Raw genomic sequence first — 57,671 nt, 5'->3', positions numbered from 1 at the left:
CTCGACCTCGGTCTTCGCGACGGTCTTCGGGACCGCACTGGCGCTGGCCGTAGCACGCTACCGCTTCCGGCTGGCGGGGTTCTATCGCACGCTGATGATGGTACCGATGATCATGCCCGACATCGTGCTGGGGATCGCGTTGCTGATCTTCTTCATCACCATCGGCATGAACCTGTCGATTCTGACGATCATCATCGGCCAGTCGACCTTCCTGATCTCTTACGTCTTCGTGACCGTTTCGGCCCGGCTGGCGGCCTTCGACACGAGTGTCGAGGAAGCCTCGGCCGATCTGGGGGCCACGCCGATGCAGACCTTCCGCAAGGTGACGCTGCCCGGCATCGCGCCCGGGATCCTGGGGGGCTGGCTTCTGGCCTTCATCATCTCGATGGACGACCTGGTGATTACCTATTTCGTTGCAGGCACCGGCAACACCACCCTGCCCATCCACATCTGGGGAATGCTGCGCCGCGGCATCAAGCCCGAGATCAACGCCATCGCCACGCTGATGCTGCTGTTCACCGTCGTGATCGCGGGCGTGGGACTTTACTTCAGATCGAGACGTACGAAATGACGACCAAACCCCGCGCCCGTGACCTGGATGTGGCCCTGCCGGGCACGCCCGGGCCCCTGAACGCCATCACCGACGTCCCCGGGGTAGAGGTCGGCGCGGTCGAGCTTCTGTCGTCGGCCGATCCTTCGCTGGCGACCCGCGGCATCCAGGTCCAGACCGGGGTGACGGCGATCCTGCCCCGCGGCCGCGATCCGGAGCCGAAACCCGTCTGGGCCGGCCAGTTCAGCCTGAACGGCAACGGAGAGATGACCGGCGCCCACTGGGTCCGCGATGGCGGCTGGCTGGCAGGGCCTATCATGATCTCGAACTCGCACGCCATCGGGCCCTGCCACACGGCGGCGGTGCGCTGGATGATCGAAACCTACGGCGCGGCCTGGGAAGACAACCACCTGTGGGCCATGCCGGTGGTGGCCGAAACCTATGACGGCGTCCTGAACGATATCAACGGGCTCCACGTGACCGAAGCCCATGCCCGCGCGGCCATCGATGCGGCCAAACCGGGCCCCGTGCGCGAGGGCAATTCCGGCGGCGGCGCCGGGATGATCTGCTATGAATTCAAGGGCGGGACCGGCACGGCCTCGCGCCAGCTGGATATCGATGGGCAGACCTTCACCATGGGCGCGCTGGTCCAGGCCAATCACGGGCTGCGGCCCTGGCTGACGGTGACGGGCCATCCGGTGGGCAAGACCATGACCCAGGACCGCATTGCCGACATGGTGACCGAACGCGGGTCCATCATCGTAATCCTGGCCACCGACCTGCCCATGTCGCCCGGCCAGCTGGAACGCCTGGCCCGCCGGGCCTCCATCGGGATCGGCCGGGGCGGCACGCCCGGGGGCAACAATTCCGGCGACATCTTCCTGGCCTTTTCCACCGCAAACGAAATGCCGCTTCCACAGCTATCCGGCCCGTGGCGGCAGATGACGACGCTGAACGACGAAGGGCTGGATCCGGTCTATCTGGCTGCGGTCGAAGCGGTGGAAGAGGCGGTGCTGAACGCCCTTTGCGCAGCCGAGGACGTCCCCCTTGCCCGGCCCGCGAAAGGCATCTGCCGGGCCATCGACACGGACCGGCTGATCGCCTGCCTGCGCGGCTAGGCCCTATTTCCCGTCGGCGTCCTGGACATGGGCGTTCAGCTGTTCGGTCGCGGCCCGAAGCGCGGACCCGACCATTTCCTGCGTCCGCCGGTCGATACCTTCGAAGGCGACGCCCTGGATCATGACCAGCGGGTCCGGCAGGTCGGCCCAAAGCTGCGCCCCTTCTTCCGTCAAGCTCAGAAGCCGCTGGCGGCGATCCTTGATGTCGGGGTCCTGCGACACCAGCCCCTTGCGAACAAGGGTGGCGACCACCTCGCTCAAGGCCGGTTTCTCGATCTGGAGGAGCTTTGGAAAGTCCCGCTGCCGGGTCGGCCCGGACGTGGCCAGATGGTTCAGCACGTGCCATTGCGTGGCACCCAGATCGTAGGGCCGAAGAATGCGTTCCATCATCGCCCGGCTGGCAAGGTGAAAACGTCTGGCCCAGGCGCCGGCAGAGGTGTAGTGGCAATCGGTCATGCGCGCTTTTCTTGCCTTCTAAACGGCAATGATCAATCGGCGCCCGGTCAAATTTTGGTGCAAGTACGCCCCGCCCCCGCAAAGGGGCCCGGATCGGACGAGCCTCATTCAGGTTCTTTTACGCGTTTTCACGTGACCCGTTCAGGGAGACCTGCGGGATCGGCCCCGGGCGCCCGGTGCGGTCAGGCGCTCTGACCGGTGGGGCCGGCGCCCGGGGTCACCCGCCCTACCCCGTCGTTTCGGCCCCCACCGGATTGAACAGGGTGCCGACATTGGTGATCTCCACCTCGACCTCCATGCCGGGTTCCAGGAACAGCTGCGGCTTGCGATACCGGCCGACACCGCCCGGCGTGCCGGTCGCGATGACGTCACCCGGCATCAGCGTCAGCACGGTCGAGGCATAGGCGATCAGGTCCGGGATCGGGATCGCCATGTCGCTGAAGGGCGTGTGCTGTTCGACATTGCCGTTGACGCGGGTCGTCAGCGACTGGGCAGTGATGTCGCCGACCTCGTCCGATGTCGCGATCCAGGGCCCCATGGAACCCGAACGTTCGAAACTCTTGCCCGGCCAGAACTGGGTCGTGTGGTTCTGGTAGTCGCGGACCGACCCTTCGTTGAAACAGGAATAACCTGCGATATGGTCCCAGGCCCTTTCGGCCGGGATGTGCCGGCCTTCCTTGCCGATGACCACGGCCAGTTCGCCCTCGTAATCGAACTCGCGGCTGGCATTCGGGCGTTCGATGGGCACGCCATGGCCCACGACCGACCGCGGGTAGCGGGTGAAGATCGACGGGTATTCCGGATGCGGGCGCCCGGATTCCAGGATATGCGGCAGGTAGTTCAGGCCGATGCACAGGATCTTTTCCGGGTCCGGCACCGGCGGCAGCATGGTGACATCGGCCATGGGCATGGCCGCGCCCACGCCCTCCAGCCGCGCCACCGCACCGGCGGCCAGAACGGCGCGCAGCGTCGGGAATTCGGCGCCCAGCTTGGCCCCCGCATCCAGGACATCCGTGCCGACGGCCGTGCCATAGGTCGCCGTGCCATCGGGTTTCTTGAAGGATACCAGTCGCATCTCGCGCTCCTGTCTTTGTTGGTTCAGCCGTCCAGCGAGGCCAGGAAGCCCGCCAGGTTTTCCTCGGCAAAGGCCAGGACCGCGTCGTTCTCGAAGACACCGTCTGTGACCGATGCATTGGCCATCGGCACGACCACCTCCTTGCAGGGGAAGACCCGGGCCAGCATGCCGTTCAGAACGTATTTCAGATGCGCCTGCGCGCGGACACCCCCCAGCGCCCCGCCCGAGGTCGTGACCACGAAACAGGGCTTGTCCACGAAGACCGAGGCAAAGGCCGGGCGCGAGGCCCAGTCGATGGCGTTCTTCAGGACGCCCGGAACGCTGTAATTGTATTCCGGCGTCACGAAGACCACCCCGTCGGACTGCGCGATGGCACTTATGAAGGCCGCGACGGCGGGATCGTCCTGCACATCGGCATTGTAGTGCGGCAGAAGCCCGATATCGGCGGTGTCGCAATTGGCGCCGCAGCCCAGACGCCCGATCAGCGCGCGGACCACCGCCCGGGACGAGGAGGCGGCCCGCAGGCTGCCAGGGATGAAAAGCAGTCTTGGCATCGGAAAAATCTCCGGGTCAGAGGCGCGCCAGCCAGGTGGCGATGGGCGGGAACAGGGCAAGGATGACCAGGCTTGCCAGCATCGCAAGCACAAAGGGGAAGGCGCCGCGGAAGATGTCGCCGACCTTAAGGTCCGGATCGGTCATCGCCGAACGGATGGTATAGACCGACAGGCCGAAGGGCGGTGTCAGCAGGCCCATTTCCACCGCGACAACGGTCAGGACGCCGAACCAGATCAGGTCGAAGCCCGCGCTTTCCGCCACCGGCAGGGCGATGGGCAACAGGATCAGCATGATCGAGATGGAATCGATCAGGCATCCCAGCAGGATCACAAGCGCCAGGAACAGGATCAGAAAACCTGTGGGGCCCACGGGACCCGACAGGAAGAATTCGGCCAGCGTACGGGGCACGCCCGACAGGGCCAGCATCCGGGAAAAGAAGGTCGCGGCCATGATCAGGAACAGGACCGACACGGTTATCTGCCCCGTCTCGACCATCAGCTTCCACAGCGTCCGGCCGGTCAGCGACTTTCTTAGCAGCGCGATGACCAGCGCGCCGGCGGCACCGGCGGCACCGGCTTCGGTCGGGTTGAAGAAACCGCCGTACAGCCCGCCCAGCACCAGCGCCATCAGCGTCAGGATCGGCACCGCCTTGCGGATCATCTGACCCGTGGTGATGTCGTGGTATTCGGCGGTATCCGCGATCTCGGTGAAAACGAAATCGCGGCGGGTCTTCGCCAGCACGAAGATCGTGATCATGAAGACCACGGACAGCAGGATCCCCGGCCCGATGCCGGCCAGGAACATCCGGCCCACGGATTCCTCGGCCAGGACGGCATAGACGATCATCAGAAGCGACGGCGGGATCATCATCCCCAGCACCGACGACCCGGCCACGACCCCGGTCGCGAACTTGGTCGTGTAGCCATGCCGCGTCATCTCTGGCACCGCGACGCGCGCGAACACGGTGGCCGAGGCGATGGAGATCCCGGTGATCGAGGCAAAGACCGCGTTGGCAAAGACGGTCGCCACGCCCAGTCCCGCGGTCACGCGGCGCAGCAGACGTTCGAAGACCTCGAACGTGTCGCGGCCCACGTTGGACACGGTGACCAGAAGCCCCATCAGCACGAACAGGGGCACGACCGCGAACAGGTATTCCTCCAGCGCGTCGTTGGCCACGGCCGCGATCATGCGGGTGGCGACGGTGTCGCTGCGGATCAGCGCCACGCCCACGAAGGACACGCCCAGCATGGAAATGCCGATGGGCATGCCGATGAAGATCAGGACCAAAAGGCCGCCTACGGCAAGGAAGCCGATTTCCATCGGGCTCATGCGCCTGTCCCCCGGGCGGCAGTGCGGAAGGCGGCGACCGTGCGGAACAGCGATTCCAGCGCGGCCACGCCGACGCCGATCATGATGGCGACACGAAAGGGCCAGGTCGCCAGCGTGGCGATGCCTGGCACGCCGATGAACTCGGCCGATGCATAGTCCTTGGTGACGATCCGCAAGGTCGCCCAGGCGATCAGGCCCAGAAGCAAGGCGGCCACCAGATCGAAAAGGCCGCCCAGCACGGCGCCGGCGCGGGGATGGCGGTCGCAGAAACCGGGATACCAGATTTCCGTCCGGGCCAGCCGGTCGGTGCGGATCGTCGCGGCCAGTTGCAGGTAGACGATCATCACCAGCGTCAGCGCCCCGAGTTCGGACACCAGGGGCAGCGAGGCGCCCATCAGGTTTCGCGCCAGGATATCGGCGCAGATGATCAGCATCAGGACCCCGATCAGCAGCGTGCCAAGGGCGGCCAGCCCTTCGACGATCCAGGACCAGAGCCGCAGGGGCACAGGGCGGGAACGCCCCCCGCCGGGGGCGCCCTGTGTCAGGTCATGTGTCACGGTCACGGGCCCCGGTCAGAGCTCGCTGTCCCAGTCGCGGGCGGGCGTTTCTCCCCGGGCCCGCAGACCCGCCATGTACTGGCTCATGAACTCCTTCGCCGGAATGCCGCGCTCTTCCAGGGATGCGGCCCAGTCGGTGGCCAGCGCCGGCAAGGCGTTCACCCAGGCGGTGCGTTCCTCGGGCGGCATCGGGATGATCTTCACCGGCGTGCTTTGGTCCGCGCCCAGTTCGACCATCTTGTTCAGCGCGAATTCATGCCGTTCGACAAGGTCCTGGCCATGGGCCGTGGTATAGTCCTGCCCGGCCTGGATCATGGCGTTCTGCACCTCTTCCGGCAGGTCGTTCCAGACGTCCCGGTTGATCGCCACAGCGCCCGAGAACGCGGCCCCGGCATCGAAGCGATGGATATACGGGGCCACCTCGTAAAGCTTGATCGGCAGCGCCCCCAGCGCCAGCGTCAGCACCCCGTCGGACACGCCGGTCTGAACGTCGGTGTAGAAGGTCGGAAGTGCGCCGTCGACCGCATTGGCCCCGGTGCCCCGCAGCCAGTTGCCCAGCACGCCCGGCGCCGACAGCTTCAGCCCGTCGATCTCGGCGATGCTTCCGATCTCTTCCTTCAGGTAGATATCGTAAAGATCGGTCGCCGTCAGGCCCAGGACCTTCAGGTTGTGGCTTTCCCACTCCTCCAGGAAGGCCTCGTTCGTTTCGAGCAGTTCCTGCATCGTGTCCAGCAGCGCGGGCGGGTTCGCGGTGGCAAAGGGGGCGTTGGACGATGCCTGGCTCAGCGGCAGCTTCGCCGCCTCCAGGAACGAAAACACCCAGCCCACGTCGGTGATCCCCTCCTCGACCGAGGTCAGCGTGGCATTTGCCTTGTAAAGCTGGCCGCCGAAGGCCTCGTTCCATTCGATCTGGTAGTTTCCGGTCTCGGCCAGGATCTCGTCCGTGCGGGCCATGAAGACCGTCTTGATCATGCCGACCCACGGCACCACCGTCGGATGGCTGGACGCCACCGTCAGCGGGATCACTTCCTGCGCCCAGAGGGCACCCGGCGCCATCAGCGCCGCTGTCGCAAGCGAGGCGAGCAGTTTCTTCATCTTCCGTTCCTCCCTGAACTTGTTTTCTTTAGGCTTGGCTTCTTATGCGATGACCGCGCGTTGGGTCGAAAAGTCGATCCTGACGGTCATCGAACCTTCGTTGATCAGCCACGGACGCACCGTGAACCGGCGCGCACCGGCCCGGTGCATCGGGTCGTTTTCGGCAATGGCCACCGCCTCTTTCCGCGATCCTGCGCGGACGATGACCATCCCCTCTCCTTCCCAGCTTTGTTCGTCGTCTGTCCACATGGGCCCGGCCGCGAACATGATCCCCTGCTGTTCCAACGACACCTGGAATTTCAGGTGTTCCTCCAGATTGGCGAAGACCGGGCCCATGCCGTCCACCGGGGTGGTAAAGATGGCGTAAAGCTGTTTTTGCAGCATGCCCTTGCTGGCCTCCAACACGCCGGCGGCGGGCACCGATTTCGGATTGTCTTCCTCTGCCAAGTCCTTCCTCCCCCTTGGTGGCCGTTTATCCGGCCTTTCTGTCGGTCAATTCCGCCCGGATCGCCGCGCCGTGTTCGTCCAGGTACGGCGGCGGGACCAGATCCAGGTCCGGGACCCCGTCGAATGCGTATGGCGCGCGCACGGTGGTGTAGGTTCCCATTTCGCTGTGTGGCACCGTCACCTTGATCTTCAGGTGCTGCGCCTGCGGGTCCTCCAGCGCCTCGTCCGCATCATAGGCGGGCGAATGCGGCACCTCGTTTTCCAGCAGCAGGGCGCACCATTCGTCCCGGGTCTTCGTCCTGAAGACCGGCGTGAAGATCTCGATCAGGTCGTCCTGATGCCTGATCCGTTCCAGCCGCTCGCCGAAGCGCGGATCGTCGTCCAGCTGCGGCTGGCCCGTGGCGTCCAGAAGCCCGGTCCAGAACTTCCGGGGCGAAGACATGTGGATCGCCACCCATTTCCCGTCGGCACATTCGAAGGTGTAGCTTTGCGACACGACCGGCCGCGACAGCGGCCCCATGATCTCGCCCTCGGAATAGTAGTGGGTAAAGCTGTCGAGGTTGAAATGCGCCATTGCCTCCAGCATCGAGATGTCGATGCGGCGGCCCTTGCCGGTTTCCTTCCGTTCCAGTAGGGCGGCAAGGCAGGCCAGGGCAGCGTACTGGCCGGTCACGGCATCGGCGATGGCGGGACCGATCACCCGGGGGTTCGTCGGCGGGGTCAGCAGCCGCAGGTAACCGCTGGCGGCCTGCGCCACCGTGTCGAAGGCCGGGCGGTCCCGCGACGGGCCTGTCTGGCCAAAGCCGGAAATGGCGCAATAGATCAGGCCGGGGGCGACCTTGCGCAGGTCGCCTTCACCCACGCCCAGCTTTTCGGCAACGCCGGGGCGGAAATTCTGGATGAAGACGTCGGCCCCCGCGATCAGGTCCATGAAGACCGCCAGGTCCCCGGCATCCTTGGTGTCCAGCGCGATGGACCGCTTGTTGCGGTTGTAGGTCTGGAAATGCGGGGAATAGAGCCCGCCCTTGAACGCGCGGAACGGATCGCCGGTTTCGGGGCGTTCCACCTTGATCACGTCGGCGCCCAGGTCCGCCAGATGCATGCCCGCGGCCGGACCGGTGATGTAGGTGCCCAGTTCGACGACGCGGATTCCCTTCAGAAGCTTGACCATCTCGTTTACTCCGCCACCTTGTCGCGACTGGCGGGCATCCTGCCGTCGTACTCGATGGCCAGATCCGCCTTGTGGGACAGGATGAAGCCGATGGACCGCTGTGCTTCCTCGAACAGATGCGCGGACAGTCCCGCCGCGCGGGCGATCAGCGGCACGGCCTTCATCGCATCGACCGGCCAGCCGGCATCCAGGATTGTGGCCGGAATCGCGCCCGACACATTGATCGGCAGCGACCGCCCGACGATCCTGGTCGCGTGCTTGTCCACCAGCCGCAGCGCGCCGACATAAGTACCGGTCACGCCCAGATCGTCGGCGATGGCCAACAGCCTGTTGGCCCGCGGATCGCCGCCGCTGTGCTGGGGATGGCCCATGCCGGCCACTTTCATGCGCCTGTCGCGGTGCTCCTCCAGGCTGGCGACGACGACATCTTCCAGCGAAGCGCCGTCGGCCTCGGCCTTTGCCACCAGGTCGTGAAGATAGCGCCCCGCCGCCTCGGAACTGCCTGCCACCACGCTGCCCATGCCCAGAAGCCCTGCGGCCATCGCGCCCTGCCAGGATTCAGGGCCCGCCGCCAATGTCATGCGCGCGGCTTGCACCGACGGCACCAGCCCGTGTTCGGCAATCGCGACCAGGCAGGCATCCATCATCCGGGCCTGCGCCGCGGTCGGCTTCTCGCCCAGCACCAGAAGCCAGAGGTAGTCGGTAAAGTTGATCTGGCCGATCAGCTCGTCGCACAGGTCATGGCCGCGCACGGTGATCGTGTCCGCGTCCGATGTCGCGATCGCGGTGAATGCCTGGTTCTGCTTGCCGATGCGCATCGTGGTCTCCTGGTGGTCTCTCGTCAGTTTTTCGGTATCCGAAAACTTTTTCTGTTGCCGAAATTATCGGCCGCCTCTAGGCTGAGCGTCAAGAAGAAAAGCCGACCCCAAGGCCCGGCGCAGATCGCAGCGGAGGAGAGAGATGCGCGATATCAACCAGTTCACGGTCACGCAGGCGGTGAAAGATTCCTTCAAGACCGAACCCGGAAGCCGCTTCGAGCAGCTGCTTCAGGGGCTGATCGATCACCTGCACGACTTCACGCGCGAACATAACCTGACGCACGAGGAATGGATGGGAGTGCTGAACTTCCTCTATGATTGCGGTCAGATCTCGACGCCCGAGCGGCACGAATTCATCCTGCTGTCGGACGTGCTGGGCTTTTCCGCGCTGGTCGACATGATCAACACCAAGGGCGGCGCGACCGAGGGGTCGAACCTTGGGCCCTTCTACCTGGACAATGCCCCGCGCAAGGCCCTGGGCTGCAACCTGGCCGACGACCGCGAAGGCGTGACGGTGCTGGTCCACGGCAAGGTCACGGATTCGCTGCACAACCCGCTGCCCGGCGCGATCATCGACACCTGGCAGGCCGACAGCGCCGGCACCTATCCGATCCAGGAACAGGAGCAGGGTCAGGACAAGTACGACCTGCGCGGCATCTTCGAAGCCGACGACCACGGCCGCTACTACTACACCACCGTGCTGCCCAAGCCCTATACGGTTCCCTACGACGGCCCCGTAGGCGACCTGCTGCGCGCCGGCAACCGGCATGCGTGGCGGGCGGCGCATCTGCATTTCATGGTTCGGGCGCCGCGCATGGCATCGATCACGACCGAACTGTTCTTCGAGAACACCGAATACATCGACAACGATGCCGTCTTCGGCGTACGCCGGTCGCTGATCACGAAACTGCAGCCGGCCAAGAACCTGGACGCGCTTGGCTACGCGCTGGAAAAGAAACCCGACGCCGTGTGCGAGTTCAACTTCGTGCTGGCCCCCGAAGGCTGAGACATGACCGGCACCGACAGGCCCCCGGAATTCGTCGAAGGACTGGCAAAGGGTCTGGCGATCCTTGAAGCCTTCGACGCGGATCATTCCGAGATGACCCTGTCGGAACTGGCCCGTCGCGTGGGCCTGTCGCCGGCCGCCGCGCGGCGGTCGCTGATCACCCTGTCGACGCTGGGTTACGTGGGTCAGAAGGACAAGCGGTTCCATCTACGCCCCAAGATCATGACGCTTGGCACGGCGTTCTATTCGTCGGCCCGGATCGACGAGTTGCTGCAGCCCGACCTGCGCCAGCTGGTGGGCCATTTCGGCGATGCTTCCTCGGTCGGCACGCTGGATGGCGGCGACGTGATCTATGTCGCCCACCATTCCGTCCAGCGCGCGCGGCGCGCCACCGCCGTGATCGGCGCGCGCTATCCGGCCTATGCCACGTCGATGGGGCGCGTCCTGCTGGCGGCGATGCCGGACGACAAGCTGGACGCTTATCTGGCCGCTGTGACGATGGAACCCCTGACGTCGCAGACCTGCACCGATCCCTGCCGCCTGCGCGAAGACCTGATCCGCGTCCGCAAGGACGGCTATGCCACCACGGTCGATCAACTGGATTACGGCATCACCGCGCTGGCCGTTCCGGTGCGTGATCCTTCGGGGACGACGATCGCGGCCGTCAACACCTCTGGCTACACGGGCATGGTGACGGTGCAGCAACTGGTGTCCGAACGCCTGCCCACCTTGCGGGAAACCGCCTCGCATATCGCGCACCAGATCGCGCGCTATCCCGTCCTGCAAACCGTACTGGGCGACTGACGACTGCAAGAAGAACGTTAGTAAATCTCTGGGAGGAGATCACGATGTGTCATCTTTGTGGACCGGCGATGCCGGCTGCCTTGTGCCGTGCGCCGAAAACCGTCCTGCGCAGCCCCGCCGATACACCGTCGGGCCGACCCGCCACCAGCCCCGAAACCTTGCCGCTGTCGGCCGGCCAGCCGGGGCGGCGCGTGCTGATCAAGGGCGGAATGGTCCTGTCGATGGACGACGCCGTGGGCAACTTCGCCAGGGGCGACGTGCTGGTCGAAGGCCCCAAGATCGTCCAGATCGCGGCCCAGATCGATCCGGGTGACGCCGCGGTGATCGATGCGGCGGGCAAGATCGTGATGCCGGGCTTCGTCGACACCCACCACCACCAGTTCGAAACCGGCCTGCGGTCCAGCCTGCCCGACGCCATCCTTGTCCCCGACGGCCAGCCCGAGAACACGATCAACTATTACGAGACGATGCTGCAGAACTATTCGCAGCATTACCGGCCCGAAGACGTCTATATCAACGAACTTTACGGCGGACTGGCGCAGCTGGATGCCGGGGTGACGACGGTGATGGATGTCAGCCAGATCCACCATTCGCCCGAACATTCCGACGCGGTGGTAAAGGGCCTGCAGGACGCCGGCCGCCGCGCGGTCTTCGGCTATTTCGAAGGCTGGTGGGAAGGCAACCAGTATCCGGGCGACGCCGTGCGCCTGCGCTCGGACCACTTCTCGTCCGACGACCAGCTGCTGACCATGGTCATGGGGGGCGAGATCTACATTCCCGGCTATGAAAACGCCTGGAAGGTGGGACGCGAACTGGACCTGCAGATCGCGCTGCATGTCGTGGGCACCTTCGGCATGGCGCCCACCTTCGACGAGCTGGCGAAATCCGGCGCTTTCGGGCCGGACAACATCTTCATCCACATGACGGGCATATCGGATTTCGCATGGAAAACGGCGGCCGATGCAGGATCGCATGTGTCGCTGTCAGTTCCGATCGAGATGCACATGCGCCACGGCCAGCCGCCGATCCAGCGGGCGCTGGATCTGGGGATGGGCCTGTCGCTGTCGTCGGATGTGGAATGCACCATGTCCGCGGATTTCTTCACCCAGATGCGCGGGCTGATCACGTTGCAGCGGATGAACGTGAATGACGCAGCCCTTGGCGGTGCGGCCGAGTACCCGAAGCTGATGCGCTGCATGGACGCGATCCGCCATGCCACCATTGAGGGCGCAAAGGGTCTGCGGCTGGACCACAAGACAGGCTCGCTCACGCCGGGGAAAGAGGCGGACATCATCCTTCTGGATGCCGAGGCAATCAACGTGGCACCGGTCAACAACGTCCCCGGTGCGGTGGTCACCCTGATGGACCGCTCGAACGTCGATACCGTCATGGTCGCGGGCCAGATCCGCAAGTGGCAGGGCAAGCTTCTGGGTCACGACATGGCCAAGCTGGGCACGGAACTGGCCGCCAGCCGCGACTACATCTTCGAAAAGGCGGGGATCGAACAGGATCTCTTTGCCTGAACGTCCGGCGGGTCCCCTTGCGGACCTGCCTCCTGCCCCAGACAGAAAGGTTTCACCCATGCTGTTTCCCACCTCTCTTGTCGGCAGTTACTGCCAGCCCGACTGGCTGATCGACCGCGAGAAGCTGAAAGGCCAGTTCCCGCCCCGCACCCGCGCGAAGGAGCTGTGGCGCATTCCAGAACCCCTGCTGAAGGAGGCGCAGGACGACGCCACCATCGTGGCCATCCGCGACCAGGAACTGGCGGGGCTCGATATCATCACGGACGGGGAAATCCGGCGTGAAAGCTACTCCAACCGGCTGGCCACCGCGCTTGGCGGGCTGGACTTGGACAATTACGGCACCGTCATCACCCGGTCCGGCCAGCCGGTGCCGGTGCCGCGGATCGTGGGGCCGATCACAAGGGAACGGCCGGTGGAGGTGGAGGACCTGAAGTTCCTGCGCGCCCTTACCGACCGGCAGATCAAGATCACGCTTCCCGGACCTTTCACCATGAGCCAACAGGCCGTCGACGAATATTACGGCGACCCCGCGATGGCCGCGATGGCCTATGCCGAGGCTGTGCGGGAAGAAATCGCCGATCTCTTCGCTGCCGGTGCCGACGTGGTGCAGCTGGACGAACCCTGGATGCAGGCCCGCCCCGAACCGGCAGAGGACTACGGGCTGGCCGCCCTGAACGCAGCCCTCGAAGGGGCTGCCGGAACGACGGCCGTCCATATCTGCTTTGGCTATGCGGCGATGACCAAGACCCGGCCCGACGGCTATTCCTTCCTGCCGCAGATGAAGGATTGCCTCTGCGACCAGATCTCAATCGAGACGGCGCAGGCCAACCTGGATACCTCGGTCCTGGAGGAGGTGCGGGGCAAGACGATCATCCTGGGCGTTCTGGACCTGTCGGACCAGACGGCGGAAACGCCGGAGGTGGTGGCGGCCCGGATCCGGCGGGCCCTGCCGCATGTGAATGCCGACAAGGTGGTCGTGGCGCCGGATTGCGGGTTGAAATACCTGCCCCGCGACGTGGCCTTCGGCAAGATGCAGTCGATGGCGCGAGGAGCCGCGATCGTGCGGGCAGAGGTGTCGTAGGACGCGTTGCGGTGCGTGGGGACCACGCACCCTACGGCAAGACCCTTTCGGAGCGCTACGCGCTCCGGTTCGCGCCCGACCCGCCCCCCAAGGCGGGCGCGAATGGCCCGGACGTTGGACGGATCTTCAAGGTTGATCGCCTACCGAACGGCGGTCCCGACGTTTCTGCGCCCACCCTCGGGTCGGGCGCGAACCTGTCGGTGCTCCATGTGGCAAGGGCAGAAGACTAGCCCCCGATCCCCTGTTCCGCGACCTCGAAGAACGCCGTAACCAGCTTGGCATTCGACCGTTCCCGCAGGCAGACCAGCGCTTCCTCCATCAGCATCGGCGGCGTGTCGATCTCGATGGGTACGAACCGCGGATCCGCCCCGAATTCCGCGCTGGAGACGAACCCCACGCCGGCGCCCGATCCCACGATCTCGCGCACCGCCTCGCGGCCCTCGGCCTCGATGGCGGGGACCAGGGTCACGCCCTCCTCGGCCGCGCGCTCCTCCAGCCGCTGGCGCGTCTTCGACCCCTGTTCGCGCAGGACCAGCGGGTAACGGGCAAATTCGGCCAGCGTCATCTTCCCCCGCGCGGCGGTCGGATGGCCGGCCCGTGCGAATCCGATGATCGGCGTGGCGTTCAGCGTCAGCGTCACGAAATCCCGCCCGCCGGGAATTTCCCCCAGCACACCCAGATCCGCGTCATAGGCGTGCAGGCTGTTCAGCACGCTTTGCGAATTGCCCGCCCGCAGGACGATCTGCACACCGGGATAACGCGCCTTGAACCTCTCCAGCGCCGGGATCACGTGGTGCGCCGCATCCGCCACGATCCTGAGCTGCCCCGACCGCAGCGCCCGGGACTCCGTCAGCAGCTCCAGCGCCTGGCTTTCCACGTCGAACAGGCGGTGGGTGATCTTCAAGAGCTCCTCGCCCTGTTGTGTCAGCGTCACCTGCTTGTTGCGGCGATTGAAGAGGAGGATGTCGTATTCCTCCTCCAGCTTCCGCACCTGGTCGGAAATCGCGGGCTGGGTCAGGAACAGCGCCTCGGCCGCCCGGGAAAACCCGCCGCTGATGGCGACGTAGTGAAAGGCGCGCAGCTGCACGTAACGCATCGGTCTGGCCCCCGGCCATGGCTGTGACCCGTGAAAATCCGCCCGGATCCCCGCCCCGAAACACCAGTGTCACGTCACTGACGCAGAACGGGGCAAGAGGCGCGGCGCATGCATAAGCAAAACCTTTCATTAGATTGTTTTTATAGATTTTACAGATGGGTTTTCCCATGCGCAATGTGCCGCCAGACCCGAACATCCGTTCTCGCACCCGAAGGAGAGAGAGATGGCAGCACCCGGCGCGTTCCCGCCCCCGAAACTTGGCGAGCCCTACCTGCTGACGCCCGGGCCGCTGACGACCGACTACGGGGTGAAACAGGCGATGCTGCGCGACTGGGGCAGCTGGGACGGCGACTTCCGCGCCATGACGGCCGAACTGCGACAGCGGCTGGTGGCCATGCTGGGCGCCGGCGGCGAGGATTATACCTGCGTGCCGATGCAGGGGTCGGGGTCCTATCTGGTCGAGGCGATGCTGGGCAGTTTCGTGCCCCGCAACGGCAAGGTGCTGGTGCTGGCCAACGGCGCCTATGGCCTGCGTGCGGCCAAGACCTGCCAAACCATCGGGCGGGCCCATGTCCTGCTGGACAAGGGCGATTACATGCCGCCCCGCGGGGACGAAGTCGCCCGCATCCTGGCGGATGATCCCGCGATCACCCATGTGCTGGCGATCCATTGCGAAACCAGTTCGGGCATCCTGAACCCGGTGGCGGAAATCGCGGCGGCGGTGCAGGCGGCCGGTCGCAAGTTGCTGATCGACAGCATGTCGGCCTTTGGCGCCGTGCCGCTGGAACCGGGCGTGATACCCTATGACGCGATGGTGTCGTCGTCGAACAAATGCATCGAAGGCGTGCCCGGCTTCGGCTTCGTCATGGCGCGCAAGGCCGAGGTCATCGCTTCTGCCGGTCAGTCCCATTCGCTGGCCTTGGATGTTCATGCCCAGTGGGACTACATGGAAAAGACCGGGCAGTGGCGTTTCACGCCGCCCACCCATGTCGTCGCGGCCTTCATCGAGGCGCTGAAGATGCACGAGGCCGAAGGCGGGGTCGCCGCCCGCGGCGCGCGCTATGCCGCTAACCGGGATGCCGTCGTGGCGGGCATGCGCAGACTGGGGTTCGAAACGCTGCTGGACGACAGCTGGCTGTCGCCGATCATCGTGACTTTCTTCAGCCCGGCCGACCCGGCCTTCGATTTCGGACGGTTCTATGACGGGATGAAGGCCCGGGGCTTCATCATCTATCCGGGCAAGCTGACCGTCGCAGAAAGCTTTCGCCTGGGCTGCATCGGGCGCATGGACACAGGCGTCATGGATCGCGTCGTGGCGGCTGTCGGCGAAGCCCTGACGGAACTGGGCGTCGCCTCTGCCGCGCCGCCCGCATCCGCGTTGCAGGAACGCGCCAAGCTTCAATCCGCAGGTCAGGAGGAAATCGCATGACCCGTTTCAAGGCCGCCGTGTTCGACTGGGCCGGAACCATCGTCGATTTCGGGTCCTTTGCGCCGATGGGCGTCTTCGTGAAGGCCTTTGCCCAGTTCGGGGTCGAGGCGACCATCGAACAGGCCCGCGGGCCCATGGGATCGGCCAAATGGGACCACATCCGCGCGATGATGGACATGCCGGAAATTGCCGCCCTATGGGAAGCGAAACATGGCCGCGCCCCCACGGACGAAGATGTCGACACGGTCTACAAGGTCTTCGTGCCGATGAACGAGAAGGTCGCGGCCGATTACGCCGACCTTGTTCCGGGCGCCAAGGAAGCCGTCGACGAACTGCGCGCCATGGGGCTGAAGATCGGGTCGACCACGGGCTATACCCGGTCGATCATGGAAAACGTGCTGCCGGTGGCGGCGGCCAACGGCTATTCCCCGGACAACCTCGTCTGCTCTGACGATCTGGCCGAAGGCCGGCCCGGGCCCCTGGGCATGTACAAGTGCATGATCGACCTGGTGGTCTATCCTCCCTCTGCCGTGATCAAGGTCGACGATACCGCTCCGGGGATCGGCGAAGGGGTGGCCGCGGGCTGCCTGACCGTGGGCGTCGCCATGTCCGGCAATGCCGTGGGCAAGACGCCGCAGGAACTGGCCGCCCTGCCCGCGGACGAGGTACAGCGCCTGCGCGATCATGCCACCGCGATCCTGAAGGCCGCCGGAGCCGATTACGTGATCGACACCGTGGCCGACCTGCCGGCGCTGCTGCGGTCGCTGGAGGCCTGACCCTGTTGCGGCTGCGTCACGGCGGCCGTTTTCAGCGATTGAACGCCGGAAGACCTGGCGTTGCGTGACGAGTTCTGGCCCCGGACCGCGGCCGAACTGGCCACTGCGATTGCCGTGGGCGACCTTTCCGGCGTCGACCCAACCGAAGCCGCGATCGCGCGCATGAAAGCCGTGAAACTGAAGCTGGGTGCCATGGTCGACGCACTGCCCGAGGAAGCCCTTGAAGGCGCCCGCGCCGACGACACGGACGGCGCGCGGCGCGAGGAATTGGGCATCCTGCATGGCGTGCCGGTCACGACCAGGATGAACGCCGACATGAAGGCCCGCGCCACGGCCAACGGCGGCCCGCCTTCAAGGACCTGATCGCGCCCGAGGACGGTTCGGTCCTGCGGGCATCGGGGGCGGTGCTCATCGGGCTGACCAAGACCTCGGCCTTGTCGATGGGCGTCGTCAAACGAAGGCCGGCGCTTCATGACGCCGGCCTTCACCTTGTCCCAGACGATTCTGGGGGCACGGGGCTGGCCCGGGCCCGGGTCAGGTCACTTGACCTCGATCTCGGGCACGTCCTGGATGGTGACGGCAGCCAACTCGTCCTCGGACCAGGTCGTCCACCAGTCGAAGGCATAGTCGCTTTCGACGCGGATGCGTTCCAAATTGGCTTGGATCTCGGCCGCGGCCTCCTCGGCCGTCATCTGGTCGAACATGACCGCAGGAATGGCCTGCGCGATCACGTCGTTCAGTTCGGTGGGCCAGATCCAGTCCAGATAGCTGATGGTGTGGGGTGCGAAATCCTCGATCAGCTGCGGGGCCAACGGTTCGTCGCCCGGCGCCACGCCCACGACCGACGGGATCAGCGGGTTCAGCGGTGCCAGCAGCAGTTCGGCCTGGTCGGGACGGCTGATGAATTCCAAGAACTGGGCGGCCACGGGGATCATGTCCGGCGCAATGAAGGACGGAATCGACCAGGCCACGTCCGCGCCGCCCCCATGCTGCGACACGACGCCTGCCGCATCGGTCACCAGCGGGAATTCGAAGACGCCGATCTCGAAATCCGGATCCGCGCGGCGCACGGCGCCCAGTTCCCACGTGCCGCCGTACAGCATCGCCGCCCGGCCCTGAAGGAAGGTCGCCCGCATCGCGTCGCGGCCAACGTTGAGCGTAGAGATGTTCAGAAGCCCGCCATCGACGAAGCCCTTCAGCGCCTCCAGCGCCTGGGCCACTTCGGGCGTGTCAAAACTGCCGTCACCGCTCAGCGCGGCCGACACCGCCTCGATCGATTTGTTGCCGGTGGTCTGGGCAAAGGTCTCCATGAACCACATCGGCCAGTAGCCCACGTCCTGTCCGCGCTGGACCATGGGCTGCACGCCAGGCTTGCCATCGGCCACGGCCTGGCCCACTGCCACCAGTTCGTCGAACGTCTCGGGCGGTGTCAGGCCCAGTTCGTCGAACATGGTCTTGTTATAGACGAAGGCCGCGGTCGAACTGTCGCTGACCGGCACCGCCCAGACCCGGTCGCCCAAGGTGTACTGGCCCAGCGAGCCGCCGGCGAAGCGGGCGGCAAAGGGTTCGACCACGGGCGTGATGTCCATCAGGATGCCCGAGGCCGCCAGCGACGCATTGATCGTGCCGGTGTTGTAGACGACGTCCACCGCCTCGCCCGCCAGCCGCGCGGCGGCCAGGTTCTGCGGCATCTCGTTCCACTGGCCGGTCCAGCGCATTTCCACGTCGCAGCCATAGGCCTTCGCGAAGTTGGCCGCGACCTTGTCCCAACCGGCCTCTTCCTCGGGCGAGTTCTTGGCCGTGCCCAGCACGTGCAGCACGCAGTCGTCGCCGAACTGGGCCAAAGCCGGGACCGGCAGCGTCACGCTGGCGGACAAAAGCGCCAGGCCAACTGCCGCGGGAAACATTCTGGTGTCGGTCAAGGGAACCTCCTGTGCAGGGCGCCCGGTCCACGGAACGCTGGGGGCAAGTTTCACCGCCGGACGCTTGGGTCAAAAAATCATCATGTCAACAGAGCCGTCCAGATTTCCGGACTCGATTTCCATTTTCCAACCTTGTGCCAATTTTTGTAACCATGCTAGCCCTTCCCGCACGCGGATCTCCCGGCGGGGTCTGCCATGTCCTGCACTATGAATGGGGGCTGACCGGCCTTGGCCACACTCGCGCTCAGCAATCTTACCAAGGCCTGGTCCGGCAAGACCACCGTCCACGGCATCGATCTGGAAATCCCCGACGGCGCTTTCGTGGCCCTTGTGGGCCCATCGGGCTGCGGCAAGTCGACGACGCTGCGGATGATCGCGGGACTGGAGGAGGTCACCGCAGGCGAGATCCGGATCGGCGACCGGGTGGTGACCCATGACGAACCGCGGGATCGCGGCGTGTCGATGGTGTTCCAGAACTATGCCCTGTTCCCCCACATGACCGTGCGCGACAATATCGGCTTTGGCCTGAAGATGCGGGGCGTGGCAAAGGACGAGATCCGCCGCAAAGTCGAAGCCGCCGCCGAAACGCTGGAACTGACGGCCCTGCTGGACCGCCGGCCCAATGCCCTGTCGGGCGGACAGCGCCAGCGGGTCGCCATGGGCCGCGCCATCGTGCGGGAACCGAAGGCCTTTCTGTTCGACGAACCGCTGTCGAACCTGGATGCCCAGCTGCGGGGCCAGATGCGGGCGGAGCTGAAGAAGCTGCACCAATCCATCGGCACAACGACGCTTTACGTGACCCATGACCAGGTCGAGGCGATGACCCTGGCCGATACCGTGGTCGTCATGCGCGACGGCAGGATCGAACAGGCCGCCCCCCCGGCCGAGATCTATCGCAACCCGGCCACGAAGTTCGTGGCGGGCTTCGTCGGCACCCCGCGGATGAACTTCAGCGAGGCCGAAATCGTCGACGGCCCGGCCCTGCGGCTGGATCGCGGTCCGGTCCTGCCCCTGCCCCCCGCGCTGGCCGCACGGCCCGGCATGACCCCCGGCCGCCGGGTGACCATGGGCCTGCGGCCCGAACATGTGGGCGCCGCCGTCCCCGGCACGCCCGACGGGCCCGGCATCGTCGAGGCGCGGGTCGAACTGGTCGAAACGCTGGGTGCGGAAACGCTGGTCCATGTACGGCTGGGCACCGCGCCGATCTGCGCCAAACTGGGCCCCTTTGCCGCGGCAAAGGAGGGCGAGACGGTCCGCCTTGAACTGGAAACGAGCGAGATCCGCCTGTTCGACACAGAAACGGAGCGCGCGTTGTGACCGGTGCACCCGCCCTTTCTCGCGCAGCGCGCGCGCGGCGGTTGCGCACCGACCTGACCGGCTGGGCCTTCGTGGCGCCGGCGCTTCTGCTGTTCCTGCTGTTCGTCATCTGGCCGATGGGACATGCCGTCTGGATCAGCCTGCACCGCTGGGACGGGTTGGGCCAGATGGCCTGGCTGGGCCTCGACAACTATCGCTTCGTCTTCGGTGACAAGGTGTTCTGGAAGGCGATGCACAACACCTTCATCTATGCCTTCGGCGTGACCGTCGCAAAGAACCTGCTGGCCCTTGGCCTGGCGCTGCTGCTGAACCGGCCGCTGCGTGGGCGGGGGTTCTTCCGCACGGCGTCCTTCACGCCTGTCGTCCTGTCCTTCGTCGTCGTGGGCGTCTTGTGGAGCTGGATCTTCGACCCGACCTTCGGCCTGCTGAACGCGGTGCTGTGGGCCCTGGGCCTGCAGGGCCTGATCCAGGGCTGGCTGAGCGACCCGGACATCGCGCTTTATTCCATCATGTTCGTCGATGTCTGGAAATGGACCGGCTATCACACCGTGCTGTTCCTGGCGGGTCTTCAGACCATCCCGTCGGAACTGATCGAGGCCGGCCGGCTGGAAGGCAAACCACGTCAGGTCTTTCGCCACGTGACGCTGCCCCTGCTGATGCCGGTGGTGGCCTTCAGCGTGCTTCTGTCCATCGTCGGCGCCTTCGTGTCGAACTATGACCTGGTCCGCGTGATGACTCAGGGCGGCCCCTTCCATTCGACCGAGGTTGCCCTGACCTGGATCACCACCACCGCCTTCCGCTTCAACAATTTCGGCAAGGCCGACGCGATGAGCGTAATTCTGTTCCTGATCGTGGCCGTGCTGGGCGCGGTCCAGTTCCTGCTGATGCGGCAGAGGGGCCGGGGATGAGCACCATGGTCACCGAAGGCCGACGCTCCTCGATCGCGCCACGGGTCGCCAGCTATCTGCTGATGGCGATCATGGCGGTGCTGGCGCTATATCCGCTGGTTTGGATGGCCCTGGGATCGCTGAAATCCGGCGGCGAGTTCTATACCAACATCTGGGGCCTGCCCGCCGATCCGCAGTGGCGGAACTTTCCCGACGCCTGGGTGCGGGGCGGGTTAGGGATCAAGTTCCTGAACTCTGCGATCGTCACCTTCGGCACACTGGCGATCACCCTCCCGGTGACGTCGATCGCGGCTTATGCGATCACGTCGATGGACTTCCGCGGCCGGTCGCTGGCCTATGGCGCCCTGCTGCTGGGGATCATGATCCCCTTCGGCGTGACCGCGATCCCGGTCTTTTCGGTCATCGCACAGCTGGGCCTTCTGAACACGCGGCTGGCGCTGGTGCTGGTCTATTCCGCGCAGGCCGTGGCCTTTTCCACATTCCTCATGTGCGCTTTCTTCCAGTCCCTTCCGGCCGAGATCGAGGAGGCCGCGCGGCTGGAAGGCTGCACCCGTTTCAGCGCCTTCTGGCGGGTGATGCTGCCGCTGGCCCGTCCCGGGCTGGCCGCGCAGGCGGTCTTTGTCGGGACCACCGCCTGGAACGAATATTTCCTGGCCAGCCTGATCATCCGCGACCCCGCGCGCGAGACGATCCCCGTGGGTCTTGTCAGCTTCACTGGCCGCTATGCCACCGACTACCCGGCGCTCTTCGCCGCGCTGACCATGGCGACGCTGCCGCTGCTGGCGCTGTACCTGCTGGCACAGAAGCAGTTCGTGGCCGGCCTGACCGGCGGCGCCGTGAAGGGCTGAACCCCGCCGAAAGGATTTCGAACATGCCCCAGACCGCACCGGAGTGGTTCACCACACCCGCCACGCCGTTCCGCCCCGCCACCTACTGGTTCTGGCACCACCTGCCGGGAAGGGCAGAGATCGAGGCCGGCCTGGCATCCATCCGCGACGCGGGCTTCGGCACCGTGCTGGTCCAGGCGCGCATGGCCTATCCGCAGGCGGACTACCTGAACGCCGACTGGTGCACCGCCTGGGCACATGCTGCGCGGACGGCAAAGGCGATGGGCCTGACGGTCGGCATCTACGACGAATACAACTGGATGAGCGGCATGGCCGCGGGCCGCACCGTCGAAGGTCGCGACGACCTGCGCGAACGGCACCTCTTCTGGGTCACCGTCCCCGCCGGTGCAGGCACCGCCCGGCTTGGGGACATCCGCAGCGACTTCATCGGCGGCCTGGGCGAGGCCGGCATGAAATGGGTCTATGACGGCGGCCGTCCGGAATGGGGCGACTGGCAGATCGCGGCAGCCGTGACCGACGCGGGCCGGGACCTGACCGACCGGGCGACGCTGGCGGGCACGTCCGCCACCCACGCAAAGGTCGCGGTGCAGGCCGACGCACCGGTCCATGTCTTCGTGGCGGCCCGGTCCAGCACCTCGCGCATGATCAACTACCTTCTGCCCGAAGCGGCGGACCGGTTCACGCAGGTCGCCTATGCCCCCCACCGCGACGCGCTGGGGGCGGAAGAATTCGCCGAAACCGTCGCCTACATGTTCTTCGACCATCCCTATAACGGGTTCTACGTCTGGGACGGACTGACCGGTCCCGTCGGCGCCAGCCTGCTGTGGGATGAATCCTTCGGCGCGGCTCTGGCGGAGGCCGCGGGTTTGTCTCTGGCGCAGGCGCTGCTGCCGCTGGTGCAGGATGCGCCCGGCATGGACGTGCAACGCGGCGCGCTGTTCCGGCTGTACCAGGACCGGGCGAACGACGTCTTCTTCGGCACGCTTCGCCGCTGGTGCGATGCGGCCGGCGTCGGGCTGGCGGGCCACGAACTGCTGGCCCATGTCGGCGGATGGGGCCTGCATGACGGGTTCGGCCGGGTGGAAACGCGGGTCGCGCCGGGGATGGATTATTTCGCCGTCGACAAGTTCCGCACCGACACGACCGTCGACGCCTCGAACTTCGAACCGCAGCTGACGGCGCGGATGGGCGACAGCGTGGCCCGCGCCGCGGGGCGGTCGCGCTGCATCGTCGAACAATATGCCACCGGCCGCGGCCGCGGCGCGTCGAGCGCCGCCGGCCAATGGGGCCTGACGCTGGAAACGCTGCGCGCGCAGGCGCTGCGCCATACCCTGGCGGGCGCGCGGCAATTCCTGATGCACGCGGTCTGGCAGACCGATGGCTGGGACAACGATCCATCGGCCTTTTCCAACCCGCGCTTCGATTTCGCGCCTGGCATCAATTTCGAACCCTGGTATCCGCTCCACGCAGGTTTCGCCGCTGAACTGTCCCGCGTGTCGGCCTTCCTGGAAGGCGAGCCGCAGCACGCCGTGGCGCTGGTCTACCCCTTGGAGCATCTGCGCCGTCACGGCGGGGCCGGCGCGGCCAGTACGCTCTTCGGCGAACGGGCAAGGACCCTGACCGAGGCCGGGATCGGTTTCGACATTGTCGATGCCGCGCGCCTGGCGCAGGGCCGGGTCATGGACGGCGCGGTCGACATCGGCATCGACCGCTACAGCCGTCTTCTGACCGCCACCGACGACGCCCTACCGCACGGCCTTCCCACCGGCACCGTCGTCGGGCCGTCGGACGATCCCGATCTGCAGGCCCTGCGCGAGTTGTACCCGGGACCCACGGTCGTGGCCGTCGATGGCCTTCCCCTGTGGCAGAGGGCCGTGAAGGTCGGCGCTGACTGGCACCTTGCCGTCTTCAACGACGCGCTTGACCCGCGCACCGCGTCACTGACGCCCCCGAAGGGCGCCGGCGTCTGGTCGCTAACCCGTTTCGACGCCCGGGATGCGACCCTGGAACCGGCAGATGCCGGGCCGGGGGAAACGGCTCTGACTCTCGCTGCGAACCAGATCCTGTGCCTGCGCCTGTCGCCCGATGGCATGGCAGCGGGCACACTGAGGCTGGATGCCCCTATGCCGCAGATCGACCCCGGCCGGGCCATCGTGCTGCAGGATGGCTGGACGCTGGAGCTGGACGGCGGCGCCCCCGCGCCCATCGCCGTGGACCGCGGGTGGGAGCGGCAGGGTCGTCCCGTCGAACCCGGCACCGGGATCTATCGCCTGATCCTGATGCTGGACGATGCCCCGGCCGGACCGTGGCAGCTGGCGCTGCCCGGGGTCGCCACGACCTCGGCCCCGACCGTCAACGGGCAAGCCCTGGGCGAACGCGGCTGGTCGCCCCATATCCACGACATCCCCGAAGGCGTGCTGAACGCAGGCCCGAACCTGATCGAGATCACGGTCCGCGCCACCGCTGCCAATCGCTATTATGCCGGCACGCCTTTCCAGGACGCGCCAGAGCCCTGCGGCCTGACACAACCGCCGCGGATCGGGCCGGTGCAGGGCACGCGGTAAGGCGGACAATCCGGCCAGTTTCACGGGACGGCGCGCAGGCGCTCTGGACGCACGGGTGGTTCCCGCCCGTGCGATGCCAAAGCGCCACGCCTGACCGGAAAACCGTAGCAGATGGCCAAATTCCCGTAAAAGGCGAACATGCACAGTATATATGCATAGTACCAAGTGGTGCTAGTATCGTAGCCGGGCCATGCCCGGCGTCGTCATCCTGTTCCGAGCAAGCCAGAGCCTTGTGTGAAAACCCGTAAGGCACAGGCCCGTCCGGACCCGGCGGCGGCCTCACTAAAGAACTGTGACTGGTTTGTTAAGCTTTGCCTGTTTTCGTCTGTTTCCAGGACTTCATTTTCGTCTGTTTCCAGGACTTCATTCACGACCAAAGATCGGACTACCCGTGCCCAAGGATCTCACTCTCGCCCATGCCGGGCACGTCTCTCTCGTGGCAGTTCTGCTATCGACCACTGCGATCGCGCCGGCCTATGCCGGCTGCAGCTCGGACGGGAACGACCCGCAGTCGATCACCTGTACCGGCGACGTGGGGCCGGCCATATACAACAATTTCGACCCCGATGTCGTCTCGATCACCATCGAGTCGCTGACCGACGGGATGGTCGATGCCGAAGGGCACGATGCCTTTATCGAGCTGGGCCAGTCGGGCATTACCGCGGACCGGACGATTTCCGTCGACCTGGACAACGGCCACAGCCTGGACAGCAATTCCGGGGGGATCCTGTCGACGGTGTCGGGACCGGACGGAACCGACTACACCGGGTCCGAGAACGAACACTATGGCACTGCCAACGGCAAGGATGGCGGTGACGGCGGCAGCGGCGGATCGCTGACCGTCACCTTTTCGGGCGAGGAAGTCGACGGCAAGGGCGGGCTGATCCAGGCCGAGCAATATCCCCTGCTGGACCTGAACTATACCGGCGGTGCGGGCGGCGCGGGGCAGGAAGGACACTCCACCTCGGGCATCCACCAGGGCCATGGCGGCGACGGCGGCACAGGCGGCAAGGGCGGCGACATCACCGTCACGCTGAGCGAGGACGCCTATTTCGACGGGGTCATCACCCCGCTTCAGGACCATGCCGCGATCTCGATCCTGTCCACCGCCGGCGATGGCGGCGACGGCGGCGAAGGCCGGTCGAACGGGGCGCCTCCGGCCTATGGTGGCACCGGCGGGAACGGCGGCGATGGCGGCGACGTGAAGATGACCGCAGTGACCAGCCGCAACGACGTCACGACGAATGCCGGTCCCGGCATCCTGATGGCATCGCAGGGCGGCAATGCCGGCAACGGCGGCAAGGCCGAAACCTCGGGCGGGTCGCATCCGGGCGGCGGCGGCAGCGGCGGCAATGGCGGCGACGTGACCCTGGACTGGGGCGGGTCGATCACGACGACCGGCGACGACAATGCCGCCATTTTCGCCCAGACCTCGGGCGGGACGGAAGGGTCTCAGGGGGATTCCTCCGGCGTCTTCCACCATACCGACCCGGCCAAGTCCGGCGATCCGGGCGAGGCCGGCACGATCGACATCACCCTGCAGGGCGGCACCCTGTCGACGAGCGGCAATTCCGCCTTCGGCATCATGGCGCACAGCGTCGGCGGCAAGGGCAGTGACGGCACGAATGCCAGCGGCATCGTCTCTTACGGGTCCAGCGGCGGGTCGGGCGGCGCCGGCAACACGGTGACCGTCGGCCTGTCCGGCAGCACGGTCACCACGACCGGCCAGTCCGCCATCGGCGTGATCGCGTTGTCGGCCGGCGGCGGTGGCGGCACCGGCGGGTCGGCCAGCGGCATCGACGCCATCGGCGGCTATGGCGGCGGCGGCGGCAATGGTGGCGACGCCTCGCTAGCGCTGAGCCAGACGACCGTCACCACCGGCGGCATGTACGGCGACGGTGTCACCGTCCTCAGCGTCGGCGGCGGCGGCGGCAACTCGGGCGGAGCGACCGGCATCGTCAGTTCCGGCAGCAGCGCCGGCCCGGGCGGCGATGGCGCCACGGCGACCATGACCTCCAGCGGGTCCACCGTGAAAACCACCGGCGATGAAGCGGCAGCAATCGTCGTGGCCTCGGTCGGGGGGGGCGGTGGCAACTCGCACTCCACCCACGGGCTGGAGACATTCGGCGCCTCCGGCGGCGATGGCGGCAGCGGCGGCACGGCCAGCTATACCTCGAAGGCGCTGACCGACACGTCGACCAACACCACGACCGGCACGACCGTCAGCACCGCGGGGACCATGTCGGAAGGCGTCGTCGTCCTGTCCGCTGGCCGTGGCGGCGGCAAGGCCAGCTCGACCTTCTCGCTCAGCCTGTTCGGTGGCTGGCAGACCGGGGCGCAGGGCGCGTCCGGCGGCGATGGCGGCGACGTGTCGTTTACCATGGCGGACGAAGATTCGATCCAGACCCAGGGCATCCTTTCGGAAGGCTTTGCGGCCGTCTCCGTGGGCGGCAGCGGCGGCAAGAGCGGGTCGGTCGTGCAGATCGACGCCGTCAACGTCGACCCGGACCAGAAGATCCAAGTGACCAACGGCAGCACCGGTGGCGATGCCGGCAATGGAGGCGACATCACCGACAGCACGCTGGCCGGGACCATCGGCACCCAGGGCGACATGTCGGCCGGGGCGCTGGTCCTGTCGGTCGGCGGCGGCGGCGGTGCCGCCGGCAGCCAGACCACCGTCACGGTCGGCGTGAACCTGACCAACAGCACCGGCGCCGATGGCGGCACGGGCGGTGACGGCGGCACGGTCGATTTCGACAGCTCGGCCGCGATCACCACCCAGGGCCACCTGTCCGGCGGCATCATCGCGGCATCGGTCGGCGGCAGTGGTGGTCATTCCAGCAACGTCTTCAACGGCACGATCGGGTCGAACCTGTCCCTGCTGTCGGTGGGCGTGGCCCAGGGTGCGTCGGGCGGCGACGGCGGCAATGGCGGCGATGTCACTGTCGACAGCACCGGCAAGATCCAGACCGCCGGCAGCGGATCCGGCGGCATCACAGCCCTGTCCGTCGGCGGCGGCGGCGGCACCTCGGGCACCGTCGTGTCCAGCTCGCTGTCGCTGGGCAGCCTGGACATGAGCACCGGCGCAAGCGGCGGTGACGGCGGCACGGGCGGGAACGTGTCCCTGACCAACAGCGGCGACATAGATACCACGGGCCAGATCAGCGCCGGCCTTCTGGCGGTGTCGGTCGGTGGCGGCGGCGGCGTCGCGACGACCGCGGTGGACGGCTCGCTCTCGGCCTTCGACATCTCGGTGAACACCGGCGGCGGCGGCGGCGATGGCGGCAATTCCGGCACCGTGACCGTCGACAACTCGGGCGTCATCAGTACCTCGGGCAACCTGGGCATCGGCATCGCGGCGGTGTCGGTCGGCGGCGGCGGAGGCCATGGCGGCCTTTCGGGAGACTTTTCCGGCGGGGTCGTGTCGACGCAGATGGCGATGGGCGGCGGCGGAGGCGATGGCGGCACCGCCGAAGAGGTCAGCGTCACCAGCTCCAACAACATCACCACCACCGGCGACCTGGCGGCCGGCATCGCGGCAGTGTCGGTCGGCGGCAATGGCGGCACCGGCGGCCTGGCCGGCACGGGTTCAGCCGATGCGGGGCCGATTTCGGGCGGCATCGACATGTCGGTCGGCGGTGGCGGCGGCGCGGGCGGCACCAGCGGCGACGTGGTCGTCCACACCGACAGCGGCATCATCAACACCTCGGGTTACAAGTCCTTCGGCATCATCGCCGCCTCTGTCGGCGGTCACGGCGGGTCCGGCGGCATGACCTTCGCGGCCGCAGCCAACTTCTCGCAGGAAGGCTCCGGCAATTTCGAACTCTCCATCGGCGGGTCCGGCGGTGACGGCGGGCAAAGCGGCACGGTCGACGTGGAGAACCACGCCACGATCACCACCTCGGGCCACTATGCCAACGGCATCCAGACCCACACCGTGGGCGGCAACGGCGGCGACGGCGGGTCCAGCTTTTCCGGGTCCTTCACCGTGTCCACCGGCACCGATGTCAGCGCCCAGATCAATGTCGGCGGCGACGGCGCCACCGGCGGCACGGCCGATGACATCACGGTCAACAACTGGGGCAACATCACCACCACCGGCGGCAACGCCCACGCGATCTACATGAGCTCGGTCGGCGGCAGCGGCGGGTCCGGCGGGTCCGGCGTGTCCTACCTGGCCGATTTCGGCTCGACCAAGAACAGCAAGGCCTCGTTCTCGGCCGGGGTCCATGTCGGCGGGTCGGGCGGGTCCGGCAATACCGGCGGCGACGTGACGGGGACGAACTATGGCGCGCTCAGCACCGCGCAGGACACGTCCTATGGCATCTATGCCTATTCCATCGGTGGCAATGGCGGCGACGGTGGCAATGCCGGTGCCTTCACCATCGGCTACAAGTCGGAATCCGAGGGTTCCGAACCGATGGAATTCAACTACAGCTTCACCATCGGCGGCAGCGGCGGCGGCAGCGGCACGGGCGGCAAGGTGTCCGTGACGAACGAATCCGGCGGCAGCATCACGACCCAGGGCGTCGCGTCCTATGGCATGTTCGGCCAGTCCATCGGCGGCGATGGCGGCAATGGCGGCAACGGGGAACCGGATGCCGAAGGCTGGGTCGCCGACATCTACGACGCCTACGAGGACGTCAATTCGATCAAGGAACAGTACGAGCAGATCAAGAAGGCCAAGGAAGACATCAAGAGCCTGCTGACCAGCTTCTCGGTCGACATCGGCGGGACTGCGGGCGATGCCAGCCCCGGCGGCGACGTGACCATGGTCAATGACGGGTCGATCAGCACCTCGGGTGCCAGCGGCACCGGCATCTTCGCCCAGTCGACGGGCGGCGGCGGCGGCACCGGCGGCGACGGCTCGCAGGGGCTTCTGACCTCGGTCTCGGTCGCCGGGTCGGCCAAGGGCGGCGGCGACAGCGGCAATATCTCGATTACCAACAACGGCTCGATCTCGACCTCCGGCGACGGTGGCCTGGGGATCTATGCACAGGCGCTGGGTGGCGGCGGCGGCACCGCCGGCGACATCGAGGGCAGCATCGTCCACGAAATCACCGACCTGATCCAGACCGTCGGATCGCAGGCCTTCGACGACGACGATGGCGGCGACGGCGGCAATGGCGGGACCATCACGCTCAGCATGGGGTCTGGGTCGTCCATCACCACCACGGGCGAAAACGCACACGGCATCTGGGTCCAGTCCGCCGGCGGCGGCGGCGGTGCCGCGGGCAACCTGTCGAACGACAATGCCAGCGACGTCATCGGCAGCAACGGCAACCAGGGCGACAGCGGTTTCATCGACCTCGACATCGACGGCGACATCACCGTGTCGGGCACCGGGGCGCACGGCATCTTCGCGCAAAGTGCCTCGGGCGGGTTCGCGTCCAGCAGCTCTGGCGGGGTGCGCGTGACGGTATCCGGCAACGTCATCGCCAACGGCGACCAGGCCCGGGCCATCATGGTCCAGGCGGACGGCCAGAACTTCGACATCGGCAATTCCGGCACCTGTGCCCAGGACAGCGCCATGTGCGCCGGCACCTCGCATGTCTTCATCGACTCCGGCGCCACCGTCCGGAGCAGCAGCCAGAACGCCTATGCGACGGTATCCTTCCTGAGCGGGAGCCAGAAATTCAACAGCGACGGGTCGATCTATGCGTCGAACCTGCTGCAGAACGCCGGCTATCTCAATGCCCACTGGGGCAGCCGCCCGGCCATCGAAACCGACGGCACCGCATCGCTGCGGGTCCACAACATTTCCGGCGGAACGATCTATGGCTCGGTCGTTCTGACCGGCGGATACCAGACCTATACATCGTCGGTCCGGCACGAGTTCCATAACTATTCCGGCGCCACGTTCGATGCCGGCAACACGGTCAACCTGGGCAGCCAAGGCTACTATACCGGTGACGCGGGCGGCGTCATCTCGCCCATCGGGGACAAGAACATCGGGGTCGCGACCTTCTACCTGGGCGGCGGTTACTCCGAAGCCGGGACCTACAACTTCGACCTGACGCAAAACGCGGCCTCGGGCAGCACCCCGGCCGAGATCGTGCACGACATGATCAAGATCGAAGCCACGGAAGGCACCACGCCGACGGTCACGGTGTCGCCGGTCATCAACCCGATCTGGGAAACCGCACCGACGGAATCGTCGCTGATGTCGGGCACGGTGACCCTGGTCGAAAGCACGACGGCCCAGAACTTCGACGCCACCGGCGCCAAGGTCGCCAGCTCGCCGGCCGCCAGCTACACGGTCGCGGCCGACAACGCCAACGGCAAGCTCTCGCTCAGCTACTCGATCGACTATTCGGGGGCGTCCACGGGGGCCACGCTGAACGACAATGCGCAGGACTATGGCGCATATTTCTCGACGGCGCTTCTGGCCAGCGGTACCAGCGCCACGGCCGATCCATCCACGTCGGGGCGCCTGCAGGAACTGGGCGGCGACTACCTGAACGTGGGCTCGGCCGCCGAACTGGAACGCCGCTATCTGGAACATGTGCCAGAGGAAAGCCTGATCGGCACCTCGACCGCGGTCCGGTCGGCACTGCGGTTGCACGGCAACCTGAACAGCTGCCCGCGGCTGGACCCGGAATCGGGCGTCGACTTCCTGCACCAGCGCGACTGCGCCTGGTTCGAGGCGATCGGCAGCGACCTGACCCAGGATCAGACCGACGGCACGCCGTCCTATGACGAGAACGCCCGCGGCTTTGCCGGCGCGGTCCAGCGCGAAATCGGCGGCGACCTGTTCCTGGAACTGGGTGGCACCTATGAAACCGTGACCGTGAACGGCGACAACTTCACCCAGGACGGCAACCGTTATGCGCTGGGGGCCGCCCTGAAGAAGGAAATCGGCCGCTATACCCTGTCGACGGCGATTGCCGGCGGCGCCTACGGTTTCGACTACAACCGCGGTTATACCGTGACGGGCACGCCCTACAACGCGGCCTCGAACATCGACGGTCAGTTCCTGTCCTGGGAACTGCGCGCCACGGGCGTGTACCAGCAGGGCGGCGGCTTCTACCTGAAGCCCGCTGCCGCACTGACCGTGACCCGGGTCTGGCAGGACAGTTTCACCGAATCCGGGCCGGGATCGCTGAACTGGAAGGTCGACGGCGTGTCGCAGACCGCAGTTACCTTCACGCCTGCGGTCGAATTCGGGCGGGCCACTAGGATCAACGGCAAGGCGGCGCTTGGCTATCTGCAGGCCGGCGTGGCGATGTCGCTGACGGATCCCGACTTCTCGATGACCTCGACGCTGGTCGGCGCCGATACCGGGCTTGAACCCCTGCGCTCCAGCCTGGCGGGCGAACGCTATAACGGGAACCTTGCCGCGGGTTTCGACATCGACATGACCGACCGGCTGTCGCTGTCGATCAAGGCCGAGGCCGGCCTGACCAAAAGCAGCCACCTTGTCGGCGGCTCGCTGCGGCTGGAGTACCGGTTCTGACCGGGACCTGACCGCGAAATGGAAAGGGCGATCCGCGCAAACGGGTCGCCCTTTTCAATTGGGGCACACGCTTCCACCGGGTGCGGACCGGCCCGTCCGTCCCGTGCGGTCCCGGCAGCTTCGGCCTGTCGCCCACGACCGCGTCATGTCCGCCGCATTCGATGCGGTCGCCATCCCCGACCCCGCGGAAGCACACCGGGACCACCGACCAGATCGGCGCGAACCCACCCGCCGGGACAGCCGCCCTTTCGACAAGACGCGATCCCGTCCGACGCGCTATATGTCGCCACAGCCGGCCCCGCCCGCACGGGGGGCGACGTTCCACGAACCCGCGAAGGACATGCCGATGAGCACCAAGCTTACCCCCTTTCACCTGGCCTTTCCGGTCGACGACCTGGACGATGCGCGCCGCTTCTACGGCGAATTCCTTGGCTGTGCCGAGGGGCGCAGCTCGGACCAGTGGATCGACTTCGACTTCTTCGGCCACCAGATCGTCGCGCACCTGGCCCCCGGTCAGGCCGGCGACAGGGCCAATACCAAGGTCGACGGCCACGGTGTGCCGGTCCCCCATTTCGGCCTGGTGATGGAGATGGAGACCTGGAAGACCCTGGCCGAGCGCCTGACCGCTGCCGGGGTCGAATTCCAGATCCCGCCCGGCATCCGCTTTGCCGGTCAGCCGGGCGAGCAGGCGACGATGTTCTTCCGCGATCCGTCCGGCAACGCGCTGGAGATCAAGGCCTTCGCGGACATGTCGAGCCTCTTTGCCACCTGACCGAGGGCCTGCTTCCGTCCCTGCCCGCGGCCACAGGCAGGGTCGCGGGCCGACTACCCGTCCGAACATCCTGGCGGGTCACGCCCCGCGCAGATCGTCCAGATAGATCCGCACCGCATCCTGCACGTGGCGGAACCGGTCCCCACCCAGATGCTTGCCGCCGTACCAGCGGGTCACCACGATCAGGTGGTCCCGCAGGCCTTCGCGTTCCAGCATCCGCAGGATGACCATGCCGGCGCCGGATTCGCCGTCGTCGTTCTTCAGCGGCGCGTCGCGGCCCAGAAGCGCCCAGCTGTTGTGGGTCGCCTTGGCGAATTTCTTCCGGCGGCACAGTTCCTTGACGAAGGCCTTGGCCTCCTCCTCGGTTTTACAGGGCCCGCCCGAAACCGCATAGCGCGACCCCCGGTCCTTGATGACGCTTTCCAGCACTCGCATGGTGCTGCCTTAATCCATTTCGCCCGGGGACGCATCCGTCGTCGCACAAGCGCGGTGATCCGGTTTCGAGCCAGCGCGCCCCCCTCGTCCAGTGCCGAGACGCAGGTTTGATTCGCCGCAATCGGCTATATGGGGCAATTCCTTTGATTTACCCAATGCTGCATCGCAACGCAGAATTTCGGCAAAAAACAGAATTCTTTCAACCTTCCCCACACGCCGCATTGCGGCATAATTCAATTTTTAAGTCTTTGACCACAAAAGTTGACTCACAGTTTTCGCTATGCGACAGAATCGTTCCATAAGGCAGGAATAAACTGCTGCACAAATTAATTACCGCGTTCGCAAAGAACGCGTCTCCGTGACGCTTGGGAGGGCATTGCGGAGGTTCGTCCAGAACCACCCGGCGGGACCAACATCGCCGGACAAAAAAGATTGGGCCGCAAAACGGCCCGCAGGGAGGAAATGATGGAAGCCAGCCGGGAGCCGCCATTTTTGGCGTGTGATTTCAAGGCGTTCGAGCCCTGTCTGGCGACAGGGCCGTCAGAGGGATGCTGATCACTGACGGTCCCACTCCGGTCATTTCGATACAGGACATCACTGTCCAGTTCGGCGGCATCGTCGCCCTGGACGCAGTCGAATTCGACATCCGCGAAGGCGAGATCCTGGGTCTGATCGGCCCGAACGGCGCGGGAAAGACCACGCTGTTCAATTGCCTCAGCCGGCTTTACACCCCGACCGACGGCGATATCGCCTTTTTGGGGAATTCCATCCTGGGCCTTCCCGCAAACAAGATCGCGGGCCTTGGAATTGGGCGAACCTTCCAGAATGTCGCCTGTTTTGCCAATCTTTCGGTGCGGGACAATGTCCGGATCGGCGCGCATTCCGACAGCCGGTCCGACCCCTTGTCGGATGCGCTGCGCCTGCCCTGGGTCCGGCGCGAGGAACAGAAGATCGACGCGGTGACGGCCGACCTTCTGGGTTGGCTGGACCTGGGCGACGTGGCCGAGCTGCCGGTGGGCGGCCTGCCCTTCGGGACCCAGAAACGCGTCGAACTGGCCCGCGCCCTGGCCAGCGATCCCAAGCTTCTGTTGCTGGACGAGCCCGCCTGCGGCCTGAACCACGACGAGGTGCAGGAACTGGAGACGATCATCCGCCGCATCCGCGACGAACGCGGCGTGACGGTCCTTCTGGTCGAACATCACATGTCGCTGGTGATGTCCGTGTCGGACCGGGTCGTCGTCCTGAACTTCGGCAGGAAGATCGCCGAGGGCACGCCGGAGGAGGTTCAGAAGAACCCCGACGTCGTCGCGGCCTATCTGGGGGACGGACATTGAGCGCGCTTCTGAAGGTCGAGAACCTGACAGCCTCGTACGGCGAGCTTCAGGTGCTGCGGGACATGAGTTTCGAGGTCGAACAGGGCGGCGTCACCACCCTGCTCGGGGCCAACGGCGCGGGCAAGACCACCACGCTGCGGGCGATCTGCGGCATGGTCCGCCGGTCGGGCAGGATCGTGCTGGACGGTCAGGACATCTCGCGCAGGGCGACCGAGGACATCGTGCGGCTGGGCGTGGCTCATGTCCCTGACGGGCGCGGCACATTCACCACGCTGACCACCGAGGAGAACCTGCACCTGGGTGCGATGGCCCGGCCGAACAACAAGGCCGAGATCGAGGCCGACATCCAGAAGTGTTTTGAGTTCTTCCCGCGCCTGAAGGAACGCCGGAACCAGCAGGCTGGCACGCTGTCGGGCGGGGAACAGCAGATGCTGGCCATCGCCCGCGCCCTGATGCTGCGGCCCAAGCTGATGCTGCTGGACGAACCGTCCTTCGGCCTGGCGCCCCTGATCACGCGGCAGATCTTCGATATCCTGGCCGACCTCACCAAGGAGACGGGGACGTCGATGCTGGTGGTGGAACAGAACGCCTCGCTGGCCTTGGAACTGGCCGACCACGCCTACCTGATCGAAACCGGCAGCATCGTGATGTCGGGATCGTCCGCCGCCGTGCGCGAAGACGAAAGCGTCCGCGCTTCGTACCTTGGATACTGAGAGGGACCATGGAACTGTTTCTTCAACAGGTCGTCTCGGGGATTTCCACCGGTGCGATCTATGCCTGCATGGCGCTGGCGGTGGTGATGATCTACCAGGCGATCCACCACCTGAATTTCGCCCAGGGCGAGATGGCGATGTTTTCGACCTACATCGCCTGGCAACTGATGGCCTGGGGCCTGCCCTGGGGGCTGGCGCTGCCGCTGGCGGTGATCCTGTCGTTCTTCGGCGGCTTCGCGATCGAACGGATCGTCTTCAAGCCGATCCAGAACGCGCCGGTCCTGTCCCATATCGTGATCTTCATTGCGCTGTTTTCGATCTTCAATTCGCTGGCAGGATTCATCTGGGACTTCACCATCAAGTCGGTGGCCAGCCCCTTCGGCGAAGGTCCCTTCATGGGGTCGACCCTTCTGGGCAAGCACCAGGCCGGCATGATCGCGGTCACGCTGGTGATGCTGGCCATGCTCTGGGCCTTCTTCCAGTTCACCCGCGTGGGCCTGGCCATGCGTGCGGCGGCAGCCAATCCCGAAAGTGCGCGGCTGGTGGGCATCCGGGTCGAAACGATGACCGCGCTTGGCTGGGGCATGGCGTCGGCCATCGGCGCGGTGGCGGGCATCCTGATCGCTCCGGTCGTGTTCCTGGAACCCAACATGATGCTGTCGATCCTGCTTTACGGATTTGCCGGCGCCGTCCTGGGCGGGCTGACCAACCCCCTGGGTGCTGTTGTCGGCGGCTTTCTGGTCGGCATCATCGAGAACCTGGCCGGAACCTATCTGGGCGATGTCGGGGCCGAACTGAAGCTGTCGATCGCCCTGGCGCTGATCATCGTCGTGCTGGTGATGAAACCCGAAGGGCTCTTTGGCCGCAAAATCGTGCAGAGGGTCTGACATGACGGATATCGCGCATACCGATCACCGGAATCCCGGTCTGACCGCCCCGGCCTACCGCCCGGCCGATGCGCCGCGACGAAGGCTGTTGTCGGGGGGCAATATCGTCACCCTTCTGGTGCTGGCGCTGCTGATCTCGATCCCGATCTATTCCAAGGGGTTCTTCGTCTTCCAGATGACGCAGATGCTGGTCTATGCAATCGCGGTTCTGGGGCTGAACCTTCTAACCGGCATCAACGGCCAGTTTTCCCTTGGACATTCCGCCTTCTATGCCATCGGCGCCTATACCTGCGCAATCCTGGTGGAACTGGGCGGCGTGAACTACATGCTGACGATCCCGATTGCGGGCATCGTGGCCTTCGGCTTCGGCTTCCTCTTCGCTTTCCCGGCGCTGCGGCTTGAAGGGCTTTACCTGGCGCTGGCCACTTTCGCGCTGGCGGTGGCCACGCCGCAGCTTTTGAAGCTGCATGCGATCGAACAGTGGACCGGCGGCGTGCAGGGCATCGTGATGTTCCAGGACACCTTCGACGTGCCCGTACCCTTCGGGCTGGACATGGATCCCGGTGTCTGGACCTTCTACCTCACGCTGTTCGTCTTCGCGGTGGTCTACGTACTGGCGATGGCGCTGGTCAAAAGCCGCACCGGCCGGGCGATGATGGCGATCCGCGACAACCCGATTGCGGCGCGGTCGATGGGGATCAGCCTGCCCTACTACAAGGCCACGGCCTTCGGCGTCAGCGCGCTGGTGACGGGGATCGCGGGCGCACTGAATGCCATCGTCATCAAGTTCGTGGCGCCCGACAGCTTCACCTTCTTCTTCGCCATCCTGATCCTGGTCGGCATGGTGATCGGCGGGGTGGGCTGGCTGCAGGGCTGCCTGATCGGCGGGCTGGCGATGTTGTACCTGCCTAATATCGCCGAGATCTTCGACAACGTCGTCCTGTGGTTTGCGGGTCTCTTCGGCTTCGCCGACCTCCTGCCGTCCGGCAATGCGTTGCAACAGCAGTTCATACGCCTGTCCGGGGTCATTTACGGCGTGATCCTCGTGCTTTTCATCTACGTGGCCCCTTCGGGTGCGGGCGGTTTGATCCGCGCCATCGTCAGCCGGGTGAAGCGGCTGACATCCTGAACAATAAGAACCAAAGGGAGGAAACTATGGAACTGATGCGTACCAAGCTGATGGCAGCCTGTGCGGTTCTCGCCATCTCGACCACGGCCGCGGCCGCCGGGACCACGGTCAAGATCGGCAGCACCAACGCCTATTCCGGCCCCGCCTCGGCCTATGGGCAGATCGGGCAGACCAGCGCGGCCTGTTTCAACTGGGCCAACGACAACAAGATCCTGGGCGAGGACACGATCGAGTTCATTCCGCTGGATGACGGTTACTCGCCGCCCAAGACGGTGGAACAGACCCGCAAGCTGGTGGAACGCGACGAGGTCGTGCTGACCTTCCAGCAACTGGGCACGCCGACCAATTCGGCGATCCACAAGTACATGAACGCCAAGAAGGTGCCGCACCTGTTCCTTGCAACCGGCGCGTCGAAATGGGGCGATCCCGAAAACTTCCCCTGGACCATGGGCTGGCAGCCCCCCTATCCGACCGAGGGCGAGATCTATGGCAAGTACCTGATCGCCAACAAGCCGGACGCCAAGGTCGCGATCCTTTACCAGAACGACGACTACGGCAAGGACTACCTGAACGGGTTCAAGAAGGGCCTGGGCGACAAGGCGGACGAGATGATCGTGGCCGAAACGCCCTATGAAGTGGCCGACCCGACTGTCGACAGCGCCATCATCTCGTTCAAGTCCTCGGGCGCCGACACGTTCTTCAACATTGCCACGCCAAAATTCGCCGCCCAGGCGATCCGCAAAGCGGACGAGATCGGCTGGAAGCCGCTGCACTTCCTGAACTCGGTCTCGAACTCCGTCGGCGCGGTCCTGAAGCCGGCCGGGCTGGAGGCCAGCCAGGACATCATCTCGTCCGGCTACCTGATGGACCCGACCGATCCGGAATGGCAGGACCATCCGGAGTTCAAGGACTGGCTTGCCTTCATGGACAAGTACTATCCCGATGGCGACAAGACCTCGAGCTTCACCGTGCTGGGATGGGCGTCGTGCCAGACGATGCTGGACGTGCTGAAGCGCGCCGAGGGCGATTACAGCCGCGACAACATCATGGAAAAGGCAGCGTCGATCCACGAACTGCGGGTGCCGCTGCTGCTGCCGGGCATCCTGATCGACACGTCGCCGACCGACTACTACCCGATCGAGGCCGAGCAGCTGATGCGCTTCACCGGCGAAGGCTGGGAACGCTTCGGCGACATCATCTCGGCCGAAAGCGAATAAGCCGGCATTGAGCCCGGCATGCGGCCGCCCCTGCCGGGCGGCCGTTTTGCGTTCCCCGCCGCCCTTTCAGCCCCGGACCTCTGCAATGTCCCTGGCTATCCGATGGCCTTGCAAGGCACGCCATTGCCCACAATAGTGCGGGCTCAAAGGACATTCCGGTCCTTCCTCAGACCAAGGACGCCGCCGTGCCCCAGCTTTTTCCGACCGCTTCCCTTTCGGCCATGATTCTGGCAACCGCGCTGGCCCTGCCCGGCCGCGCCCAGGCGCAGGAGCCGGACTCCCGCTCGGAGACCTATGGCCAGTGGACGGTGCAATGCGAAACGACCGAAACGGCCCAGCAATGCTGGATGGCCCAGCAGGTTCGCGACGACAACGGCAACCGGCTGGTGCAGCTTGAGGTGGGTATCCTCGGCGACCAGCCTCGGATGGTCCTGATCGCACCCTTCGGTCTGCTTCTCGCCGAAGGCGCGGGCCTTGTCATCGACGGTACACCACTGCAGACACTGTCCGTCCGGACCTGCCTGCCGGCCGGATGCCTGTTCAATGCCGAACCTGACGCGGCCTTCCTTGGTGCCTTCCGCGAGGGCGAGACGCTGACGATCCGCCTGGTCGCCGTCGAAGGCAGCACGCCCTTCAATGTCGAGCTTGGCCTGGCCGGCTTCGCCGGGGCCTATGACCGTCTGAGTGCCCTTGTCGCCGACTGATCGCGGCTGACTGTCCGGACGGCGCGCAACGTCATCTGCCCCGCCGGACAGGCGGGCGGCACGCCTTTTTGCATGACGGGACGAACCCTGCTCCACCCGCCGGTTCTCCCCCTTCCCACCACGGTGGAAAGGCGCGGCCGGTCAGACCTTGGGCGCCTTGATCCGCAGGAAGTAAATGAACAGCGCCGTCATCAGATAGAGCCCGATGCTGATCGGGTTGGTCACGAAGGCCAGCACATCGCCGTTCGAGGTGATCAGCGTCCGGCGCATGTAAAGTTCAAGATAGGGCCCCAGGATGATCCCCATCAGCATGGGCACCAGCGGATAGGCCATCAGCCGCAAGAGCCAGGCGAAGACGCCGATGGCCAGCGCCATCCACATCTGGAACACCGAATAGGTCGAGGCATAGGTGCCCACCATCGCGATCATGCCGATGAAGGCGTAAAGCACGCCCCGGTTCATCCGCGCCAGCCAGATGTAGTAGGGCCCGAAGACCAGCACCGACAGGAAGACGAAGACGGCGGCGACCATCAGGGCCGCGAACATGGGCGCGATCGTCGCCATTTCATTCGTCAGCAGGCCCGGACCGGGGACCAGCCCGTGGATCAGCAGCACGCCGAAGATGATAGCGGTGACGGAATCGCCCGGGATGCCCAATGTCAGCAGCGGCACCACCGCGCCCCCGCACATGGCGTTGTTGGCGGTTTCCGCCGCGGCCAGCCCTTCGTGGGATCCGTTGCCGTATTCCTCGGGCTTCTTCGAGACACGCTTGGCTTCCGCATAGGCCACGAAGGACGCCATCGAGGCGCCGCCGCCCGGCAGCATCCCGATCAGCACCCCGATGACCGAACTTTTGACATAGGTCCAGAAACCGATGTCCCGCACGTCCTTCCAGTCGGGCCAGAAATCGCGATGCCGCACGTTGAAGGCGGGCATGTCGGCGATGGGACGGGCCTTGGCCCCGCCCTGCAGGAACAGTTCGCAGATCGCGAAAAGCCCGATGACGGCAGGCAGAAGCTGCACGCCTTCGATCAGGTTGGCGCTGCCGAAATCGAACCGGCCCTGCGCGACCATGTTGTCGAAGCCCACGGTCGAGATCATCAGGCCCATAGACACGGTGACCAGGCTTTTCCAGATCGATCCCTTGGCCACGATGACCACCGTGACGACCGCCATGAAGACCAGCGCGAACTTGTCGGGCGTACGGAACATCAGGGCGAATTCGCTCATGGGGGCGGCCACGAACATCAGGACCGCGGCCCCCAGCACCCCCCCGATGGAGGAAGCCAGCGCATCGAGGCTGAGCGCCTTGGCCCCGTGCCCGCGCTTCATCAGCGCGTAGCCTTCCATCGTCGTGATCGCACCGGATGCCGCGCCGGGAATGTTCACCGTGATGCCGGTGACGGATCCGGCATAGATGCCCGACATGAAGATCGCCATGACCATGACCAGCGCGTTGGTCAGTTCCATCGCAAAGGTGAAGGGCAGAAGCAGCGCGATGGCCAGCGTCGCGGTCAGGCCCGGGATGGCGCCGAAGACCAGCCCCATCAGGAAGCCGCCGACGAGGTAGAGAAAGGTTTCCGGGTTGGCGAGAGCCGCGAACCCGCCCATCAGGTCGGCAAACATCAGTAATACCCCGACGGCAGGAACAGATCGAAGAGCGTGACGAAGAACAGCCAGCCGGTCCCGGTGATCCCGGCCGAGATCACGGCAGAGGTCAGGATCGCCTTCAGGGGGCCCAGCCGCTCCTGCTCGAACAGCCAGGCCACGCCGAAGGCATAGCCCAGCGTGGCATAGAGATAGCCCAGCGGCTCGAACGCCCAGGCGAAGCCGCCGGTCAGCACGATCAGCGCGATGGTGCGCAGGCCAAAATTGGCGTCCTCGTCCTCTTCATGATGGGCGGTCCCGCGCAGTTCCTGCACCAGTACGCCCAGGGCGCCGATGCCAAGGGTGGCGACCAGGACCAGGGGCATCAGCGACGGACCCGGTTCGCCCCTGGCGAAGGGCAGCGGCAGCAGCAGGGCCTGCTGAAGATAGGCCATGTCCAGCGCAAGGATCAGAAGCGCAAACAGCGCCTGGCGAGTCATCGACAATGGAAGCGCCTCTTGTCCGTCGTTCGTTCAATGGTGAACCCGGCCGTCGGGCACGGCCGGGTTGCAGGGTCCAAGCTTATCCGACAGGCCGGATTATTCCAGCACGCCTTCCGCCTTCAGACGGTCCAGAAGCGCCAGGGCGCGGGTCTGGGTGCGTGCGACATAGGCTTCGGTTTCCTCGCCATCCATCCAGTAGGCGTTCATGCCTGTTGCGGCGGCTTTTTCCTGGAACTCGGGGTTGTCGAAGGCGGCCTTCAGGCCGGCGACCAGAGTAGCCTTGACGTCGTCCGGTGTATCGGCCGGCACGGCCAGGACGCGCATGCCGCCCCAGATCACATCATAGCCCAGTTCGGTGAAGGTCGGCACGTCCGGCAGGCTGGGATCGCGTTCCGACCCCATCACGGCCAGGACCTTGACCTGCCCTGCTTCGGCAGCGGATGCGACGGTCGCGTAGCTCAGGCTGGCGGCGTCGTTCTCGCCCGAGATCAGCGCCTCGCGCTGTTCCGCCGACCCGTTCGGGAAAGGCACGTGGTTCAGCGTCACGCCCAGCTGGTCGGCCATGTCCAGCGCGTGCAGGTGCCAGATGCCGCCGATGCCGGAATCCGACACCGTGACCTCGCCCGGGTTTTCTTTTGCGGCCGCGATGAAGTCGTCCAGCGTTTCCCAGCCGGTGTCGGCATTCACCGCCAGCACGGTCGGGTACAGCGTCACGTTGGCGAGGTAGCTGAGCGAGTCGGTGTCGTAGCCCGGCACCAGGTTCTTGTAGGGAACCGTGATCATGCTGTCCCAGGTCAGCGAACCGATGGTGTAGCCATCGGGGCGCGACTTCATCAGGCGCAGCGTGCCCACGCCCGACTGTGCGCCGGTCACGTTCTGGGTACGGATGCCAACGCCCAGCGGTTCCTCGGCATATTGCAGGAAGGTCCGCATCACTGTGTCGGTGCCGCCGCCCGCGCTCCACGGCATGATGTGGGTAATGTCCTTGGTCGGGAAATCCTGGGCATTGGCGGCAATCGTGCCGGCGACAAGAACCGCGACACCAGTCAAGGCGGTGCGAAGACCCTTAGCGAAAGTCATGTCTAGACCTCTCTGTTGCGTGTTGCGGCGCCCGAAACCTGCGGGTCCGCCATGTCGTGACCTGCCTGCCGCGGCAGGATTCATCTTGTATACATAACAATATACAGGTGAGAGTGCATTGCAACGGTTTTTGCCGCAGCGCAATATGGCCGCCATTCGACGACCGGAGATCCCGATGAACCGACCCAACCAGCCCGGCCCGAACCAGGTCGTCCTGGACCATTCCGGACATTTCGTGGCCGACGCCGACGCCGCGCGCGCGGCGCTGGACCGGCTGGGGTTCACCGTAACGCCGCTGTCGGCACAGGTGCAGCCGGATACGGATACGGGCGAGATGAAGCTGACCGGCACCGGCAATATTTGCGTCATGCTGCCCGCCGGCTATCTGGAAGTGCTGGTTCACACTGCCGATACCCCGATCGGGCGCGAATTCAAGGCCGCCCTCGACCGGCGCGCGGGCCTGCACCTTGCGGCCTTCGGCCTGCACGATACCGCGGCGCGTCATGCCCAACTGGTGACGGCGGGCCTAGACATGCGCCCGCTGGTCCATTTCTCGCGCGATGTGGAAACCGACAGCGGGGTCGAGACGGCAGCCTTCACCGTCGCCCGACTGGCCGCCGGCATCATGCCCGAAGGCAGGGTGCAAAGCCTGACCCACCACAACGTGCCCGCCCTGTGGCAGCCGCGCTGGACCACGCATGCCAACGGGGCGCAGTCGCTGAACGCCATTGTGCTGTCCGCGCCCGATCCGGCGGAAAGTGCGGCGCGGTTTTCCCGATTCCTGGGCCGCCCTGTGCAGGACCATGGCCCGGGCCTGCACATCGTACTGGACCGCGGCACGCTGGAGTTCCTGCCGGAAGGCGTCGCGACCGACCTCGTGGGCCATGCCGTCGACCCCGGCCGGCCCTGCTTCGTGGGCCTGCGGATCGGGATTGCGGATCTTGCTGCCCTGCCCGCCGATCCTGCCGCGCGATGGGTGGAGGGGTCGCTGGTCCTGCCCTTCGATCCGGCGCTGGGATCCGGTGTCTGGCTGTTCCATGCGGCCTGAGCCGCTCACGCAGGCGCGAAGCGCCGGGGCCGCAGCCCCGCATGAAACCAGGTGACCATGGAATAGATGTCGTAGACCGGCAGCCCCGTCGCCGCCTGCACCGCAGCGCTGTAGGGCGACATGTTCGTGCATTCCAGCACGATGGCACCCACGTCGGGGTGCGCGGCCACCAGCGCCCTTGCCGCGGCGACAACGTCGGCGCAGGCCAGCGCCAGGTCCAGATCGTCCTTTTCCGCCTTGATGATGGTGCGGAAGAACTCCGTCCCGCCCTCGGTCCCGGTGACGGGCGTGTCCAGCGGCACGCCAATCCCGTCCAGATGCGCGGGCGTCAGCCCGGCGGCATTGATCGTCACGATCCCGGGCCGCTTGCCCGGCGGCAGCGTCGCCTGCACCCAGGGCACCTGCATCATCGACGACGTGGCCACCGGTACGCCCACCGCCGCCGCCAGTTCCCGCTGGTAGATCGACAGGAAGCCGCAATTGGTGGTGATCGCCTCGGCTCCCAGGTCGACCAGGTCGCGGGCCGCATCGATGAAATCGCCCAAGAGTCCCCGCGCGCCGTCGCAGACGACACGGTCCGGGCTGGCGCCGCGGACGATGCGGTAGATCACCGGAAAGGGCCATGTCCCTGCATGACCCATCTCGCCATGGATCCGGGCAAAACGCGCCTCCAGCATCAGGATCCCCAGCGGCGCGCCGTAAAGCGCCTTGCCACCGCGGGCGACGTTTTCGCCCGGGGCGCCAAAGGGGCGGACGGGATCGGTCATGTCAGAACCGTGTCGCGGCAAAGGGGGTCAGGTCGATCTCCGGCGCCTCGCCCGTGACCAGTTGCGCCACCAGCCGCCCGCTGCGGGCGGACCCGACAAGGCCCACGTGGCCATGGCCGAAGCAATGGACAACACCCTTGACGCCGCGGGCCTTGGCGATCACCGGCTTGCCATCGGGCGTACTGGGCCGGTGGCCCATCCAGACCTGTGCGTCGGTGACGTCCAGCCCGGGGAAGGCCCCGGCCAGATGGGTGCGCATGATCTCGGCCCGGCGCCAGTCGGGTTCGGCATCGACGCCCGCGATTTCAACCTGGCCCGCGCAGCGCACACCCGTGGCCAGCCGCGTGATCACCACCTTGCGATCGGCGATCATCACCGACGTCGTGGGCCCCGGCAGGTTCGACCCGCCCTCGACCGTCACGTGATAGCCGCGTTCGCTTTCCAGCGGCACCTTGTCGCCCGCAAGCCTGGCCAGATCCGCCGACCGCGCACCGCTGGCGATGACCGCGGCGGTGCATTCGATTTCGCCTTGGGTGGTCACGACGGCCGCCAGCTTGCCGCCTTCCGCCCGGAACCCGGTCGCGCGCGCCGCGATGTGGCGCGCGCCCAGCGTCACCGCATAGTCCAGCAGCGCCGCACAATAGGCACCGGGATCGCGGCACTGGCCAGCTTCCGGGGTGAAGACCGCGAAACCGTAATCCCGCGACAGGTCCGGCTGACGCCGGGCCAGCTCCTCCGCCTCGATCTCCTGGCACTCGATCCCAAGGTCGCGGCGGATCCGCCAGCCCATCGCGTCGGCCTCATAGGCGGCGCGGGTGCGATAGGCCTGCATCAGCCCGCTGTTCGCATCGATCAGGTCGGGCACACCGGCCCGCGCGGCCACGTCCGCGTGCAGGCGCGGAGCGTCGATCAGAAGGGTACGCAGCTCGGCCGCGGTCCGGCGCAGCTTCGCCTCGGTCGACCCGGCGGCAAGGTAACGCAGCAACCAGGGCAGGACCTTCGGCAGATAGGCCGGACGGACGGCCAGCGGGCCCAGCGGGTCGCGCAGCCATTTCGGCACCTGCTTCCAGACCCCGGGCGTCGCCGGCGGCGTCACCGAATGCGACGACAGCCACGCGGCATTGCCAAAGCTTGCGGCCTGCTGACCGCCGGCCGGACCGGGATCGACCACCACCACTTTCAGCCCGCGTTCGGCCAGTTGCACCGCCGATTGCACACCGATGATCCCCGCCCCGATGACGGTGACGTCTGCCTTCATTGGGCCTCTCCTGCCGTTACGTTCAGCACCGGGCGATGCATCCACTGTCCCCGTTCACCTGCACCATGTCGCCGTCCCTCAGATCGGTCCAGAACGCTGCTTCGGGGTCGACCACAATGGGCACCTCCGCCAGGATCGCGCCCTGGGTGACAGACGGGTCGGGCAGGTCCCGCAGGATCAGCGCGGCGGGATGGGTGCCATGGACCTTCAACTGATACAGGAACCGCCACGCGCCTGCCGATCCCCGGCTGGCGGGCAGCACCAGCACCCGGCCGGCGACGCAGGTGCCCAGCAGGTCGCTGGACCGGCCCACCACCTTGCCCGACCGGATGTCCAGATCGCCCAGGAAGGACAACGCCGTCTGCGAAACCAGCGCCTTCCCCTGTGCCCGCCCCTTCACCACGCCACGCGCCTGCCAGATGCCGTCAGCCATTGCGCCGCGCCCGCGGATGGAACCGGCCCGACACGGCGGTTTCCACCGCCAGTTCGCTGGTGGTGAACAGCGTCGGGCACTGGATCATGTCGCGCACGTAATGGGCCTGCTTGGCACTGTCGACGACAATAGTCCGCAGCTTGGGTGGCTGGACCCCCAGCGCAGGATCGGGCGAGCAACTGCACGCGAAATGACACGAGATCGGGCAGGTATCCGACACCACCTTGGCCCCCGCCTTCAGCATCGGCGCCAGCAGCCCCGCGTCCTGCGCCAACTGCTTTACCGCGCGGCTGGTGGTCACCCAAAGCTCCACCCCCGGCGCGACCTGACGGCCGTCCAAAAGCGCGGCGTAATGCTTCATCTCCTCGAAGGACGCATGGGGGCAGCCAAGGTGGACCAGATCGAACCCCGTCTCGACCCCGGTGCAGAAGGCATCGAAGACGCCCGCGATATCGGCCTCGGACACCTGGGCCCCGTCCAGACCCGGGACATCGAAGTCCTCTGCATATGGCGGCGTGACACCCGGCAAGATGAACATCGCCACCCCGCCCGAGGTCGCCATGCCCACGCCCATCGCGTCGAGCTCATCCAGCGAAGGCCGGGTGCGCAGCCCGCGGATCAGGGGAATACCGCTGCCGACGGCCGTCCCGATGACATAGCCCAGAGCGGTGAAGTCGGCCGTGCCAAGCGGGTCGGCCGTGACCGTCACCCGATGCGTGGGCTGGCGGTTGCGATCCAGATGCAGGCCGAAGCGCGGATAGCGGCCGGTCATCCCGGCATAGACGGCAAAGAACCCGTCCCGGTTCGACTTCGCGCCCAGGACGGAATTGGCGAACACCGTCACCCCGCTTTCGATCGAGGCGATGTGCATGTTCCAGGTCGGCCAGTGCCCCGCCCAATAGGGCGTGCAGGTGAAGGACGTGGCACTGCCCATCAGACGATGCGCGACCTCGGCCCGTTTCTGAAGCTGCCCCAGCGCATCCGGCGCGCCGGTCGACTGCCAGTTGCCCATGTCGGCATTGGCGATATTGGTCGACACCGGCACGGCCATCTTCGCCCCCTGCCCCGCCACAGCCTCGATCAGTTCGACGTCGCCCTTGTAAAGCGCCATGCCCGCATGGACATGGGCATAGCCGATATCGACCATGTCCGGGGCGTCATAGGCCTCGCCCAACTGCACCAGCGCGGCCATCGCGGCCCGCGCGGCGGCGCCTTCGGCACCGTCCAGCAGGGCAAGATCGCGGTCCGACAGGTGCATGGATCAGCTGCCGATCTTCAGTGTCGCCGTCTCGCGCCTGAGCGCCGCCAGGATCGACAGGGCCACCACCATGCTGGTGCGGTTGTTCTGGGGCGAGGGGTAGTTCTGCGAGGTCATTTCCAGCGACACGGAGCTGGCCTCGACCCGGATCGTGTGGCGCGCGCCCGGCAGGGTCCCGTCGGCCATGATCCGGACCTGCGTCCGGTCCAGCCCGATCCCCACCAGCCCCAGCGTCACGGCAACGTTGAAATGGCGAGGGAAATGGCCTGCCGCCTCGCGTGCCGACCCTTCGAAGACCGGCACGGGGCCTTTGGCGGCCGGGGCAAGATCGATCCCGTTGTCGTGGATATAGCTTTCGTGCGCGAAGGACGCCGGGTTGATATGCGAGGTCAGCGTGACCGACGCTATCTCGTCCTCGGCCGCGGCCCGGATGATATCCAGTCCCGGGAGCGTGCCGCCCGCGATCTGCAACGTCGCGCCAGTTTCCGCGGCGATGTCGATCAGGTCCAGGTTCACCGCCAGCGCGCCTACGCTGACCGCGAGGACATGGCCGCCGGCGCGCAAGGTGGGTTCGACCACGTCGCGAAATCCGTCATAGGTCGCGCATTCGACAAGGATGGCATCGTATAGCGGCGCATCGACCGCCGAAATGATCGGCACGTCCAGCCCGAATTTCGCGGCGTTCTGGGCCGCGCGCGCGGTGTCGCGGGCGGCGATGGCGACAATCTGCAACGTGTCCGCCTGACCCGAGGCCACCCGGGCCGCGATCTGCTGCCCCACGTTGCCGAAGCCGCCCAGTACGATCCGCGTCACGCCCGCCATACCCTGACCATCCCCATCATTGTCTTGACTACATAGTGTACTCTGCCATGTATACATAGAAAAATGCAAACAAGAAGCCCCGCGCTTCCTGAGGGACCTGCCATGAACGATCGCGCGCCCGTCACCCGCCGCCTTGCCGCCTTCATCGCGGGCTTCAAGCCGGCCACCCTGCCGGAACCGGTGATGGCCTATACCCGGTTGCTGGCAAAGGACGGCATCGGCGTCCTGTGCGCGGCGACGCATGGAAGCGTGACAGCCGCGCAGGGCATCGGCGATTTCGCGGAAGAGATCGCGGGCACAGGCCCCTGCACTTTGATCGGGCGGGGCCGCAAAGTCGACCCGGTCAGCGCCGCGCTGGCCAATGGCACGCTGGGCTATGCCGCCGATTTCGAACCGCACCACCCCGAGGCGATCCTGCACCCGATCGCGGTGATGATCCCCACCGCGCTGGCCCTGTCCGAGGCCCATAACCGCACCGGGGCCGAGGCCTTGGCCGCCGTGGCCCTGGGGTGCGAGATCACCTATCGCGTGTCGATGGCGATGAACCCCCGCGCGCTCTATGACCGCGGCTTTCATCCGTCCGCCATCGCCGGAAGTTTCGGCGCCGCCGCTGCCGCGTCCTTCCTGCTGGGCCTGGACGAGGAACAGACGGTGCGCGCGCTGGGGCTGGCGGGCTTGCAGACCTCGGGCCTTCTGGCCTGGCAGGACGACCCCAAGGAAGATGCGCGCCCCTTCCAGATGGGCCTGGCCGCACGCAATGGGGTGATGTCGGCAATGCTGGCGAAACGCGGCTTCGGCGCGCCCGACCGGATCTTCGACGGCGGCCACGTGGTGCTGGATGCCTATACCGGCGTCGCCAGCGCCACGCCGCTGACCGATGACCTGGGCCTTGCCTGGGACGGAGTTATGGAACTGGCGATCAAGCCCTATGCCTCCGTGTCCTTTCTTCACCCCGCGCTGGACGCGCTGGTGCGGCTGCTGGACGGCCATGCCCTGGCGCCGGACCAGATCGAAAAGATCGCCCTGCGTTTCGCCGATGCCGGCGCCCATTGCGTCGACGACAACCCGCTGAAGGGCCATTCGGCGCAGTACATCCTTCCCGTCCGGGCGGCGATGGGGAGGCTGTCGTTCCTCGACCTCTTCATCGACCGGCGCGAGACCGAGCCGGAGGTCGCCCGACTGGCCGCGTCGGCCGAGGTGATCCGCGACACGGGCGATTTCAACGATGCCTTCCCGGATTTCTACATGGGAGAGATCATCCTGACCCTGACCGATGGCCGGACCCTTTCGGCGACGTCGAAGGTGGCGCGGGGCTATCCGGAACAGCCCCTGTCCAAAGCCGAGCTGGCGCAGAAATTCGAGGAGGTGACAGCAACGGTCTGTTCGCCTGCACGCCGCGCCGCCCTGGCCCACGCCGCCGAAAGCCTGATCGACGCCCCCGATGTCCGCACGCTGACCGGATTGCTGGCCCAGGCCCCCGATGCCTGACGCCTGACCCGCCAGGAGCGTTGACGCTGAAGGGCCGCAATGAATACACTTTGGAATACATACAGAAAGCCCGAGGCTTAGGTTCATGAGCAAAGACAAGAAGCCCGCAGCAGCCGTCCCGCATGTATCCTCGTCCCACCGGGCCCATGCACAGCTGCGCGAACAGCTTCTGCGGTCCAAGTTCTTGCCCGGGCAGAAGATCAACGAGGTCGCGCTGGCCAGCGAGCTGGAGATCAGCCGCACCCCCCTGCGCGAGGCGCTGAACCGGCTGGTGGCCGAAGGCCTGCTGGTCGACCGGGGTCGCGGCTTTTCGGTGCCCGGACTGGAACCCGACCTGGTCTTCGACCTGTTCCAGGCCCGGGTGGAAATCGAATGCGCGACGGTCCGGCTGGCCTGCGAACGGGCCGAACCGGCGGAGCTGGAAGCGCTGTCGGCCTTCCTTGACGAAAGCATGGCGGAAAGCCCCGATGCCTCGGTCGACCGGCTGATCGAACTGGACATCCGCTTTCACGACACCATCGCGGAACTGTCGGGCAACAAGGTGCTGCGCCAGTTGCTGTCCAACCTGAACGACCGGATCCACCTGATCCGCTGGATCGCGATGGAAGGGCGGCGCAACGATACCCAAGGCCAGCACCGCGAGATCCTGGACCACATCCGGGCCGGCGATACCGCTGCTGCCACCGCCGTGATGCGCGAACACATCCTGCACCGCAAGGAAGACATACTGGCCGCGATCAAGGCCGCCTATGGGCATGTCTACACCCTCTCATCGGCCTAGGACCCGACGGTCCGGCGGTCGTATCACGGCAACCCTGAAGGATGTGATCTCATGACCCGGTACATCGTCATCGGCGCAGGCTCTGGCATAGGCGCGGCCCTGGCCCGCAAGCTGGCCGCGCCCGGCACCGACCTTCTGCTGCACACCGGCTCCAACGCCGACCGGCTGGCCCGCGTGGGCGCGGATTGCGAAGCTTCGGGCGCGACCGTCGCAACCTGCCTGGGCCTGACCGAGGACGCAGGCCTGGTCGAAAAGGTGGCGGCCTGGCTGGAAACGGTGCCGGACGGCGGCCTGACCGGCCTGGCCTTCGCGGCGGGCTATGCCAAACTCGGCACAGTCGAAAGCGTCGATCCCGAGGACCTCCGCACGGCACTGGATGCGATGCCGGTGGCGTTCCAGCGCCTGTGCACCGCCGTCGTGCCGAAACTGGCCGATGACCGCGGCCGGATCCTGTGCGTCAGCGCCTTCGGCGCACATCGGGCCAAGACCCATTCCTACGCCCCCACCGCCCCCGCGAAGGCCGCACTGGAAGCACAGGTCCGCGTCTTCGCCGCCAACCTTGCGCCGCGCGGCATCACCGTGAACGCCGTCATCCCCGGCTTCATCGCGAAAGAGGCCGGCACGCCGTCGTCCCTGACGGCAGACCAATGGGCCCAGGTTACCGCGACCATTCCCATGGCACGTCTTGGCCAGGCGGAAGAGGTCGCCGCCACCGCCGCCTTCCTGCTGTCGGACGCCGCCGGATATGTCACCGGGCAAAGCCTGCATGTGAATGGCGGCCTGACGCTCTGATCCGCGGCGGCACCGGGACAACCCCGCCGGGCCGGGCCGTCGTTCATTTCAAGCATTGCGGAATGTCGACCAATCTGTATACAAACTGAAATACAAATATGCCCGCTCGGGAATCCGAACAGTCGGACAAGGAGAAGCCCTCATGGAAAACACGCTCAACGGCGCCGAAGCCATGGTGCGGATGCTGGAGGCACAGGGTGTCGATCACATCTTCGGCCTGTGCGGTGACACGACCCTGCCGTTCTATGACGCGATGCACCTGCTGGATCACAAGATCAATCACGTGCTGACCCGGGACGAACGCAGCGCCGCCTACATGGCCGACGGCTATTCCCGCGTGACCGGCAGGCCCGGCGTCTGCGAAGGCCCGTCGGGTGGCGGAGCGACCTATATCCTGCCGGGGCTGATCGAGGCCTCCGAAAGCTCCTATGCGATCCTGGCGATCACCACCGACATCTCGGTTTCCACCTACGGCAAGTACCCTCTGACCGAGGTCGACCAGGAGGCGCTGATGCGTCCCCTGACCAAGTGGAACACGGTGATCAAGCAATCCGCCCATATCCCGCGCATGGTCCGCGCGGCCTTCCGCGCCATGACGACTGGGCGGTCGGGGTCAGCCCATCTGGGCCTGCCCTATGACATTCAGTACGACAGCGTCGATCCGTCCGACATCTGGGCGGATCCGAAGACTACCAGCTACCCGGCCTATGCGACCGGCCCCGACGCCGCGTCGGTCGAGACGGCAGTCGACGCGATCCTGTCGGCGAAGAATCCGCTGATCGTCTGCGGCGGCGGCATCGTCGTGTCGGGCGCCATGGCGGAATTGGACCGGATCGCTACCCGCCTCGATATCGCGGTCGCCACCTCGATTTCCGGACAGGGCTCGCTGGCCGATACCCACCCGAACGCGCTTGGCGTCGTGGGATCGAACGGCGGCACCGACCAGACCTGGGAAATGATGCAGGCCGCCGACTTGGTGGTCTTCATGGGCTGCCGTGCCGGGTCGACCACCACGGCGCGCTGGGAAGCGCCCAGCGTCGGTACCCGGATCGTCCATTTCGACGTCGACCCGATGGTGATCGGCGCGAACCTTCCGACCGAGGTCGGCGTCGTGGGCGACCTGCGCATGTCGCTGCAGATGGTCAACGCGGAACTCGACCGCCGCGAACAGGGCCTGTCGACCTTCGGCGGTGCCGCCGCCGTGGCCGACATCAAGCGCCGCAAGTTCGAGATCTTCGACCGCATCGCCGCCGAAGGGAATGTCCCGATCCGGCCCGAACGCGTGATTTCCGACCTGATGAAGGTGCTGCCGCCCGATGCGACCGTCGTATCGGACCCAGGCACCTCGTGCCCCTACTACTCGGCCTACTACCAGCAGAAGCTGGCCGGGCGGTACTTCATCACCAACCGGGCACACGGCGCGCTTGGATATTCGCTGGCGGCCTCGCTGGGAGCATGGCACGGCCGGCCCAGCAGCAAGACGGTGGCCCTGATGGGCGACGGATCCTTTGGCTTTACGGTGGGCGAACTGGAAACCGTCTGCCGTGCAAGGGCGCCGATCACCTTCATCGTGTTCTCGAATTCGAACTTCGGCTGGATCAAGGCCAGCCAGATGGCCGACAAGGGCTCGCGCTATTACAACGTCGATTTCAGCCGCGTGGACCAGGCCGCCGTCGCCGCAGCCTATGGCGTGAAATCCTGGCGGGTCGAGGATCCGGCCGACCTGGAACGCGTCCTGCGCGAGGCGGTGAACCATGACGGTCCGACCCTGGTCGACGTGATCACCCAGCCCCTGGAAGAGGCCAACGCCCCCGTCCGCCGCTGGATGGGCTGAGACCCCCGCCCAGAACTCCGGTCGGAGCCGTGGGGCCCCCCGCGATTGCCGTTCGCGCCGGCATTCTCCCCAATCGCGACGCGAGTGTGGTGTGTGGTCCCCACGCACCACACCTGCTCGCACTGGCCACGCCCCGCGCCAAACGCCCGCAGGGTGCGCGCTCTGTACCCGCCACCCGCCGCTTACACCGGCATCGACGTCAGGCACCGCACCAGTTCCAGCGAATTCCGCACCCCGAACCGCGCCATCAGCCGGTTCTTGTGGACATGGACGGTACGCGGAGAGATCTCCAGCCGCTGCGCGATCTCTTTCGCGGTCAGACCCTCGACCAGCAGCATGCCCACCTGACGCTCCCGCCGGGTCAACGCGGCCAGGGGGCGTTCGGCGGACAGGTCGGTGAACGTCCAGACCGCCCGCGCCAGCGGCCGCGCGGGATCCAGCGACTGACCGCGCACCCGGCACCAGAACAGTTCGTCCCCCTTGCGGCGCATGATCCGTTCGTCGGCATAAACCCCGTGCGCCCCCAGCTCCTTCGACCAATGCGCGCCGGTGTGGTCGTATTCGTCCGGCGATGGATAAAGCGTCCGCATCGACTGCCCTTCCAGCTCTGCCACAACGTACCGGAAGATCGTCGCGAAGCGCGCGTTGCACCGCAGGATCCTGCGGTCCTCGGTGTACAAAAGCCCCACCGGCGCATGGTCGAAAATGGCGCGATCGATATCGGTCCGGGTCATGCTGCGCCCATTTTCGGTTGAACCAGGCATTAGGTAACTTTGCGGACTACGACGCCCGCCCCGGCCCGCCTATGCTCTGGCGGAAAATAGGAGGACTTCATGGAACCATGTATCACCGGCTGGGGCCATACCAAATTCGGTGCCCTGAAGGACCAGGGCCTGGAAGATCTGATCATCGCCGCCGCGCGCGAGGCGCTGGACCACGCGGGCGTCGCAGCGAGGGATGTCGACGGCATCTGGCTTGGCCATTTCAACTCGGGCATGGTGCCCGACGGCTTTGCCTCCTCGCTGGTGCTGGGGCTGGACGACGACCTGCGCTTCACCCCTGCCACCCGATGCGAGAACGCCTGCGCCTCCGGCTCTGCCGCGATCTATTCCGCGCTGGAGGCGGTGCGCTCCGGCTCGGCGAAGATCGCCCTGGTGGTCGGCGTCGAGAAGATGACCGACCTCGACACCGCGGGCGTCACCAAGGCCCTGTCGGGCGCCTCCTACCAGAGAGAGGAATCCGGCGTCTCCTTCCCGCAGATCTTTGCGCGGATCGCCGGCCAGTACTTCCAGCGCTTCGGCGACCAGTCGGAAACGCTGGCCCGGATTGCGGTGAAGAACCACGGCAACGCGCTGTCGAACCCGCTGGCCCACATGCAGAAGGCCGTGACCTTCGACTTCTGCAATGCGGTGTCGGACAGGAACCCGATGATCGCGGCCCCCCTGCGAATGACCGACTGTTCGCTGATCACCGACGGGGCCGCGGCGCTGGTGATCGTGGCGCCGGAACTGGCGCAGGACTTCCCCCAGGCCGTGACCTTCCGGTCGGCAGTACAGGTGAACGACTTCCTGCCGATGTCGCGGCGCGACATGACCGAACTGACCGGCCCCAGGGTTGCCTTCGAACGCGCTTACGAGGCTGCGGGCGTGACCGTCGCCGATATCGGCTTTGCCGAGGTCCACGACTGTTTCACCATTGCCGAGTTGATGATCTACGAGGCCATGGGCCTGAAGCCCAAGGGCAAGGGCGCCGAGGCGGTGGCCGAGGGCACGGTGATGAAGGGCGGCGCACTGCCGGTCAACCTATCGGGCGGGCTGAAGGCCAAGGGACACCCCGTGGGCGCCACGGGCGTGTCGATGCATGTCATGGCGGCACGGCAGCTGACCGGCACCGCCGGAGACATGCAGGCCGACCGGACCGACCTGGGCCTTGTCTTCAACATGGGGGGATCCGGCGTGGCCAATTATTGTTCGATCCTCGAAACCGTCGGGACGTGACCCTGCGGAACGGCTGGCGCAGACGGCACGGGCACGGCCCGTGGCGTCCGTGCCGCATCCCCGCACGCAGGTCGTGACTCGGGACGGCGCGGCGGTCGGGACCCGCGCCCTGGAAGAAACCCGCACCGCCCCCATCCCCTGCTTCAGGACACCGGAGAGCCAAATCTTCGCAACGGGGCTGCCGAAGGACGATTGCGGCAAGGCTCTGAAACGGGCGCTTCGGGAAAGCTGTAGCGCCTTGAGCATGGGATGACCGGGTGCGGTGCGTGGCGACCACGCACCCTGCGGCAGCCTGGCCCGCGCGCCCCGCGTTCGCCGGTCCGTGCGTGTTCCGGCCAGCCCAGCCTCCGGCGGGAGTATTTGTGAAGAGAAGAAGCGGGGGACGCACGGCCCGGTTCGGTCCGCGTCGTCCCGTGTTTTCGGGGGAGCGACAAAGGCCATGGCCGTCTGTCGCCGCGCCGCCTCCGGGGTGCCCGCGTCCGGAAATCCGGCGCGACGGCGCGTCCCTGGAAAGGGCGTTTCCTGACCTGCATCCGTCCCGACCGCCCCCGGACATCGGGCATCGGCGCCAAGGGCCGCGGACCCCGGATCCGAGGTTGCACATAGGCCCCAAGTCTGGTCGTGATGCGCGAAAGGTTAGGAGGAGGAAGACCACCACATGACCGGAAAGATCGATCCGAACTGGATCCAGGGCGTGGGCGGGTCCACGCGATGGGAAACCCATTACGACGGCCGCACGATGCTGTGCTATACAGAGCGCCCGGCCTCGTTGACGGAAATGCTGGCCGACTGCGTCCGCCGCTTCCCCGACCGCCCCGCCATCGTCGAGGACGGCACGCTGACCTATCGCGACCTGGACCGCATCGTGACCGGGCTGGCCACTGGCCTTTCGCGGCTGGGCGTCGGCAAGGGATCGGCTGTCGCCGTTCTGATGACCAACCGGTGGCAGGTGCTGGCCACAGTCTTCGCCTGTGCCCGCCTTGGCGCCGTATCGCTGCCGCTGAGCGCGCGGCTGGCGCAGACGGAGGTGGAGTTCATGCTGTCCGACAGCGCCACCAGCGTGATCCTGTTCGAATCCCGTCTGGCTAACATCCTGCCGGACTGGGGCGCGGTCCCGTCCTTGAAGCACCGCGTTTGCGTCGACGGCACGCCGGACGGTGCCCTGCCCTTCGACGACATCGTCGTCGAAGGCGATCCGGTCCCATCGGTGCAGGTCGAGGAGGAGGACACCACCATCCTCCTTTACACCTCCGGCACCACCGGCAAGCCCAAGGGTGCCACGCTGACCCATCTGGGCATCGTGCATTCCGCCCTGACCTTCCCGCGCTGTTTCGGGCTGGACGAAAACGACCGCGCGATGGTTGCCGTGCCCCTGTCCCATGTGACCGGTCTGGTGGGCGTGGCCCTGTCGATCCTGGCGGTGGGCGGCTGCGCCGTGCTGATGCGGGAATCCTTCCAGCGCCATGCGTTCCTGGAACTGGCCAGCCGGGAACGGATCACCTTCTCGATCCTCGTCCCCACGATCTACAGCCTGATCGCGATGATGCCCGAACTGGACGACTGCGACCTGTCCAGCTGGCGGATCGGCGGTTTCGGCGGCGCACCGATGCCCGTGGCGACCATCGAACGGATCGCCGAGAAGCTGCCGAACCTCCTCCTGCTCAACGCCTATGGAGCGACCGAAACGACCTCGCCGACCACAGCGATGCCGCTGTCGGAATGGCGGGGCCACATGGACAGCGTCGGCAAGGTCGTGCCCTGCGGCCATGTCCGGGTGGTGGACGAGGACGGGCAAGAGGTTCCCCCGGGCGAGCCGGGAGAGCTGATGATCTCCGGTCCGATGGTGGTTCCGGGCTACCTGAACCGCCCCGACGCCAACGCGGCGGAATTCGTCGACGGCTACTGGCGGTCCGGCGATATCGGATCGATGAACGCCGACGGCTTCGTCCGCGTCTTCGACCGCCGGAAGGAGATGATCAACCGGGGCGGCTTCAAGGTCTTCAGCGCCGAGGTGGAAAACAAACTGAACCTGCACGACAGCGTGCTGGAATGCGCCGTGGTGGGTGTGCCCGACCCGGTCCTGGGTGAACGGGTCCACGCCTATGTCGTCGCCCGCGACGGCTATGCCATCGACGAGGAGGTGCTGCGCGCCTACTGCACGGCGCAGATGTCCGACTACAAGCGGCCCGAAACCTACACGATCATGGCTGACCCCCTGCCCCGCAACAACAACGGCAAGGTGCAGAAGCGCCAGCTGCGCGAAGCGCTGGTGAACTGACCACCCGCTCCGGGACGGGCAGCCCAAGCCCCCCGTCCCGGGTCCCCCACAACAGCCCCCTTCTACATCGCAGTTCCAGAAGGCAAGGAGGACACTCCCTCTTTAATGAATGGCGCTTGGATATCTAAACGGAACTGAATTTTAACTTTTGTTCCGTTACATGATGCCCTGATCATTATGCTGTCCCAATTGCCGACCAGACCGCCGGACAGGTCCCGGAAAGGCCCGGGGAATGCGCGGCCGGACACCGTTTCGGACCAACCGCACCGCAAGCCGGTACGGCGCCCACCTCTCCGGACAAGCCAGCCTCGGCGCGGCATGAACCTGCCCCTCACCGCATCCTTAGGGTGTTACTTCGCACGCACCGCTCACCCTCCTCCGACCCCGAGCACGCTCTCTGCACCGCCCCTGCCCCGGTGCGCCGGACGTAAAAAAGGGTCGTCCCCGCGGGGACGACCCTTCCTGTTCAAGCCCGACGGCCTTTCGGAGCCCGGCGTCACCAGACCCGGGGGTCAGGTATAGGCATCGGTCTCTTCGATCTTGATCTCGCGCAGCGAGGCCTCCCAGGCCATGTCGTACCAGCGCGGCGGCGTCGGTGCGGCCATGTCGAAGATGCCAGCGGTATAGGTGCAGACCTCTTCCGGCGGCAGGAC

General features: G+C 66.1%; 50 protein-coding genes (2 of these 50 cut by a window edge). 28 read left to right on the top strand and 22 right to left on the bottom strand.

Going from position 1 to position 57,671, the window contains the following annotated elements; genetic code table 11:
* Positions 1–571 carry the 3' portion of an ABC transporter permease gene (locus FQK05_RS20870; RefSeq protein WP_158970534.1) on the top strand. Its footprint begins 245 nt before the window's first position, so 571 of the gene's 816 nt are visible here — the last part of the coding sequence; its start codon lies beyond the left edge, outside the window; its stop codon occupies positions 569–571.
* Positions 568–1,668, top strand: a complete 1,101-nt coding sequence (locus FQK05_RS20865) for a P1 family peptidase (RefSeq protein ID WP_158970532.1) — start codon at positions 568–570, stop codon at positions 1,666–1,668. The genes FQK05_RS20870 and FQK05_RS20865 overlap by 4 nt, the downstream gene beginning before the upstream one ends.
* Positions 1,669–1,671: 3 nt before the next feature.
* Here FQK05_RS20865 and FQK05_RS20860 read toward each other — a convergent pair whose 3' ends face one another.
* The 9 genes from FQK05_RS20860 to FQK05_RS20820 all read right to left on the bottom strand — a co-directional run bounded on the left by FQK05_RS20860 (position 1,672) and on the right by FQK05_RS20820 (position 9,171).
* Entirely contained in the window at positions 1,672–2,124 is a 453-nt protein-coding gene (locus tag FQK05_RS20860) for a MarR family winged helix-turn-helix transcriptional regulator (protein ID WP_158970530.1), read from the bottom strand.
* Between the two features lie 226 nt (positions 2,125–2,350).
* Entirely contained in the window at positions 2,351–3,199 is an 849-nt protein-coding gene (locus FQK05_RS20855) for a fumarylacetoacetate hydrolase family protein (protein ID WP_158970528.1), read from the bottom strand.
* Between the two features lie 23 nt (positions 3,200–3,222).
* Entirely contained in the window at positions 3,223–3,753 is a 531-nt protein-coding gene (locus tag FQK05_RS20850; RefSeq protein ID WP_158970526.1) for an NADPH-dependent FMN reductase, read from the bottom strand.
* A 16-nt stretch (positions 3,754–3,769) separates the two neighbouring features.
* Positions 3,770–5,083 (bottom strand): TRAP transporter large permease, encoded by a 1,314-nt coding sequence (locus FQK05_RS20845; RefSeq protein WP_158970524.1) that lies wholly within the window; start codon positions 5,081–5,083, stop codon positions 3,770–3,772.
* The gene (locus FQK05_RS20840; RefSeq protein ID WP_233270609.1) at positions 5,080–5,646 is read right to left on the bottom strand and encodes a TRAP transporter small permease subunit; all 567 of its coding nucleotides are present in this window, start codon (positions 5,644–5,646) and stop codon (positions 5,080–5,082) included. The genes FQK05_RS20845 and FQK05_RS20840 overlap by 4 nt, the downstream gene beginning before the upstream one ends.
* Positions 5,647–5,655: 9 nt before the next feature.
* On the bottom strand, positions 5,656–6,735 hold the full coding sequence (locus tag FQK05_RS20835) for a C4-dicarboxylate TRAP transporter substrate-binding protein (protein ID WP_158970522.1): 1,080 nt from the start codon (positions 6,733–6,735) through the stop codon (positions 5,656–5,658).
* Between the two features lie 42 nt (positions 6,736–6,777).
* Positions 6,778–7,182, bottom strand: coding sequence for a YciI family protein (locus FQK05_RS20830; protein WP_233270608.1), 405 nt, complete (start codon positions 7,180–7,182; stop codon positions 6,778–6,780).
* A gap of 25 nt (positions 7,183–7,207) precedes the next feature.
* Positions 7,208–8,353, bottom strand: a complete 1,146-nt coding sequence (locus FQK05_RS20825) for a CaiB/BaiF CoA transferase family protein (protein ID WP_158970520.1) — start codon at positions 8,351–8,353, stop codon at positions 7,208–7,210.
* Between the two features lie 5 nt (positions 8,354–8,358).
* Positions 8,359–9,171, bottom strand: a complete 813-nt coding sequence (locus tag FQK05_RS20820) for a citryl-CoA lyase (protein ID WP_158970518.1) — start codon at positions 9,169–9,171, stop codon at positions 8,359–8,361.
* Positions 9,172–9,313: 142 nt separating this feature from the next.
* Between FQK05_RS20820 and FQK05_RS20815 the strand changes: the two genes are divergently transcribed.
* The 4 genes from FQK05_RS20815 (at position 9,314) to FQK05_RS20800 (ending at position 13,585) form a co-directional block, all read left to right on the top strand.
* Positions 9,314–10,177 carry a dioxygenase family protein gene (locus FQK05_RS20815; RefSeq protein WP_158970516.1) on the top strand — a complete coding sequence of 288 codons (864 nt, stop codon included), beginning with the start codon at positions 9,314–9,316 and terminating at the stop codon, positions 10,175–10,177.
* A 3-nt stretch (positions 10,178–10,180) separates the two neighbouring features.
* Positions 10,181–10,981: an IclR family transcriptional regulator domain-containing protein gene (locus FQK05_RS20810; RefSeq protein ID WP_158970514.1), complete on the top strand. Its 801-nt coding sequence runs from the start codon at positions 10,181–10,183 to the stop codon at positions 10,979–10,981.
* Between the two features lie 68 nt (positions 10,982–11,049).
* Positions 11,050–12,504, top strand: coding sequence for an amidohydrolase family protein (locus FQK05_RS20805; protein WP_158970512.1), 1,455 nt, complete (start codon positions 11,050–11,052; stop codon positions 12,502–12,504).
* A 58-nt stretch (positions 12,505–12,562) separates the two neighbouring features.
* Complete coding sequence (locus FQK05_RS20800; protein ID WP_158970510.1) at positions 12,563–13,585, top strand: uroporphyrinogen decarboxylase family protein; 1,023 nt, start codon at positions 12,563–12,565, stop codon at positions 13,583–13,585.
* A gap of 226 nt (positions 13,586–13,811) precedes the next feature.
* On the opposite strand, the gene FQK05_RS20795 is transcribed toward FQK05_RS20800, so the two are convergent.
* On the bottom strand, positions 13,812–14,681 hold the full coding sequence (locus FQK05_RS20795; protein ID WP_158970508.1) for a LysR substrate-binding domain-containing protein: 870 nt from the start codon (positions 14,679–14,681) through the stop codon (positions 13,812–13,814).
* A 223-nt stretch (positions 14,682–14,904) separates the two neighbouring features.
* Between FQK05_RS20795 and FQK05_RS20790 the strand changes: the two genes are divergently transcribed.
* The 3 genes from FQK05_RS20790 to FQK05_RS20780 are packed head-to-tail and all read left to right on the top strand — an operon-like array spanning position 14,905 to position 17,249.
* A complete protein-coding gene (locus FQK05_RS20790) occupies positions 14,905–16,110 on the top strand; it encodes a 2-aminoethylphosphonate--pyruvate transaminase (RefSeq protein ID WP_158970506.1) in 1,206 nt (401 codons plus the stop codon).
* Complete coding sequence (gene phnX, locus FQK05_RS20785; protein ID WP_158970504.1) at positions 16,107–16,886, top strand: phosphonoacetaldehyde hydrolase; 780 nt, start codon at positions 16,107–16,109, stop codon at positions 16,884–16,886. The genes FQK05_RS20790 and phnX overlap by 4 nt, the downstream gene beginning before the upstream one ends.
* 60 nt (positions 16,887–16,946) lie before the next feature.
* Entirely contained in the window at positions 16,947–17,249 is a 303-nt protein-coding gene (locus FQK05_RS20780) for an amidase (protein WP_158970502.1), read from the top strand.
* A gap of 176 nt (positions 17,250–17,425) precedes the next feature.
* Here the strand turns inward: FQK05_RS20780 and FQK05_RS20775 are convergent, their stop codons facing one another.
* Positions 17,426–18,808, bottom strand: coding sequence for an ABC transporter substrate-binding protein (locus FQK05_RS20775; RefSeq protein WP_158970500.1), 1,383 nt, complete (start codon positions 18,806–18,808; stop codon positions 17,426–17,428).
* 228 nt (positions 18,809–19,036) lie between these two features.
* On the opposite strand from FQK05_RS20775, the gene FQK05_RS20770 reads away from it, so the two are divergent.
* The 6 genes from FQK05_RS20770 to FQK05_RS20745 all read left to right on the top strand — a co-directional run bounded on the left by FQK05_RS20770 (position 19,037) and on the right by FQK05_RS20745 (position 32,673).
* On the top strand, positions 19,037–20,125 hold the full coding sequence (locus tag FQK05_RS20770; protein ID WP_158970498.1) for an ABC transporter ATP-binding protein: 1,089 nt from the start codon (positions 19,037–19,039) through the stop codon (positions 20,123–20,125).
* A complete protein-coding gene (locus FQK05_RS20765; protein WP_158970496.1) occupies positions 20,122–21,033 on the top strand; it encodes a carbohydrate ABC transporter permease in 912 nt (303 codons plus the stop codon). The genes FQK05_RS20770 and FQK05_RS20765 overlap by 4 nt, the downstream gene beginning before the upstream one ends.
* A complete protein-coding gene (locus FQK05_RS20760; RefSeq protein ID WP_158970494.1) occupies positions 21,030–21,881 on the top strand; it encodes a carbohydrate ABC transporter permease in 852 nt (283 codons plus the stop codon). Before FQK05_RS20765 ends, FQK05_RS20760 begins: the two co-directional genes overlap by 4 nt.
* Before the next feature lie 23 nt (positions 21,882–21,904).
* Positions 21,905–24,445: a carbohydrate-binding protein gene (locus tag FQK05_RS20755; RefSeq protein WP_158970492.1), complete on the top strand. Its 2,541-nt coding sequence runs from the start codon at positions 21,905–21,907 to the stop codon at positions 24,443–24,445.
* Positions 24,446–24,836: 391 nt separating this feature from the next.
* Entirely contained in the window at positions 24,837–31,901 is a 7,065-nt protein-coding gene (locus FQK05_RS20750) for an autotransporter outer membrane beta-barrel domain-containing protein (protein ID WP_158970490.1), read from the top strand.
* Positions 31,902–32,247: 346 nt separating this feature from the next.
* A complete protein-coding gene (locus tag FQK05_RS20745; protein ID WP_199252728.1) occupies positions 32,248–32,673 on the top strand; it encodes a VOC family protein in 426 nt (141 codons plus the stop codon).
* 78 nt (positions 32,674–32,751) lie between these two features.
* On the opposite strand, the gene FQK05_RS20740 is transcribed toward FQK05_RS20745, so the two are convergent.
* Positions 32,752–33,108 (bottom strand): YigZ family protein, encoded by a 357-nt coding sequence (locus FQK05_RS20740; protein ID WP_158970486.1) that lies wholly within the window; start codon positions 33,106–33,108, stop codon positions 32,752–32,754.
* 548 nt (positions 33,109–33,656) lie between these two features.
* Between FQK05_RS20740 and FQK05_RS20735 the strand changes: the two genes are divergently transcribed.
* The 6 genes from FQK05_RS20735 (at position 33,657) to FQK05_RS20710 (ending at position 39,092) form a co-directional block, all read left to right on the top strand.
* On the top strand, positions 33,657–34,442 hold the full coding sequence (locus tag FQK05_RS20735) for an ABC transporter ATP-binding protein (protein WP_158970484.1): 786 nt from the start codon (positions 33,657–33,659) through the stop codon (positions 34,440–34,442).
* Positions 34,439–35,155: an ABC transporter ATP-binding protein gene (locus FQK05_RS20730; protein WP_158970482.1), complete on the top strand. Its 717-nt coding sequence runs from the start codon at positions 34,439–34,441 to the stop codon at positions 35,153–35,155. Before FQK05_RS20735 ends, FQK05_RS20730 begins: the two co-directional genes overlap by 4 nt.
* An 8-nt stretch (positions 35,156–35,163) precedes the next feature.
* Positions 35,164–36,042: a branched-chain amino acid ABC transporter permease gene (locus tag FQK05_RS20725; protein WP_158970480.1), complete on the top strand. Its 879-nt coding sequence runs from the start codon at positions 35,164–35,166 to the stop codon at positions 36,040–36,042.
* 1 nt (position 36,043) lies between these two features.
* The gene (locus tag FQK05_RS20720; protein WP_158970478.1) at positions 36,044–37,171 is read left to right on the top strand and encodes a branched-chain amino acid ABC transporter permease; all 1,128 of its coding nucleotides are present in this window, start codon (positions 36,044–36,046) and stop codon (positions 37,169–37,171) included.
* A gap of 26 nt (positions 37,172–37,197) precedes the next feature.
* Entirely contained in the window at positions 37,198–38,388 is a 1,191-nt protein-coding gene (locus tag FQK05_RS20715) for an ABC transporter substrate-binding protein (RefSeq protein WP_158970476.1), read from the top strand.
* Between the two features lie 185 nt (positions 38,389–38,573).
* Positions 38,574–39,092 carry an invasion associated locus B family protein gene (locus FQK05_RS20710; protein WP_158970474.1) on the top strand — a complete coding sequence of 173 codons (519 nt, stop codon included), beginning with the start codon at positions 38,574–38,576 and terminating at the stop codon, positions 39,090–39,092.
* 141 nt (positions 39,093–39,233) lie between these two features.
* Here FQK05_RS20710 and FQK05_RS20705 read toward each other — a convergent pair whose 3' ends face one another.
* From FQK05_RS20705 to FQK05_RS20695, 3 genes are all read right to left on the bottom strand, one after another.
* Positions 39,234–40,718, bottom strand: coding sequence for a tripartite tricarboxylate transporter permease (locus FQK05_RS20705; protein ID WP_158970472.1), 1,485 nt, complete (start codon positions 40,716–40,718; stop codon positions 39,234–39,236).
* Complete coding sequence (locus FQK05_RS20700; RefSeq protein ID WP_233270618.1) at positions 40,718–41,179, bottom strand: tripartite tricarboxylate transporter TctB family protein; 462 nt, start codon at positions 41,177–41,179, stop codon at positions 40,718–40,720. Before FQK05_RS20700 ends, FQK05_RS20705 begins: the two co-directional genes overlap by 1 nt.
* 99 nt (positions 41,180–41,278) lie before the next feature.
* Positions 41,279–42,262, bottom strand: coding sequence for a Bug family tripartite tricarboxylate transporter substrate binding protein (locus FQK05_RS20695; protein WP_158970468.1), 984 nt, complete (start codon positions 42,260–42,262; stop codon positions 41,279–41,281).
* 175 nt (positions 42,263–42,437) lie between these two features.
* On the opposite strand from FQK05_RS20695, the gene FQK05_RS20690 reads away from it, so the two are divergent.
* Positions 42,438–43,310: a VOC family protein gene (locus tag FQK05_RS20690; protein WP_158970466.1), complete on the top strand. Its 873-nt coding sequence runs from the start codon at positions 42,438–42,440 to the stop codon at positions 43,308–43,310.
* Positions 43,311–43,315: 5 nt separating this feature from the next.
* Here the strand turns inward: FQK05_RS20690 and FQK05_RS20685 are convergent, their stop codons facing one another.
* Genes FQK05_RS20685 through FQK05_RS20665 form a run of 5 tightly spaced genes read right to left on the bottom strand, consistent with a single transcriptional unit; the run spans position 43,316 to position 47,848 of the window.
* The gene (locus FQK05_RS20685) at positions 43,316–44,077 is read right to left on the bottom strand and encodes an aspartate/glutamate racemase family protein (RefSeq protein WP_158970464.1); all 762 of its coding nucleotides are present in this window, start codon (positions 44,075–44,077) and stop codon (positions 43,316–43,318) included.
* A gap of 1 nt (position 44,078) precedes the next feature.
* Complete coding sequence (locus tag FQK05_RS20680) at positions 44,079–45,335, bottom strand: NAD(P)/FAD-dependent oxidoreductase (protein ID WP_158970462.1); 1,257 nt, start codon at positions 45,333–45,335, stop codon at positions 44,079–44,081.
* Between the two features lie 22 nt (positions 45,336–45,357).
* Positions 45,358–45,768: an aconitase X swivel domain-containing protein gene (locus FQK05_RS20675; protein WP_158970460.1), complete on the bottom strand. Its 411-nt coding sequence runs from the start codon at positions 45,766–45,768 to the stop codon at positions 45,358–45,360.
* Positions 45,761–47,026 carry an aconitase X catalytic domain-containing protein gene (locus tag FQK05_RS20670; protein WP_158970458.1) on the bottom strand — a complete coding sequence of 422 codons (1,266 nt, stop codon included), beginning with the start codon at positions 47,024–47,026 and terminating at the stop codon, positions 45,761–45,763. The genes FQK05_RS20675 and FQK05_RS20670 overlap by 8 nt, the downstream gene beginning before the upstream one ends.
* Positions 47,027–47,029: 3 nt before the next feature.
* Entirely contained in the window at positions 47,030–47,848 is an 819-nt protein-coding gene (locus tag FQK05_RS20665) for an aspartate dehydrogenase domain-containing protein (RefSeq protein WP_158970456.1), read from the bottom strand.
* Between the two features lie 102 nt (positions 47,849–47,950).
* Between FQK05_RS20665 and FQK05_RS20660 the strand changes: the two genes are divergently transcribed.
* From FQK05_RS20660 to FQK05_RS20645, 4 genes are all read left to right on the top strand, one after another.
* On the top strand, positions 47,951–49,336 hold the full coding sequence (locus FQK05_RS20660) for an MmgE/PrpD family protein (RefSeq protein ID WP_158970454.1): 1,386 nt from the start codon (positions 47,951–47,953) through the stop codon (positions 49,334–49,336).
* Positions 49,337–49,421: 85 nt separating this feature from the next.
* The gene (locus FQK05_RS20655; RefSeq protein ID WP_158970452.1) at positions 49,422–50,117 is read left to right on the top strand and encodes a GntR family transcriptional regulator; all 696 of its coding nucleotides are present in this window, start codon (positions 49,422–49,424) and stop codon (positions 50,115–50,117) included.
* Positions 50,118–50,168: 51 nt separating this feature from the next.
* On the top strand, positions 50,169–50,909 hold the full coding sequence (locus tag FQK05_RS20650) for an SDR family NAD(P)-dependent oxidoreductase (protein ID WP_158970450.1): 741 nt from the start codon (positions 50,169–50,171) through the stop codon (positions 50,907–50,909).
* A 142-nt stretch (positions 50,910–51,051) separates the two neighbouring features.
* A complete protein-coding gene (locus tag FQK05_RS20645) occupies positions 51,052–52,743 on the top strand; it encodes a thiamine pyrophosphate-binding protein (RefSeq protein WP_158970448.1) in 1,692 nt (563 codons plus the stop codon).
* A 182-nt stretch (positions 52,744–52,925) separates the two neighbouring features.
* Here FQK05_RS20645 and FQK05_RS20640 read toward each other — a convergent pair whose 3' ends face one another.
* Complete coding sequence (locus tag FQK05_RS20640) at positions 52,926–53,477, bottom strand: PAS and helix-turn-helix domain-containing protein (RefSeq protein ID WP_158970446.1); 552 nt, start codon at positions 53,475–53,477, stop codon at positions 52,926–52,928.
* A 99-nt stretch (positions 53,478–53,576) separates the two neighbouring features.
* Here FQK05_RS20640 and FQK05_RS20635 point away from each other — a divergent pair, with 99 nt between their 5' ends.
* Positions 53,577–54,740, top strand: a complete 1,164-nt coding sequence (locus FQK05_RS20635) for an acetyl-CoA acetyltransferase (RefSeq protein WP_158970444.1) — start codon at positions 53,577–53,579, stop codon at positions 54,738–54,740.
* Between the two features lie 658 nt (positions 54,741–55,398).
* Positions 55,399–57,018 (top strand): class I adenylate-forming enzyme family protein, encoded by a 1,620-nt coding sequence (locus FQK05_RS20630; protein ID WP_158970442.1) that lies wholly within the window; start codon positions 55,399–55,401, stop codon positions 57,016–57,018.
* Between the two features lie 512 nt (positions 57,019–57,530).
* Here the strand turns inward: FQK05_RS20630 and FQK05_RS20625 are convergent.
* Positions 57,531–57,671: the 3' end of a class II aldolase/adducin family protein gene (locus FQK05_RS20625; protein WP_158970440.1), read on the bottom strand. It continues 627 nt past the right edge of the window; the window shows 141 of its 768 coding nt (coding positions 628–768); its start codon lies beyond the right edge, outside the window; it ends in the stop codon at positions 57,531–57,533.

The organism is Chachezhania sediminis (assembly GCF_009765275.1).
Taxonomy (GTDB): domain Bacteria; phylum Pseudomonadota; class Alphaproteobacteria; order Rhodobacterales; family Rhodobacteraceae; genus Chachezhania; species Chachezhania sediminis.
This window is presented reverse-complemented; position numbering and strand designations above follow the sequence as displayed.

What these genes read in the sequence shown, in the direction of transcription:
- FQK05_RS20865 (WP_158970532.1), top strand. Translation starts at nt 568, where the DNA reads ATGACGACCAAACCCCGCGCCCGTGACCTGGATGTGGCCCTGCCGGGC.
- FQK05_RS20860 (WP_158970530.1), bottom strand. Translation starts at nt 2,124, where the DNA reads ATGACCGATTGCCACTACACCTCTGCCGGCGCCTGGGCCAGACGTTTT.
- FQK05_RS20855 (WP_158970528.1), bottom strand. Translation starts at nt 3,199, where the DNA reads ATGCGACTGGTATCCTTCAAGAAACCCGATGGCACGGCGACCTATGGC.
- FQK05_RS20850 (WP_158970526.1), bottom strand. Translation starts at nt 3,753, where the DNA reads ATGCCAAGACTGCTTTTCATCCCTGGCAGCCTGCGGGCCGCCTCCTCG.
- FQK05_RS20845 (WP_158970524.1), bottom strand. Translation starts at nt 5,083, where the DNA reads ATGAGCCCGATGGAAATCGGCTTCCTTGCCGTAGGCGGCCTTTTGGTC.
- FQK05_RS20835 (WP_158970522.1), bottom strand. Translation starts at nt 6,735, where the DNA reads ATGAAGAAACTGCTCGCCTCGCTTGCGACAGCGGCGCTGATGGCGCCG.
- FQK05_RS20825 (WP_158970520.1), bottom strand. Translation starts at nt 8,353, where the DNA reads ATGGTCAAGCTTCTGAAGGGAATCCGCGTCGTCGAACTGGGCACCTAC.
- FQK05_RS20820 (WP_158970518.1), bottom strand. Translation starts at nt 9,171, where the DNA reads ATGCGCATCGGCAAGCAGAACCAGGCATTCACCGCGATCGCGACATCG.
- FQK05_RS20815 (WP_158970516.1), top strand. Translation starts at nt 9,314, where the DNA reads ATGCGCGATATCAACCAGTTCACGGTCACGCAGGCGGTGAAAGATTCC.
- FQK05_RS20810 (WP_158970514.1), top strand. Translation starts at nt 10,181, where the DNA reads ATGACCGGCACCGACAGGCCCCCGGAATTCGTCGAAGGACTGGCAAAG.
- FQK05_RS20805 (WP_158970512.1), top strand. Translation starts at nt 11,050, where the DNA reads ATGCCGGCTGCCTTGTGCCGTGCGCCGAAAACCGTCCTGCGCAGCCCC.
- FQK05_RS20800 (WP_158970510.1), top strand. Translation starts at nt 12,563, where the DNA reads ATGCTGTTTCCCACCTCTCTTGTCGGCAGTTACTGCCAGCCCGACTGG.
- FQK05_RS20795 (WP_158970508.1), bottom strand. Translation starts at nt 14,681, where the DNA reads ATGCGTTACGTGCAGCTGCGCGCCTTTCACTACGTCGCCATCAGCGGC.
- FQK05_RS20790 (WP_158970506.1), top strand. Translation starts at nt 14,905, where the DNA reads ATGGCAGCACCCGGCGCGTTCCCGCCCCCGAAACTTGGCGAGCCCTAC.
- phnX (WP_158970504.1), top strand. Translation starts at nt 16,107, where the DNA reads ATGACCCGTTTCAAGGCCGCCGTGTTCGACTGGGCCGGAACCATCGTC.
- FQK05_RS20760 (WP_158970494.1), top strand. Translation starts at nt 21,030, where the DNA reads ATGAGCACCATGGTCACCGAAGGCCGACGCTCCTCGATCGCGCCACGG.
- FQK05_RS20755 (WP_158970492.1), top strand. Translation starts at nt 21,905, where the DNA reads ATGCCCCAGACCGCACCGGAGTGGTTCACCACACCCGCCACGCCGTTC.
- FQK05_RS20745 (WP_199252728.1), top strand. Translation starts at nt 32,248, where the DNA reads ATGAGCACCAAGCTTACCCCCTTTCACCTGGCCTTTCCGGTCGACGAC.
- FQK05_RS20740 (WP_158970486.1), bottom strand. Translation starts at nt 33,108, where the DNA reads ATGCGAGTGCTGGAAAGCGTCATCAAGGACCGGGGGTCGCGCTATGCG.
- FQK05_RS20735 (WP_158970484.1), top strand. Translation starts at nt 33,657, where the DNA reads ATGCTGATCACTGACGGTCCCACTCCGGTCATTTCGATACAGGACATC.
- FQK05_RS20725 (WP_158970480.1), top strand. Translation starts at nt 35,164, where the DNA reads ATGGAACTGTTTCTTCAACAGGTCGTCTCGGGGATTTCCACCGGTGCG.
- FQK05_RS20720 (WP_158970478.1), top strand. Translation starts at nt 36,044, where the DNA reads ATGACGGATATCGCGCATACCGATCACCGGAATCCCGGTCTGACCGCC.
- FQK05_RS20715 (WP_158970476.1), top strand. Translation starts at nt 37,198, where the DNA reads ATGGAACTGATGCGTACCAAGCTGATGGCAGCCTGTGCGGTTCTCGCC.
- FQK05_RS20705 (WP_158970472.1), bottom strand. Translation starts at nt 40,718, where the DNA reads ATGTTTGCCGACCTGATGGGCGGGTTCGCGGCTCTCGCCAACCCGGAA.
- FQK05_RS20700 (WP_233270618.1), bottom strand. Translation starts at nt 41,179, where the DNA reads ATGACTCGCCAGGCGCTGTTTGCGCTTCTGATCCTTGCGCTGGACATG.
- FQK05_RS20695 (WP_158970468.1), bottom strand. Translation starts at nt 42,262, where the DNA reads ATGACTTTCGCTAAGGGTCTTCGCACCGCCTTGACTGGTGTCGCGGTT.
- FQK05_RS20690 (WP_158970466.1), top strand. Translation starts at nt 42,438, where the DNA reads ATGAACCGACCCAACCAGCCCGGCCCGAACCAGGTCGTCCTGGACCAT.
- FQK05_RS20685 (WP_158970464.1), bottom strand. Translation starts at nt 44,077, where the DNA reads ATGACCGATCCCGTCCGCCCCTTTGGCGCCCCGGGCGAAAACGTCGCC.
- FQK05_RS20680 (WP_158970462.1), bottom strand. Translation starts at nt 45,335, where the DNA reads ATGAAGGCAGACGTCACCGTCATCGGGGCGGGGATCATCGGTGTGCAA.
- FQK05_RS20675 (WP_158970460.1), bottom strand. Translation starts at nt 45,768, where the DNA reads ATGGCTGACGGCATCTGGCAGGCGCGTGGCGTGGTGAAGGGGCGGGCA.
- FQK05_RS20670 (WP_158970458.1), bottom strand. Translation starts at nt 47,026, where the DNA reads ATGCACCTGTCGGACCGCGATCTTGCCCTGCTGGACGGTGCCGAAGGC.
- FQK05_RS20665 (WP_158970456.1), bottom strand. Translation starts at nt 47,848, where the DNA reads ATGGCGGGCGTGACGCGGATCGTACTGGGCGGCTTCGGCAACGTGGGG.
- FQK05_RS20660 (WP_158970454.1), top strand. Translation starts at nt 47,951, where the DNA reads ATGAACGATCGCGCGCCCGTCACCCGCCGCCTTGCCGCCTTCATCGCG.
- FQK05_RS20655 (WP_158970452.1), top strand. Translation starts at nt 49,422, where the DNA reads ATGAGCAAAGACAAGAAGCCCGCAGCAGCCGTCCCGCATGTATCCTCG.
- FQK05_RS20650 (WP_158970450.1), top strand. Translation starts at nt 50,169, where the DNA reads ATGACCCGGTACATCGTCATCGGCGCAGGCTCTGGCATAGGCGCGGCC.
- FQK05_RS20645 (WP_158970448.1), top strand. Translation starts at nt 51,052, where the DNA reads ATGGAAAACACGCTCAACGGCGCCGAAGCCATGGTGCGGATGCTGGAG.
- FQK05_RS20640 (WP_158970446.1), bottom strand. Translation starts at nt 53,477, where the DNA reads ATGACCCGGACCGATATCGATCGCGCCATTTTCGACCATGCGCCGGTG.
- FQK05_RS20635 (WP_158970444.1), top strand. Translation starts at nt 53,577, where the DNA reads ATGGAACCATGTATCACCGGCTGGGGCCATACCAAATTCGGTGCCCTG.
- FQK05_RS20630 (WP_158970442.1), top strand. Translation starts at nt 55,399, where the DNA reads ATGACCGGAAAGATCGATCCGAACTGGATCCAGGGCGTGGGCGGGTCC.